Here is a 57,671-nt window from a genome sequence, read left to right on the forward strand (position 1 = left end):
GCGGGATGTCGGATCGCGGTCGCCGGCGTCCAGCTTGCGCGTGATGCGGGCATGAACAAATCCGGTATGCTGGTTGCTGGCATCCGACACGTTCAACTGTACATCCATGGCGCCCGTCACCGCGTTGTCGCCCGCGCGGTTCAGATAGGCCTGCTTGATGATGAAGTCCGCCTTGCCCGAGGTTCCGCTTGCGACCAGACGCTGTCCGGCCATGTTTTTGAGTGCCTGATCCGGCGCGATGGGCGCTTTGGCCGACAGAGAATCCGGTGCGGCGGGCGCTTCGTCCTGAACGTCAATCGAGGCTACGTTCAGATGGATCTGAGGAAGATAGCTGTAATCGGTCGGGGGGAATGTCTCGTCCGCAGTCCCGTCCGAGCAGGCGGCCATGCCCAGAGACAGCATCAGGCTCCCCAGACCGGTCCAGTAACGTATGCGCATATCCTGTCTCCTGAAGGCGTTACCGACGATTGAAAAGGGACTTGATCCGGCTTTTCAGTCTCTGTCCAGATGCTGGGGGGTGAGAAGGGGACGTTGGCGGCTGTGGTATCGTAAAAGATGGCGCGGCCTTGGGAGAAGGCGGTGGTGGCGTTTCGCCCGGAACACTGGGACGAAGACCAAAAGCCTGCCCGACGCCGAAATCTTCCGCTCTGAACGGACGGGCGTCCCGGATCAGGGACACATGTTCGGGATGACGGGCATACCAGCCCAGAATGAGCCCCGGAATCATCGCCGCTGCGGGATCGTCACTGATCAGCATCGGAGCGTCAGGATAGTAAAAAGACGGGCGCAGGGCCGGAAGCGTTTCGTTCCAGATCAGGTAAAAAACCGTATCGGCGTCCTGAAAGCGGCTTCCGCTGAACGCCCCCACCCGAAAGGTGATCTGGGCCAGAAGCGGCAGCGCCGTGAAGGGAGACGAGACGATCAGCGGACCCTGCCCGCGCTGGGCTGCCAGCAGGGCCGTGATCCGGTTTTCGCCGATCTGCCGCCCGTTCGGGCAGGGCAGCGCTTCACCGCTATCGGCATGGCCCGACGGCAGAAGAAGCGTATGCGGCGCAAACCCTCCAAGCCAGGAGCCGGAAAGTTCATTGACGGCGATTTCAGGCAGGGCGTCGCATGACGGACCGGTCTGCGGAGGAAGCGGAGCGCCCAGCACTCCGGTCGCGAGCGGCCAGAACACCGGATCCATCGCCATCAGAAGACGCCGCCGAACGGACGCTTCGAGCGACAGGACATGGCTTGCGCGGTACTCATCTCCTTCAAGCCACCAGCAGGCCTGCTTTCCGGTGGCGTCTTCCGTGAAAACCAGCACGCTGAAATCATCCGCCACGATCTCCCGGCTGCTTGCGCTCCAGCCGGAATAAAGCTGCTCGACCGGAAAGCCATCGAGCTTCACGCCATCAAGCAGGGGGATCGTCATGCAGTCCGTTCTCCAAGTTCCCCGCGCGTGAAGCGGAAACCCACATTGCAGAATTCACAGTTCATCGTGATGGCGCCATTTTCGACCATGTGGTCGAGGTCGTCTTCCGGGAATGTCTCCAGAACGGAGGCCAGCCTCGCCCGGTTGCACCGGCAGCCATAAGCCAGGGCGCGCGGCGTCCCGACGCGGACGTCCAGCGTGCCGAAAAGCCGCTGGATCAGGCGTTCGTTGGACAGGTCCGGGTCAAGGATTTCCTGCTCCGTCACCGTTCCAGCCAGCGTACAGGCGGTTTCCCAGGCGTCCTCATCCTGTTCGGACGCCTCGATCCCGCCTTCTGCCGCGATCCGCTCCAGAACAAGCGCCCCGGCCTTCCATCCATCGGCCGATTTCGCACAGAACAGCCGGATCCAGCAGTCATGCTGCTCGCTGGTCTGGAAATAGTTCACGGCCATGTCCGCCAGCGTCGTGCCGGTCAGATCCACGATGCCCTGATGCCGGTCCATGTCCGGCCCCTGGTCAATGGTGAACGCCATGTAGCCGTCCCCCAGAAGGCCCTTGGCCGTCTCAGGGAGGGCATCCCGGTCCGCATCCTCGCGCAGACGTGCGAAGAATCGCAGATCCCCACTGTCTGTGGCATCCGTCACCAGCATTGAAACCGGACCGTCGCCCTTGATCTGGAGGGAAAAGGCCCCCTTGAACTTCAGGGCCGACACCATGGCCGCCACGAGGGCCAGCGCCTCTCCCCCAAGCTGCGAAACCCCATCGGGATTGTCATGCCGCGACAGGATGGCATCTGCCAGAGGCCCAAGCCGCACCAGACGTCCCCGCACCGGGGAGCGTTCCAGATAAAAGGGCGTAACGCCGCCCGAGACGACCATGTTCGGAACGTCAGGCCGGTTCGTGTCGAGGAAGGGTGGTGTATCCATCAACCGTTTTCTTTCCCAAGAGCCCAGAGCAGCAGGCCCTTCTGCGTGTGCAGGCGGTTTTCCGCCTCATCGAAGACAACGGACGCCTGGCCTTCAAAGACCTCCGGCGTCACTTCCTCTCCGATATGGGCAGGCAGGCAGTGCAGGAACAGGGCATCGGGCGCAGCTTTTGCCATCAGCGCCGTATCGACCTGATAGGGCTGGAACACCTTGAGGCGCGTTTCACGGTCCTTGTCCCCCATGCTGACCCAGGTATCCGTCAGCACGGCATCCGCGCCCGTGACGGCTTCAGCAGGGTCGTGGAAAACCTCGATCGTCGCACCATGGGCCCGTGCCCACGCCACGGCGTCAGGGTTGGGCGCGAACCCTTCCGGTGTTGCCAGGCGGACATTGAAGCCGAGAAGGGCCGCGCCTTCCATCAGGGATGTCGCGACGTTGTTGCCGTCCCCGATCCAGGCCAGCGTTTTGCCGCGGATCGGCCCGCGATGTTCCTCGAACGTCAGGACATCCGCCAGAATCTGGATCGGATGGGAGACGGGCGTCAGGCCGTTGATGACCGGAACCGAGCTCCATTTCGCCAGTTCACGCAGATTGGCGTCATTCCCGGTCCGCAGCACGATCACGTCCAGAAAGCGCGACAGGACGCGGGCCGTGTCGGCCACCGTCTCGCCCCGGCCAAGCTGCATGTCGCCCGGCGAAAGGACTGAAACGGACCCGCCAAGCTGCCCCATCCCGACCTCGAACGACACGCGGGTGCGCGTCGAAGGCTGGGCGAGGATCAGGCCGAGGGTACGGCCTTCCAACGGGCGCTCCGGATGCAGAGGCTGACGGCGCCCGTTCTGCATGGCCTTGACCTTCGCTGAAAGGTCGATGATCTGCCGGATGATTTCGGGGCTGAAATCGCGCAGATCAAGAAAATGTCTCGGAGTCAGAGTCGCTGCTGTCGTGCTCACGATGCTTTCTCCTGCGCGGCAGAGGCTTTCAGGGACAGGGCGGCCTTCACGAGCCGCTCGCAGGCCTCGCGGCACTCGGCTTCCGTCACGACCAGCGGCGGAACAAGACGCAGCACATTGTCTCCAGCACTCACGGTCAAAAGGCCCTGATCCAGAACCGCCTGCATGACGTCGCCCACAGGCGGCACACAGTGCAGGCCGCGCATCAGCCCAAGACCACGCACATTGTCGAAAACGCCTTCCGAGCGGCTGACAACGTCTTCCAGCATCTTCCCGAACGCATCTCCAGCCGTACGGACATGCTCCAGAAAGCCGGGGCTCAGGATTTCTTCCAGAACGGTCACCCCGGCTGCGCAAGCCAGCGGATTGCCGCCAAAGGTCGTCCCGTGGGAGCCCGGTGTCAGGTGTCGCGCCAGCTCTTCCGTCGCAAGAACGGCGCCAAGCGGGAAGCCACCGCCAATGCCCTTCGCTACGGAAATCACGTCTGGGCGGATGCCATACCATTCATGCGCGAACAGCTTGCCCGTCCGGCCCACACCGGTCTGGACTTCATCAAAACCCAGATACAGCCCGTATTCGTCACAGACGGCGCGCAGCCCTTCCATGAACTCGCGGGTCGCAGGCTTGATACCGCTCTCGCCCTGAACGGGCTCGACGATGATGCCCGCCGTGTGCGGCGTAATGGCCTCACGCAGTGTGTTGGTGTTGTTGAACGGCGCATGGTCGAACCCTTCCACCACAGGGCCAAAGCCCTTCTGATAGGCTGGATTGCCCGTCGCCGAGATCATGGCGAGCGTCCGGCCGTGGAAGGCCCCGTCAAAGCACAGGATGCTGGTCCGCTCCGGATGCCCGTTCTCGAACTGGGCGCGGCGGATCATCTTGACCATGCCTTCATTGGCCTCGGCGCCCGAATTGCAGAACAGCACGGAATCCGCGAACGTGTTCTGCACCAGCAGTTCCGCCAGCGCCTCCGCCTGCGGAACCCGGTACAGGTTCGAGACATGCATGACCTTCGCGGCCTGTTCCGCAATGGTTTTAACCAGTTTCGGATGGGCATGTCCCAGCGAAGTCACGGCAATGCCGGCCCCGAAATCCAGATATCGTCGCCCGTTCGTCGCCGTCAGCCAGACGCCTTCGCCCTGCTCGAAAGCGAGGTCGGCACGTTTGTAATTCGGCATCAGCGCGGGGATCATGATGGATCTCTGAATATCTGGTTGAAAACGAAACGGTTTATGCGGAATCGCAAAACCCTGCTCCGGTTGCCCGGAGCAGGGCTTCAAATTCCGCCCGTGCATAGTGAAGGGCAGAACGGGGTTCCGTCAAACCCCGGCGTGCCGGAATGTGGCGGTCAACCCGGCAGATCAGACCCGCTGATACAGCAGATCCCGCGCCAGCCAGCACCCGACCCGCACTGCCGTCACGCTGCCGCCCTGCCGCTCGAACGCCAGGGTCCAGTCTCCGGGAGCCGTGTGATCGAGTGCGCGCGGGCAGGGCAGAACCCACACATCCTTTGCCAGACGTTGGAGCATTTCCATCCGTCCATCGCCCAAGATTCCCGAAAAACTGCCATAAACCACGCCGCCCGCCAGTGTGATGGTCACTTCGGCCTCGTCCAGTTCCTCGCAGCGATAGACGCCCGCCAGTTCGGCAATATCCTCGCCGGGCGTCTCGTCACAGCGCATGAGGAGGCTCGTCCGGTTTTCTCCCGGACGCTCCACCACGACTTCCGGCCCCTCCGCAGTCTCCTGCGCCTTTACGACGACCGATCCCGCTTCGGCCCGCGTTGCCGAAATCCCTTCCAGAGCCTCCGGCACCATCAAATAGCGCAGCGTTGCTCCACCGGGTGCAGGTTCGATTCGGGCCGACAGTCCCGTCTCCCGCTCCAGATAGGTCCCATACAGCGCAGTCGGAGGCTGCGTGCTGCGGTCCGGCTCATAGGGAACGCCCAGAGCCGCTGCCAGAATCTGCGCCGCCGCAACCTGTGCCGCGCTCATGTGATTGAACATCACCACGACTGACAGACGCTCGGACGCGACGTGCAGTCGATGGGAGCGCCAGCCCCGCAACGCGCCGCCATGCATCGTCACATCCCGTCCGAACATCGTGCTGCGTTGCAGGCCGAATCCATAAGGCGCGGCCTGACCGTCGCTGAACGTCACCGGCGCGGTCAGACGCCGGTACAGACTGTCCGGCGCTTCACGTGTGGCATCAATGAACCGCTCCCAGGCGATCATGTCTTCCAGAGACGCCCCAAGCCCGGCATCTCCCGTCCAGATGACATTGTTGACCGCCGGACGGAAGCCGCTCTCCACGGTTCCTTCATAGCCGACTGTCCCATCCGGCATGGCACGCGTATCGGCGGCCAGAATGGCGCGTTCCATGCCCACCGGATTGAAAATGGATGTCTGGAGCAACTCGGCAAAGCTGCGTTCCGTCCGGTCCTGAAGAATGTCGGAAATCAGCCGGAAATTCTGGTTTACATAGGAATAGGACGTGCCGGGCTGAAACTGGAGCGTCCGCGTTCCCTCAATGACACGCCGGGCCTCGCGGTCTCCGAAATCCCCTTCGATGGGTGCGCCATGCAGCATCGCTACGGCCCAGTAATCCCGCAGGCCAGACTGGTTATGCGCGAGATGCAGCAGGCCCGGCGAAGGCTCGTCGAGCTGCGGCAGCCGCGCATCCACATCCGCGTCCAGTTCCGACGGATCGTCATACAGATCCAGGAGTGTCCCGCAGGTGAACTGCTTGGTGATGGAGCACATGCGAAACAGCGTGGACGACGTAAACGGAATGCGGCGCTCCACATTCGCATAGCCCCAGCCATGCCGGACCAGAACCTCGCCGTCCTTCAGAACGGCCACAGCCCCGCCGGGACCAGGAAAACGGGCAGGGAGGGCGGAGACGGCCGCTTCAACACGGGAAAAAAGTGAATCGCTCATGGAGGGAATGATGGCTCCAGACCGACTTGCCGTAAATGCCTTTCACCCGGCATAATTGTTCCACCATGGAGGACAATTCCGCCCCACCCCCCGTTCCTGATGCCGCATCCCTGCGTGAGGCCGCCTTGGCGCATCTCGCCCGCTTCGCCACGACCGAACAGGGTCTGCGTCAGGTACTGGACCGTCGTCTGCGCCGCTGGGGCGTGCGTGCGTCGCACGCCGGTCTGCCCAACGAAGACATCGAATCCGCCATCGCCGCCCTGCGCCCCGCCATTGACGGGATCGTCGCGTCTATGACCGATCTGGGCGCCGTGGACGACGCCGGTTATGCCCGTAACCGCGCCCTCAGCCTGACCCGGACCGGTCGCTCCCGCCGCGCCGTGGAGGCCCATCTCGCCAACAAGGGCGTCGATCAGGATACGACCCGTGAAGCCCTCAACGAGTCGCTGGGTGAGCGTTCGGATAGCGGTGCGCAGGAGGCGGAACTTGCTGCTGCCCTCGTTCTGGCCCGCAAACGCCGCCTCGGCCCGTTCCAGAGACCCGACCGGGAGGAAGAAGATCCTCTCAAGACTATGGGTGTTTTCGCCCGTAACGGTTTTTCCCGTGATGTCGCGCAGAGCGTGCTCGACATGGACCCCGATGAGGCGGAAGACCGCATCATCGCCTTTCGAAGTCTGTGACAGTGATGGCCCGCATTCTCCGCTGCCTGCCGCTCGGCCTGCTTGCGCTCCTCGCGGCCTGTGGCAACCACTACGAATACAGCCGTGCCAGCTTCAACGGCCCGCTGCAATGCGCGCCCTATGCCCGCGAACGCACCGGGCTGAAACTGAGCGGCAGTGCGGCCTCATGGTGGGGACAGTCCAGCGGACGCTATGCCCATACCCATATGCCTCGTCCCGGAGAAGTGCTGGTTTTCCGCGCCACATCCCGTGTTCCCAGCGGCCATGTGTCCATCGTACGCCGACAGGTTTCAGACCGCACGATCCTCGTCGATCATGCCAACTGGGAGCCCGGCCGCATCGACCACGCCGTACCCGTGACGGATGTGTCCGCCCGCAATGACTGGACGCTGGTGCGGGTCTGGTGGGCGCCTGTTCATGGTCTGGGAAAGCGCGCTTATCCGACCTATGGCTTCATTTCATCGCATGACAGTGACGACGCTTCCTGAGAGGAATGCTTGCACAATCGTTCAAGCCTTGCCACATGATGAGGCCTCGGGTGGATGCCCTCGCTTTTCGGAGTAACACACTATGGGTAGCATGAGCCCCGTTCACTGGCTGATCCTGGCGGTCGTCCTGCTCGTCGTGTTTGGCGGCGGCGGCAAGATCAGCGGCCTGATGGGAGACTTTGCGAAGGGCATCAAGTCCTTCAAGAAGAACATGGCCGACGATGAATCCATGACCGCGACGGACGCTCCGCAGGCTCCGGGTCATATTTCGCCGCCCCACCAGAACCCCGGCTATAGCCAGACGACCAACAGCGAAACGCACCGCAATCAGGTCTGATGCAGAACCTCAAGGTTGATGAAAGCTGGGGCAATGCCAGCCGCCAGATCGTGCAGGCCGGCCAGCGGATGGACCAGCGCGGCTGGGTTCCGGCAACGGCGGGCAACCTGTCATGTCGCCTGCCGGATGGCCGGATCGCCATTACCCGCTCCGGCGGCCACAAAGGCTTTCTGACGGACAGCGACGTCATCGAGATCACGCCGGACGGCGTGCCGGTCGATCCCGCCAATCGCGCGAGTGCGGAAACGCTGCTGCACACGCAGCTTTACGCCCATGACCCCGCGATCGGCGCCGTTCTGCATGGCCATTCCGTCGCCGCGACCATCCTCTCCATGGATGAACCGTCCGACGCGATCACGCTGGCGGGCTATGAAGTCCTCAAGGTCTTCGAAGGCCAGACGACTCATGACACGAGCCTGGAACTGCCCCTGTTTCACAACGATCAGGACATCGCCCGGCTGGCCACGGTTGTTGCGCCAAAGCTCGTGGACATGCGCCTCGGCTATCTGATTCGCGGCCACGGCGTCTATGTCTGGGGCAAGGACATGTTCACGGCCCTGGCCCGCCTCGAAGGGCTTGAGTTCCTGCTGGCCTGCGAACTCGCCCGTCTGCAGAAGAAGGCCTGACCATGAGCCGCCTGACCGTTTATCGCGATGATGCTCCCGACACGATCCTGCTGGACGTCACCACGCCGGGCGAGATTGCGGAGACCCTGCGTCCCCACAATATCCGCTTCGATCGCTGGTCGGCTCCCGTCACACCGGCGCCGGATGCCCCGGCGGAAGAGGTTCTGGAGGCCTACCGCCCCTATCTGGACACGCTGATGGGCGAGACGGGCGCAGGCAGCGCGGACGTGGTGCGGATCAACGCGTCCACGCCGAACCTCCCGGAACTCCGAAAAAAATTTCTGTCCGAACACACCCACAGCGAAGACGAAGTCCGCTTCTTCGTGCACGGGCAGGGCGCGTTCGTCCTGCATATCCGCGGGCGCGTCTATTCCGTTTTATGCACCCAAGGGGACCTGATCTCCGTTCCTGCAGGCATCCCGCACTGGTTCGACGCCGGGCCGAAGCCGGACGTGGTGGCCCTGCGCGTCTTCACCGACACGACCGGCTGGATCGCGCAATATACCGGCGATGACATCGCCAACCGCTTCCCCGCTGAAGTTCCCTGAAAGTCCCCCATGATCCGTCTCGTCCTGCTTGATATCGAGGGCACAACCCTGCCGATCTCTTTCGTGCGGGACGTCATGTTCCCCTATGCCGCGAAAGCCCTTCCGGCCCTGATGCAGGACCACACGAACCCGACGGTCGTGGCGGCGCGGGCGGATATCGTCATGGATCATCCGGGACAGGACCCGCTGAAAGTCTGTCAGGACTGGATGAAGGCGGACGTGAAGGCAGCCCCCCTCAAGACGCTTCAGGGCCTGACCTGGCGTCAGGGTTTCGAGGACGGCACCCTTCAGGCCGACCTGTATCCGGATGTGCCACCCGCCCTGAAGGCCTGGTCGAAAGGCGGCCTGCGTCTGGCCGTCTACTCATCCGGCTCCATCCCGTCGCAGAAACTGCTCTACGGCCATACGGCACAAGGCGATCTGACGCCCCTGTTCGAAGACTTCTTCGATCTTTCGACCGGCGGGAAAAAAGACGCGGCCTCCTATGAAAAGATCACCGCCGCCGTCGGCCTTCCCGCAGACGAAATCCTGTTCTTGTCCGATATCGGCGCAGAGCTGGATGCCGCCCAGAGCGCAGGGATGAGCGTCTGTCAGCTCGTCCGCGAGCGGGACGGCACCATTCCGCATCCGGGTGTCGCGCAGGCTCCCGACCTGAACGCCGTTTCCAGCCAGTTTGGCCTGCCCGTCGCATGATCCTGCACACGGACTGGCGCAACATCCCTGCCTCCGCCCGCAATACGGTGGCAGCGCTTGGCAATTTCGACGGCGTACATCGCGGCCATGTGCATCTCCTCGAAACATTGCGGATGGCGCGGCCCGATCATCCGCTCTCGGTTGTCACGTTCGACCCACACCCCCGAACACTGTTCCGCCCGCAGGACCCGCCGTTCCGCCTGATGCTGCCGGATGTCCGCGCCGCAGCCCTCGGCAGCCAGGGCGTTGAACACGTCTTCCAGATCCCGTTCGATGCGGAATTCTCCCGTCTGAGCGCCGACCGGTTCGTGAACGATGTTCTCGTGAAGGGTCTCGGTGTGGCGCATGTGGCCTGTGGTGCGGATTTCGCATTCGGCCACCGTCGTCACGGCAATATCGACCGTCTTGAGGCTCTTCTCGTGCCTCATGGAATCGGTCTGACCATCGTGCCCCAGCTTGTCGATGACGGGGGCCCGATTTCCTCCAGCCGCATCCGTCGCCTGTTGCAGGAAGGCTATCCTGAGCGCGCAGCCGAGGAACTGGGCCGTCTCTGGAGCATCACCGGTCCTGTCATGCACGGAGACCAGCGCGGGCGTCTTCTCGGCTTCCCTACGGCCAATATTCCCCTGACGCAGCATCTCGAACCCGCGCGCGGCGTCTATGCCGCCCGCGTTACACTGCCCGATGGTCGGGTGATCCCTGGTGTCGCCAATATCGGCCGTCGTCCCACGATCAATGACGGCCGGGAAAGCCGCCTTGAAGTCCATCTCTTCGACTTCAACCAAGACCTGTACGGCCAGACCCTCAGCGTTGCGCTGATCGCGCTGCTGCGTGAGGAAAAGAAATTCTCCGGTCTGGACGAACTCAAGGCCCAGATTGCTGCCGATGCCGCCCAGGCCCGCTCCATTCTGGCTGACTGAACTTTTCCCAGTCTTCTGAATCCCGCCGGACCGTCACCCTTCCCCGTTTTCGGGGGAGGGTTTTTTTGTGCAGTATGACATTGTGTGTCGTTTCTGCCACGTTTTTGAAGAGAGAATGAGAATCCTTCGCATTTTTACGGAATCGGTATTGAGAATAATTCTCAATAAATCTTTAAGGGCAGTATCAGTTTTCGTTTGCAGGATCATGATCCGATGTCGTCCAGAACACCTCGCCCGCCTCTGGGCTCGCTCTCTCTGGCTGCCGGCCTGACGCTCGTCTGTACCGCAGCCCATGCCCAGCAGACTGATGTCCGGCACCATCACAAGGCCCGTCGTCAGGCCCCCCAAAAAAATAACGCCCTGCACCCGCAGGAAACGCGGCCTGTGGCCCCGAAGAGTGTGACGCCTGTTCCGAAAACGGCGGATAACAGCATCAGCGCCGCCCCTGAGGAAGAGGAGCACCTCCAGGTCGTCGGCTCCCCCATGAACATCCTGCACGAGACCATGGGTCTGAGCCGGATGCCGGAAGATGCGCTGCATACCCCGCAGACGATCAACATCGTCCCCCAGCTTCTGATGCAGCAGCAGAACGTCAAATCCCTCGACGAAGCCCTGCGCAACGTGCCGGGCATTACAGCGTCCGTCGGCGAGGGTGAGGGCGGCATGGCGGGCGACCAGTTCCTCATCCGCGGTTTTCAGGCCCAGAACGACATTTACGAGAACGGCCTGCGCGATTTCGGCGTCTATACCCGCGATAGCTTCGATTATGACCATGTCTCGGTCATCAAGGGACCGTCTTCCGAAGTCTTCGGCAATGGCACGACGGGCGGCGCCATCAACATCACCACCAAGGTCGCCCATCTCGGCGACAGCTATGGCGGCAGCTTCTCGGGAGGCTCCGCTGATTATTATCGCGGCACGCTCGATTTCAACAAACAGATCGGGGATTCCACGGCCATCCGCATCACCGGCATGGGTAACGAGAACAACACGGTCGGCCGCGATAACGTCTATTCGCATCGCTGGGGTATCGCGCCGTCGATCGCATTCGGTCTGGGCAAGCGCACGACGTTTACGCTAGAATATTTCCACCAGACCGACAACCGCGTGCCGGATTATGGTGTGCCGGTCGTGACCAAGCCGGGCACGACCATTGCAAAGCCCCTGACGGAATACGGCCTGAACCGCAACAACTGGTACGGCACGAGCTACGATCAGGATGCTTCGAACGTGGACATGCTGACAGGCCGCCTGAAATTCGACCTGAACAGGCATATCACTCTGTATGACGACCTGCGCGGCGGCATGTACAGCAGGTACTTTTCCTCCTCACAGCCCGGCTGCGATACGACCTGCGTGGCCAATTATTTCAACAACCCCGAGGCGGCGACCGTCAACCGGCGCGGTCATCTGGGCGGCCCCGAGCCCTATCAGCAGGATGACTGGTCCGTACAGAACGTCTTCTCGGGCGTTGCGAAATTCTCCACGGGCAGCATCCGGCACCAGATCATCGCCGGCGTCGATGTCGCGCATATCTATGACCGGCGCACCAATTACGCCTATAATTTTAATGGCCAGAATGGCACGCGAACCGATACCACAAGCCTGCTCCATCCCTCGGCCACACAGCCCGGACTGCTGCTCGGTACACTGGGCCAGTATAGCGGTACCCTCGTCAGCATCCCCGGCGTTGGCCGTGCGCTCTACAAAACGGGTGATGCCACCGATGTGGGCGCGTTCTTCTCTGAACAGATCTGGCTTCTGCCGGAATTCTCGATCCGTGGCGGTTTTCGCTGGGACCACTGGGACAGTCACTATTCGGCCAATGGCGGCACGATCGGCGCAGGCGTGGCCTACGGGCAACAGCAGGACACATTCAATCCGACCGTCAGCCTGATGTACACGCCGACCAGCGATCTCATGGTCTATTTCAACTGGGCGCAGTCCACCACGCCGCTGGGCCTGTATGTGACGAACAGCTCCGAACCCCTGAAATCCTCCACGCAGGGCTTCAGCCCCGAGCGCAGCAGCCTGTACGAACTGGGAGCGAAGTATAACGCCTTCCACGGTCGCATGGGCTTTACGGCCTCCGTTTTCCGTCTGGAAAAGGGTAACGCCCTCATGACCGATCCTTCAACAGGCGATGTGTCGTCTTCCAGCGATCGCCAGCGCAATCAGGGCGTCGAACTCAGTGTGTCGGGTGAGATCCTGAAGAACTGGACCATGATCGGCACTTACGCCTATTACGACGCCACGACCGTCTCGTCCCTGACGGCCGCCGATGTCGGCAAGCGCATCCAGTATGCTCCGAAGAACTCGGCTACGATCTGGTCTACCTATACGATCGCGCCGAACCGCCCGTGGAACGTCACGTTCGGCGGAGGCCTGACCTGGCGTGACGGCGTTTATCTGAATGCCACCAATACAGGGTATGTGCCCGCGACCGTGGAGTGGGATGCCGTGATTTCCCATAATTTCGGCAAGCACTGGCGCGTGGCCATGAACGGCTACAACCTCGACAACCGCCTGAATTACAGCAATCTGTTCAGCGATCGCGCTACTCCGGCTGTCGGACGGTCCTTCCTCTTCAACCTTTCGGCGAATTACTGAGCCGAAACAGCTTCGCCTGAAGGAGAAATTCCCATCTCTTTCAGGCGCGCGCGGACCCGCTCCAGCAGGTCCGCATCGCCTTTCGGCCCCAGCGCTGTAAGCTTCTGGTCCATCGCCAGCAGGATGTCGGACGTCGCATCCACAACCGCCTGACGCCACCAGCCCAGTGCCTCTTCAGTTTTTCCGGCATCCACGAGCGCCGTCGCATAATTGTGCTGCCCCCGGTAATCGCCGCCCTCGGCCGATTTCCGGTACCAGTCCAGCGCTGCCGCCCGGTCCTGCGACACGACCCAGCCTTCTTCCAGAAAGCGCGCATAGAGGTTCATGGATTTCGCATGACCGTGACCAGCGGCCGCGCGGAACAGATCCAGCGCCCGCGGCAGATCCGCGTCCATGCCAATCCCGCGCATGGTCAGGATGCCCAGATTGTACCGGCCCCATTCGTCGCCCGCAGCGGCAGCGGCGGCATAACATTGCGCCGCCTGTTGCAGATCCTTCTCGCAGCCCCAGCCGAACTGGAAACACCGGCCGCGCATGTTGTGCCCCGGCCCGAACCCGGCACTGGCCGCGATCGTGAACCAGTCCAGCGCGCCCGCCGGATCGCGCGGAACATGCACACTGTCCAGCAGCACCTGCCCCCACTGCACGATCTGAAGGTGCTGCCCCTTCAGCGCCCCCTGCCGGATCTCTTCGATCTGCGGCGGCAGGACAGGGGCCTCGGGACGACGGGGGCGGGCTTTGCGGCCCAGAAATTTCCGAACGATCCGCTTCATCAGAGTGCTGGCACGATCTGCTCGACCGTGAAGCCGTCCTGATGCAGGAGGGCGGGCAGTCCTTTCGGCCCCGCCATATGAAGGGAGCCCACCGCCACGAACAGCGAGGTTCCGCTTTCATGGATCTTTGCAATTTTTGCAGCCATTCCGACATTCCGATCGTCCAGAAGGCGCGACATGAAGCGCCGTTCCTGCGCGGTGTTCAGGCAGTCACACCAGTCGTGGTACGCATCCAGCCGTTTCACGTCACTCGAGGCCCACATCTCCGCAAGCCGCCGGTTTTCAGTCTGGGTTTTGCCAGACGATACGCCCCTGATGATGTCATCGATGAACGCATCCTCGTCCACCGCATCCGGCCCAATCAAAAGGTCACGCTGCATCTGCACCGTCTCCAGCCCGATCAGAGGCTTCTTCAGGCTCCCGGCCATGCCCTGCAGCACGGCATCGACGGCATAATCCGGATAATAGCCGTCCCCGCGTGAGGCCAGGGATTCGACGCCAGCGGCCTCCACGCCAACGGCTACATGCGCGAATGCTGCACTCGGCACGCATTGCTGATCCATGAGGGCATCCACCTTCGCCTTGCGTCCGGACTGCACGAGATGCCCCCAGCGCGCCGCATCTTCGGGTTGGCGCAGGATGGTCGCAGTATCGGGGGCGTTCAGATCAAGCTCCAGCGCGACCTTACTGCTGTGCAGGATCGCAGAGCGTGTCAGCGGACCGGGCATCAGCCAGTCCTGCTTCGCGACATGCAGCGTCCCGTACAGCCACGACGAATGGCCGTCCTTCGTCACTTTCCACAAAAAACCCCGGTCCGGCGCTGTCTGGAACATCTGCGCCATCCGGGACTTGTCCGGCACGCTCGTCGCCGTTGGACAGCGCGGGGCTTGTGCCTGTGCCACAATCCCGGCTCCCGCGTAGAAACCGAAGACAAGCCCTGCAACAGACTGGAAAAGACGATGTGCCCGCACGGATCTGCCTTCTGAAAAAAGCGCCATATCCGGCATCATCCGCCACTCCTGCCGTCCCCGCAACCCGCGTCCGGAAGCTGGCCTGAGACAGGCCCGCATTGCTGCTTCCCTTAACCCCGGACTTGACCGGATTGGCTCCCGATCTCCATATGGTCCCCCCTTAGTGTGAATGACCGAAACTGGCCCGTCCATCATGTCCGACAAGATCCCCGATCCTTCCGTCGCCGCATTCAAGGAACAGCAGGACCGCTACCGCGATACCGTGTTCCTTCCCCGCACCGGCTTTCCGATGCGTGGCGGCCTGCCCAAGCGCGAGCCCGAGACGCTCGCCCGCTGGGCTGCGATGGGGCTGGACGACCGGATCCGCGAAGCCGGGAAGGGACGTCCCGTCTTCACGCTTCACGACGGCCCCCCCTACGCCAACGGTCACATTCATATCGGACACGCCCTGAACAAGGTGATGAAGGACGTGGTCAACCGCGCCCATCGCATGTCGGGTTACGAGGTCCGTTATCTTCCGGGCTGGGACTGTCATGGCCTGCCGATCGAATGGCGGATCGAGGAGCAGTATCGCAAGGCCGGCAAGGACAAGGACCAGGTGCCGCTGCTCCAGTTCCGCGCCGAGTGCCGCCAGTACGCTGCCGAATGGGTCCAGAAACAGGCTGAAGACTTCAAGCGCATCGGCGTACAGGCCGAATGGGCCAACCGCTATGTGACGATGGACTTCAGCTCCGAAGCCAAGATCGTCGATGAAATCGGCAAGTTCCTGCTCAATGGCAGCCTCTATCGCGGCCTGCGCCCAGTCATGTGGAGCCCGGTCGAGAAGACCGCCCTGGCCGAAGCCGAGATCGAATACCACGATATCGACTCCACCACGATCTTCGTGGCCTTCCCGGTCATCAAGGACCCGACGCCCGCCCACGCCCTGAGTGGCGTCTCGGCCGTCATCTGGACGACCACGCCCTGGACCATCCCGGCCAACCGCGCGCTCGCTTACGGCCCGGACATCACCTATGTCGTCCTGCGCATCGACGAGACAAACGAAAACAGCATCGTTCCACAGGGCGCAAAGCTGCTGGTGGCCGAAGACCGTGTTGAGTCCTTCTGCACGGAAGCGGGCATCACCGCCCATCATACGCTCTACACCCTTCCGGGCACCGCGCTCGAGGGCGCGGTCTGCGCCCATCCGCTGCGTGGCCGTGGGTATGAATATGACGTGCCGATGCTGCCGGGCGAGTTCGTCACGACCGATGCCGGTACGGGCCTCGTCCACATGGCGCCGTCGCACGGTCAGGACGACTTTGCACTCTGTCGCCAGTACGGCATCGAAGTCCCCGAACTGGTGGAAGACGACGGCCGTTACGCGCCGTGGGTTCCGCATCTGGCCGGCATTCACGTCTTCAAGGCCGCCGATCCGGTCTGCGACCTGCTGACGGAAGCCCGCCAGTCCGCCGAACATGACGACGCACCCGCCACCGGCCTTATGGCCCGCGGCTCCGTCCGTCACTCTTACCCGCATTCCTGGCGCTCCAGAGCCCCGATCATTTTCCGGGCGACGCCGCAGTGGTTCATCGCGATGGATGGCGAGACAAAGCTGCGCGAAAAATCCCTCAGCGCGCTGGATAACGTCACCTTCGTCCCCGAAGCGGCACGCCGCCGTCTCACGTCGATGATCGAACAGCGCCCCGACTGGTGCATCTCCCGCCAGCGCGCCTGGGGCGTGCCGATCGCGGTGTTCGTCGAGAAGCGCACCGGCGAGGTCCTGCGCGATGCCGTCGTCATGCAGCGTATCGTCGACGCCTTCCGCGAGAAAGGTGCCGATGTCTGGTATGAAGCCGATCCGGCCGTGTTCCTTGGCGCCGATCGCAATGCCGCCGATTACGAACAGGTCTTCGACATTGTGGATGTCTGGTTCGAAAGCGGCTCGTCCCATCGCTTCGATCTGGGGCAGGAGGGGCTGAACTTCCCCGCCGATGTCTACCTTGAAGGCTCCGACCAGCATCGCGGCTGGTTCCAGTCCTCCCTGCTGGAAAGCGTCGGCACGATGGGCGTTGCGCCCTACAAGGCACTCGTGACCAACGGCTTCGTCATGGACGAGCAGGGCCGCAAGATGTCCAAGTCGCTGGGCAATGTCGTGGCCCCGTCTGACGTGACGGACAGTCTCGGCGCGGATATTCTGCGTCTGTGGGTCCTGAACTCCGACACGAACGAAGACCTTCGCATCGGGCAGGAAATCCTCAAGCAGCAGGGCGAGCTCTACCGCCGCCTGCGCAACACGCTGCGCTGGCTCCTCGGCGCGCTTGATGGCTTCACGCCTGAAGAAGCCGTGTCTTATGCCGATCTGCCGCCGCTGGAGCAGTATATCCTGCACCGCCTTTCGGAACTACGCGGCCTGATCTCCAGCGCGGTCGAAACGCATCAGTGGGTGGGTGTGTATCCGGCGCTGCACGGGTTCTGCACCACCGACCTCTCGGCGTTCTATTTCGACATCCGCAAGGACGCGATCTACTGCGACGCCAAATCCGATCCGACGCGCCGCGCGGCCCGCACGGTTCTGGACGTCCTGCACCGCGCGCTCTGCACCTGGCTGGCCCCTGTTCTCGTCTTCACGGCGGAAGAAGCCTGGCAGGCCCGTTTCGGCGAGAACGACAGCGTGCATCTTGCGCAGTTCTTTGAGCCGGACGTTGAATGGAACGACCCCGAACTCGGCAACCGCTGGGAAGACATCCGCGCCTATCGCCGCCTTGTCACGACCGAGCTGGAAACGGCCCGCCGTGACGGCACGATCGGCTCCTCACTCGAAGCCAGCGTCACGCTGCCGCTGTCGCAGGAAGAAGCCGGAATTCTGGGGGGGCTGGACTGGGCCGAACTTCTCATCACGTCCCATGCCGAAACCGAGCTGCTGCCGGGCGACATGGCCCATGGCGGCCCGCAGGTCGAACGTGCGCCGGGCCATAAATGCGCCCGCTGCTGGAAAGTCCTGCCGGAAGTTGGCGAAAATGCCGAACATCCTGCCCTGTGCCGCCGCTGCATCGACGTGGTGAGCGCCTGATGTCCCTGTGGCATGACGGTATGAGCCGCACGGGGCGCATGGTTCTGGGCTTCGTTCTGCTGCTTCTGGTCCTTGTTCTGGATCAGGCCAGCAAGGACTGGATCCTGTATGCCTATCACCTGCCGGATCGCGGCTCGGTCGAGATCCTGCCGTTCCTGAACTTCACGATGGTCTGGAACCATGCCGTAACTTTCGGCATGTTCGGCGGTCTGGGCAGCCGGGGGCCCTGGATCTTCTGCGCTGTCTCGCTGATCGCGGTGGGGCTTCTGGTCTGGACGCTGATGCGTACGAAGCGCACGCTGGTGGCGGCGTCGTGTGGCGCGATCGCCGGGGGCGCCATTGGCAATGTCATTGACCGTTTGCGCTATGGCGCGGTCGTGGATTTCCTGCATGCCCATGCTTTCGGCTGGTCATGGTATGTCTTCAACGTCGCGGATTCCGGGATCGTCTGCGGTGTGGCCGTCTGGCTGATCGACTCCCTTCTCGCCGAACGTCAGGCCGCCAGAGCTTCGAACACGAAGTGATACGCTGGCGGAACTTGTTCCCACGTCCCGGTCCGGCCTTGCTCCCGCGCCGTGTGAACTGTAGGAGTGTTCCAATCATGATCGCGTCCCAGGGGCCCTCCATGCGTCGTAACCGTCTTTTCGTTGCCCGTCTCAGTGTCCAGATGGGTGCCATGGCTTCCGTCGGCCTGCTGCTTTCGGGCTGCTCGGGCGCCGATGTCTCCCGCGCGATCGGTCTCGAACGGGCCATGCCCGACGAGTACACCGTCACAACCCGCGCGCCGCTCTCCATGCCGCCTTCCGAGCAGATGCAGCTCCCCGGCGCGGCGGATGCCCATCGCCCGGACGAAAGCCCGCGCATGCAGGCGCTCGAAACGCTCTCGCCGGACACGGCCCTGCATCCGGACTCCGGTAAAGGCAGCACGGGGCAGACCGCACTGGTCGGACAGGTGGACAAGTCCGCCAATGCGCCGAACAATGCCGAACTCGGCGCGGCAGACGCCGGTTTCGTGGACAACCTGATGTTCTGGAAAGGCGGCAATGCCGGGTCCGTCGTCGATGGTGACGGCGAAAATCGTCGTATCCGCGAGAACTCGGCTCTGGGCCGCAACCCCGCAACGGGCGCCACCCCGACGGTCCGCAAGAAGAAAGCCTTCCTCGGCGTTCTCTGAGTATGCCCGTTCCTTCCGCTCCCTGACGGGGCAGAAGGAACGGCCCTGTCTGCCGTCCGGCTCCAGTCCGGACGATGAGGAGGCATCGTGACCGAGGCCCCGTCCTTTCCCCGCCCCCCAAGCCGCCCAACAATCCGTCGCTTGTCCGGTCATGTGATCGACCTGATCGCAGCGGGCGAGGTCATCGAACGTCCGGCCGCCGCGCTGAAGGAACTGGTCGAAAACGCCATTGATTCCGGCGCAACCCGCATCGTGGTCGCGCTGCGTGCAGGCGGGACGGACCGGATCGACGTTACGGATAATGGCTGCGGCATGAGCCCGCTTGAGCTGGAACTGGCTGTCGAGAGGCACTGCACTTCCAAACTTCAGGACGACCATCTCGTCCAGATCCGGACGCTCGGGTTCCGGGGCGAGGCGCTGCCCTCCATCGGCGCCAGCGCGCGGCTTTCCATCACGTCCCGCACGCCCGATGCCGACACCGCCTGGTGCATCCGCGTTGATGGCGGCGTCATCACCCCGCCACAGCCCGCCTCCGGCCCGGTCGGCACGCGCATCGTTGTGACGGACCTGTTCTTTGCCACCCCGGCGCGCCGCAAGTTCCTCAAGAGCGCGCGTGTCGAGAGCGGGCATGCCGAGTCCGTCATGCGGCGGCTGGCCCTGTCCGCGCCCCATTGCGCCATGCGTGTCCTGCTGGACGACAAGGTCCTGTTCGATCTGCCCGAACAAAGCCCGATCAGTCGTGCGGCGTCCATCCTCGAGACCACACCCGATACGCTGATCCCGCTCGACGAACAGCGCGGTGCGGTGCGCCTGTCGGGTTTTGCCTGTGGTCCGGCCCGGACCCGGGCGACCGGATCGGGGCAGTTTATTCTGGTCAACAACCGCCCGGTGACGGACCCGATGCTCCGCACCGCCATTCGCGTGGCCTATCGTCCCGTCATCGAACGCGGGCGCTTCCCGGTCATGGCGCTTCATCTGAAAGTGCCGCTGGAACGGCTGGACGTGAACGTCCATCCCGCCAAGACGGAACTGCGCTTCGCCGATGAAGCCGAAATCCGCTCCCTCGTCATCGGCGGTCTGGGGCGGGCTCTGGGGCATGGCTCGAAGGGCGGCGGCGGCATCCATGCGAGTTTCGCCCCGCGGTCTTCCATCGTCTATCCGCCCCGGTCACCAGAAATCCGGCCTCCGGAACTGCGCGAGACGATGCCGGCGCTGCCGTTGCAGGCCAGCCTGCCCCCAGCCTCGACGTCAGGATCTGAGCGTGCACCCCAAACCCCGCAGGCCGCGCCCCGTCAGGGTTTCGCGGAAACGGACCCCGCTTTCGCTCCCGCCGCCCGCGCCCCGCAGCAGCCCGAGGCGCTCGATCCGGCGTTCCCGCTCGGCGCGTCCATCGCGCAGGTTTTCGACACCTACATTCTCGCGCTTGCGCCCGATGGTGACCTGATCCTCGTGGACCAGCATGCGGCCCATGAACGCCTGACCCATGAGCGTCTGCGCGAACAATACGCGAGCGGCGGCACCCTGCGTGCGCAGGCCCTCCTCCTGCCCGAAGTGGTAGATCTGCCCCGCCGCGAGGCCGAGGCCCTTATGGCACGGGCGGAGGATCTGGCCAGACTCGGGATCGACCTCGAATCCTTCGGCCCCGGCAGTGTGCTGCTGCGGTCGGTTCCGGCCCTTCTGGGCGCGCAGGACATTCAGGGCCTCCTGAAGGACGTCGCTGACGAACTGGCCAGCGATCCGGATCTGGATGCCGCCAGTACGGGAAGTTTCGCACATCATCTGGATGCCATTCTCGCGCGCATGGCCTGTCATGGAAGTATCCGCGCAGGTCGTCGTCTCAAGCCTGAAGAAATGGATGCCCTGCTGCGGGAGATGGAACGTACGCCGCGCGCCAATACCTGCTCGCATGGACGGCCCACATGGCTCAGACTGACACGACGGGAACTTGAACGCCTCTTTGGGCGCGTAAAATAACACGCAGGGTTGAAGAGTGGTTTCTTGCAGCCCCATGTTAGGACCAGCGGCGATCACTTTGCCGACAGGAAAGACAACAGAATGTCAGCGTCACTACAAGGCAGTTCCGAGGCCAGCTCAGAAGTCAGCGATGCCTCGCTTATCCACTCTCTCCGCGCCATTCTCGGGGCGCGACATGTCCTGACGACACCTTCGGCGACCTATCGCTTCCGCAAGGGGTTCCGTTTCGGCATGGGAGACGTGGTGGCGGTGCTTCAGCCGGGCAGCCTTGTCGAATTGTGGCGTGCCGCGAAGCTCTGCGCTGAGTCCGGTCGGATCATCATCATGCAGGCCGCCAATACGGGCCTGACGGGCGGCTCCACCCCTGATGGCAACGACTATGACCGGGGCGTGGTCATCATCAGCACAAACCGTCTGGACGGCATCCACCTGATTGGCGAGGGGCGGCAGGTCGTGTGTCTGCCCGGTTCCACCCTGCATGATCTGGAAGACAAACTCGCTGCCATTGGCCGCGAACCGCATTCCGTGATCGGGTCGTCCTGTATCGGTGCGTCGGTTCTGGGCGGTGTCAGCAACAATTCCGGCGGTGCGCTGGTCCAGCGTGGTCCCGCCTTCACCGAAATGGCGCTGTTCGGCCAGATGGGTCCGGACGGCAAACTGCATCTCGTCAATCATCTCGGCATCCGTCTGGACGGCAACCCGGAACAGATCCTCGCCGCCGTGCAGGCCGGACAGCTTCCCGAAGCCGCCATCGACTGGAACGCCGGACGCGGTCACGACGAAAATTACGCCACCCATGTCCGGGACGTGGATGCCAATACGCCCGCCCGGTTCAATGCCGATCCCAACCGCTGGTATGAAGCTGCGGGATGCGCGGGCAAGCTGGTCGTGTTTGCGGTCCGCCTGGACACATTCGAGGCGAACAAAAACCCGGCCGTGTTCTATATCGGGACGAACAGCACGTCCGATCTTGAAGACCTGCGCCGTCATGCCCTGACCCATTTTGACGAACTGCCGATCGCCGGTGAGTACCTGCACCGTGATGCGTTCGACATCGCCGAGAAATACGGTAAGGACACGTTTGCGGTCATCCGCTATTTCGGCACGAAATACCTGCCGAAATTCTTCTCGATGAAGTCCCGCTTCGACGTTTTCGCGCAGAAACTGCCGTTCCTGTCCGATCATTTCAGCGATCTGGCGATGCAGGTCCTCAGCCACTTCCTGCCGAAGCAGCTTCCCCGGCGCATGTGCGAGTACCGTGACCGTTTCGAGCATCACCTGATGCTCAAGGTCTCGGCCCCCATGACCGCGCCCGTTCGGACCTATCTGGAACAGTGGGCCTCAGGCACGGGGGGCGCTTTCTTCGAATGTACGCCCGAAGAAGGCAAGCTTGCCTTCCTGCACCGCTTTGCCGCGGCCGGTGCTGCCGTGCGGTACCGCGCAATCCACACGAAAACGGCCGAAGACATCGTGGCGCTCGATGTCGCCCTGCGCCGCAATGATCGTGAGTGGTTCGAGGTTCTGCCGAAGGAGATCGAGGACAAGATCATCGTCAAACTCTATTACGGTCATTTCTTCTGCCACGTGATGCACCAGGATTACGTGATCAAAAAGGGCTACAACGCCATGCAGGTGGAGCACGACATGCTCCCCGGACTGGACGCCCGCGGCGCGCGCTATCCGGCGGAACACAATGTCGGGCATCTCTACAAGGCGCCGGACGAGATGGTCGCCCATTACCGCAGCCTCGATCCGTGCAACTGCTTCAATCCGGGCATTGGCCTTGCGACAAAGACCCGGAACTGGGTTGCCGAGAGCGTCTGACGCTCCCGACTCTCCTTAGAATGCGGCGGTCAGGTTCATGTTAAAAGACCGCCCCATTCCCGGCAACGGCCCCAGAACACCCGTAGCGTCGTAATCCCCCAGCGAGAGGCCGCCCAGCGGCAGGTAATATCGCTGGTTCAGCACGTTCGCGAGTTCGGCATTGAGCGTGAAATACCGCCAGCGATAGCTCCCCCCAAGCCCCAGCAGAGCATAGCCGGGCGTGCGGGGCTCGTTGCGTAGCCAGTCCACGGTGTCCTTGGATTTCACGAGCGTCACCTCGACGCGACCTGTCCAGTTCTCATAGGTCTCGTGCAGCCCGATCAGGCCATTCGCAGGCATCTGGTGATACAGGCCCGAATGCGTCACCAGATCCACACCGCGCACCCAGTTGATGTTCCCGACCAGCTCGCCCCGTCCATAAGCCGTCCTGTCCCACAGACGCACGGAGCCTAAGGCATTGATGCCATAGCTCTGGGCGTTGTGATTGACGAAACCCAGCATCGACAGGCCGTTCGAGAAGCTGCTCAACCGTCGGACGTTAATGTAATTGTGCGTATAGGTATAAAACGGCTGGATCTTCAGATCCCAGTGCTGGGTCGGGTTCGGATCATGCCAGTCCACTGTGACACTGGCCGTATTCGCGACCTCGGGCGACAGGTTCAGGTTCCCCACATAGCCGTTGCCATCGCCAAACCAGCCGATCATCCGCGTCGCCATGCTGCCCATGCCCCAGGCATAACGCTCATAGAGGTTTGGCGAGCGCGTCTTGCGGGCATAACCCCCTTCGATGGACAGGCTGTCCAGTGGCTTCCAGCGGCCCGTCGCGGTCACGTCGAAATTGACGTCCGTGCGCCCGCGTGACGCCTGGTTGAACCGCTCCGCCGCCATCGCATCGGCCATGGACATCATCCCGGTCCAGGAATAGGGCGCGACCTTGCCCGTATTCATCATCACCAGATCGTTGCGAAATCCGAGCTGTGTGGAAAAGCGGGGTAGCCACTGCGCGTCCCATTCCGCGAAATGACCCAGCCGGTCCCGATGGCCGTTATTGATGTTGTGATAGGTGCTCGGCCCCATCATCATGCTGCCCTGAAGCGGCGGCCACCAGTCGTTCAGTCCGTTATGGTCGAAGGAGCTGCCCAGCTTGAGCGTGTGCTTCAGCCCGAGCGGAATGGTCGCCTTGATCGCATAGGTCGCCGTCCGCGCATCCGTATTCATCGGCATACCCGTGGTCGCGCTGTGACCGCCCTTGTCCGAAAGCATGTCCATGACATGCGTCACCCGCTGCCAGGAGCCGCGCACATCGAGCGTGCCCCAGTCGAAGTCGCCCTTGTACTTGCCGTTCACGAAGGTGGAGCGGTTATTGGTCATGTCCATGTACTGGTTGGGAAAGCCCTCATAGGGGATGTCCTGCTGACCGAAGGTCAGGGCCAGAAGATGGTTGGCCTTCTTCACGCCCAGCGTCACGGCATGGTTGAAGCTCAGATACTCGGTGGACCGCACCTGTTTCCCGCTCCCGCCTGCCTGATAGTCGCTGGCATGGGAATAGGACGCCGTATAGCGCAGGCTGAACATGTCATTGGCGACCGTCAAAGACCCCGAAGCCCCCGAGCCGCCGCCATTGCTGCGGTAATCGCCACGAACATGCCCCGTCACAAGAATATCGCCCGTTTTGGCAAATAGCGGGTCCTTGCGCTCGATCTCCACGGTTCCTCCGATGCTGTCTCCGCCCAGACTCACGGGCGTGATCCCCGCAATCGCTACCGCACGCGAGACGCTGTCTGGATCGACGTAGGACATGGCGGGATTCATATGGTTCGGACAGGCGGCATCAATCCGCATCCCGTCCACGAGCGTCGCCACCCGGTCGTCGGCCATACCGTTCAGGACTGGCAGGGCGGAGACACCACCTGCGGAATAGGTGCTGTAACCGAGTGCATGGTCCAGAAGATGCGCCGTATCCGCGCTGGTCGTCTGGGGCTGGTGTACGCCGATGACACGCAACTGTTCGGCCTTGGCGGATTCGACGGAGTCCGGCGGAGAGAGGGCATCCTGTGCAGACGCCGCTGAAAAGGTGCTCAGGGTAAAAATGATGGCCGTCAGGCACGGGCGCGCATGACCTGCGTTTGCGCCCGTACGCATACTGAAAAGGGGGAACATGATCCACATCCTCGACTGATCTGAAATCCAGTCACAGCGGATCACGCCCCGCAGGCCTGTCCCGAAAAAGACAGACTGCAGGTCCCTTCGTCCTCCGCCATGACCACAATGGGATTCAGAAGAGGCGAGGTGGCCCTCGGGATGGGGGAAGCAGCCGCCAGATCGCGGGAGGCGCACGCGGCGCACCGGGTGTCTGGCGGATCTGACGTCCTGGGGTCCCACAGGTTGGCAATACAGGCAGGCTGGCCAGAATGACCGCCAGAAGCTGTAACAGGGGACAAAGCGGGCAGGTGCCGTCATGCGAATGGTGATGATGCTGATGTCCAGCGGTCATGCCGGGCATCGGCCCGGACATGTGCTCCATCATCACCATGGGGGAAGGTGCAATGTCGATGCCCGTCAGGCGCTCGATCGTCGCCCGGGGACTTTCTTCGGGATAGGAACATCCTTGAAGAACGAGCTGCCCCAGAAACCCCAGAAGAACCACGGCGATGACTGCCAGCGCAGGCAAACCGGAGCGTCGGTTCGAAGGGGGAAAGAGGCGGGACATGACGCCCGCATCTGGCGCCCGCATCCCCTACCGGTCAAGAGCGCGAAATACGTCCCGACCCTATATTTCTGTCTGTTTTCAGCCGATTATAGGGCCCGCATTGCGTCAGTGCAGGGATTTCTGCCGTCCGGTCAGCACATTCCCCGCCGAGGCAGCAGCAATGCACAGTACGCCCATCCAGCGCATTGCGGACAGGGCCTCATGCAGAAACACGAATCCTGACAGAGCGCCCAGCATCGGCTCCATGCTCAGCAGGATCCCCAGATCGCGCGGGCTCAGGGTCCGCATCGCCATCATGTCCAGAATATACGGCACCGCCGAAGAGAGGACCGCCACGCTCAGCGCCGCCCCGCCCTGCCAGGGGTGGGTCAGGACCGTCGGGATCGTCGGGATCAGGCAGGGCAGAAGCAGGATGGCCGCCGTGCTCATGCCCAGTGTCGTGGCGACGGGTGCGGGGAACATTTTCCCCATCCGCGTGCCGGTCAGGATATAGACCACCCAGCCGCACCCGCTCAGAAGGGCCGCCGCCACGCCGAACAGGTTGAGCGACGCCAGACCTGCTGTCGGTCCTTCGGGGCGCAGCAGCAGGAACAGCCCCGCAACCACAAGCCCAGCCCAGCACAGATCCAGCCAGCGGCGGGAGCCGACCAGCGCCAGCGTCAGGGGGCCGGTGAACTCAAGAGCAACGACGACACCCAGAGGCAGCCGGACCAGCGCCACGTAAAAGCAGAAATTCATGATCGCAACGGCGGCCCCGTAAGGCAGCAGGAGCTTCAGCCGTTCGACCGTCAGCGTACCGCGTGTCGGGCGCCAGATGCACAGCAGGATCACAGCTGCCAGACAGACGCGCAGCCCCACCATGCCGGTCGGACCGAACAGCGGGAACAGTCCTTTCGCCAGCGTTGCGCCGATCTGAAAGGAGGAAATTCCCCCGATCAGACATCCGACGGCCTTGAGCTGGCTATGAGACTCCGTGGAGCTGGCCGGTGACGACACGCTCAGACGTCAAGCTCGTCAACGGAGCGGGCGTGTTCCTGAATGAAGCGGAACCGCAGCTCCGGCTTGCGGCCCATCAGGCTTTCCACACGCTCGCTGGTCGTCAGACGGTCCTCGGGCGGCGTGATGACGCGCAGAAGCGTCCGCCGGGCCGGGTCCATGGTCGTTTCCTTGAGATCCTTCACCGGCATCTCGCCCAGACCCTTGAACCGGGAGACCTCGACCTTCGCATTGGCCTTGAAATCGGTCTTGATCCGCCGCAGCCGGTCCTGATCGTTCATGGCATAGACCGTCTTTGGTCCATGCGTGATGCGATAGAGCGGAGGCTGGGCCAGATGCAGATGCCCCTGACGGATCAGTTCGGGCATTTCGCGATAGAAGAACGTCATCAGAAGCGACGCGATATGCGCCCCGTCCACGTCGGCATCCGTCATGATGATGACACGACCATAGCGCAGGCGGCTGATATCGAACGACGCCCCGATGCCGCAGCCCAGAGCTTCCGTCAGATCCCGAAGTTCCTGATTGGCCCGCAGCTTGTCGGTCGTGGCGGAGGCCACGTTGAGGATCTTGCCCCGCAGCGGCAGCACGGCCTGCGTCTCGCGGTCGCGCGCCTGACGGGCGGACCCGCCAGCCGATTCGCCTTCCACGAGAAAGAGCTCCGTCTCCGCCGCATTTTCACGCGTGCAGTCCGTCAGCTTGCCCGGCAGACGCAGCTTGCGCGTGGCGCTCTTGCGGGCCGTATCCTTGACCTCGCGGCGGCGCAGGCGCTCTTCCGCACGCTCCACCATGAAGGCCAGCAGGCTGTCTGCCTGTTGCGGATTACCGCCGAGCCAGTGGTCCACGCGGTCGCGCAGCGCCCCCTCGACCAGCCGTGAGGCCTCCTGCGAGGTCAGTTTGTCCTTGGTCTGACCCTGGAACTGCGGGTCGCGCACGAAGACCGAGAGCTTGGCGGCTACGGATCCCAGCACGTCCTCGGCCGAAATCGCAGCAGCCCGCTTGACCTTCCGCTGATCGCCCCAGGCCCGCAGCCCCTTCACCAGAGCCGCGCGGAACCCGGCTTCATGCGTGCCGCCCTGAGGCGTGGGAATCGTGTTGCAGAACGAGGACAGCGTCGCCGTTCCGCTCTCGAGGAAAGCCACAGCCCATTCCACGCGCCCACCCGTGCGGCCGTCGGCGGCAACCGGAAGGTCCACGTCTCCTGCCCAGAGCGGTGTCAGCAGATCCGGATCCGGCCCGAGTTCCGCGGAAAGGGCATCTTCCAGTCCGTTGGGGAATTGGATGGTGGCCTCGACTGGTGTCTCGTCGCCCGCCTTGATGAGGGAGGGTTCGCATTTCCACTGGATCGTCACCCCCCGGAACAGGGCAGCCTTGGAGCAGCACATCCGGTAGAGCCGGGCCGGGGAGAAATGATGGTTGCCGAAGATTTCCGGATCGGGCGTGAACCGCACCGTCGTGCCGCGCCGGTTAGGCGCGTTGCCGACTTCCGCCAGTGGGGCCAGCGAGACACCGCGCATGAAGTCCTGCCGGTACAGCGTCCTGTCCCGCGCGACCTCGACTTCCAGCTTCTCGGATAGCGCATTGACCACTGAACTGCCTACGCCATGCAGGCCGCCGGAGGTGTCATAGGCCTTGCCCGAGAATTTTCCGCCCGCATGCAGCGTGGTGAAAATCACCTCAAGTGCGGATTTTTCTGGAAATTTCGGATGAGGGTCGGTCGGGATGCCACGGCCGTTGTCGCGCACCATGAGCGTGCGCGGGCCTTCCAGCCGCACGTCGATGGTGGTGGCATGACCCGCCACCGCTTCGTCCATCGCATTGTCGAGAATTTCGGAGGCGAGGTGATGATACGCGGTATCATCCGTCCCGCCGATATACATGCCCGGCCGGCGCCGGACAGGCTCAAGCCCCTCCAGCACCTCGATGTCGTGGGCACCATATTCCGTATCGACCGGCCCCTTGCGGGACGTTCCGGTCTTGGGTTTGCCTGTCTTGCCTGACTCGAACAGATCGCTCATGTCTGCGTTGTCGCCGCCCCGCTACGGAACGTCAAGCAAACGCTTCGGGGCAGGGCGACCGTTGGCTTCAGAACAGGCTCTCAGGCGCGGTTCGTACGGCGTGTTGCGGTATTTTTCGTTACGCCCTTGCGGGAATGGCGATCCACTGTCGCCGGGGCTTCACAGCTCTCATAGGAGGCAGGCTGGGCCACATCCTTGGCTTCGGCGTAATGGGCCAGGTCGGCAGAGCTTTCGAGAGCATTGATCTCGTCGAACATCGCCTCGCGCTGCTGACAGAACACCGTGCCGGATTTCAGTCCGCCGAGCGACTGGATGTCGGCAAGCTGCGTGATGTAGTCGTCATGCTCGACCTGCGCGCGACGGCCATAGGTCGTGCGGAAATAGCTGTTCAGGCGCTCGTCCGCATTCAGCAGGGCAGGACGGAACTTGTTGACGAAGGCATTGTAGCGATCCTGCGCCTTGCACGACAGCGCCGTCACCATCAGTTCGGACTTCAGGCCGGCCACATCGAAAGCCTCATGGGCAGGCGAGTTGCCGCAGTCCGCAGCGCGGGCGGACAGGGGATGAACGGCAGCAAGCGTAGCGCAGGAAAGCCCGGCAGCAAGCAGGCCCTTGACGGAACGACGGAAGATCGACGGCATTGACAGACTCCACAAGACCGGATCGACCGGCCACAACCACTGGAACAGACTACCTGCGGTCGACCCCCGGCGAAAGCTGATTCTGCGTCTGAGGAACGTGCGGCAAGCCCTTCATCCGAAACATGATTTCATGGCAGAAAAGGGGCGCCATGCCTCTTGGCGCCAATTTATCGGCCCTGTGGCACAAAATACCGTCAAAAAGGCCGGAGCATCAGGATGCAGCCTTTCGCGCCGTGCCGTCCTGCTCTACATGCGAACGTCTGTCTGCTGCGGAAACGCGGCCTGTCCTGTCACGATGCGTTGGAGTTGACCGTGCGTCTGCGAGGTTCTGCCATTACCCTGGGTTCGGCACTTGCCGTGTCCCTGCTTCTCTCCGGCTGTGCCCAGCAGCCGATCGTTCAGCGTTCCGTGGCTCCGAATCCTTTCGGTTACCAGCGGGCATCCGCCGTCTGCCACGTCTCCGCCGTCAAGAAGGCTGCCGATGGCACGATGAGCGTGGACATGACGGTCCGCAGCGATGACGGACTGTGCTCCATCGCCATCCAGAAGCCGATGGGAGGCAATTATGCGTCCTTCGGCGTCAATCCCCCGCCGACACATGGCAAGGCTTTCCTCTACAATTATGACGGCAAGACCTATGTGGACTACACGCCCGCCACGGCTTATGCCGGAACGGATTCGTTCACGGCCGAGCTGATCCCCGGTGGCGGTCAAAAGCGCGAGCATCTGACGATCCACGCCACGGTCGATGCAACCGGTGTGGTTGTCGCAAAGCCGCCCGCAGTCGTTGCCCCTACACCGACCAAGGCACCAGCCAAGAAGGCTTCCGTTCGTCACACGACGCGCCGCAAGAAATAAGAGATCCATTTCTGGATGGACCGGAACAGGGCGGGGAGAATTCTCTCCGCCCTTTTTCATGCCTGACAGACACAAAAAAAACCGGCGGCTCCACAGGAAGCCGCCGGTTGACTGGCAAGCAGGACCTGTTCGCAGGTCTTACTTGAAGTCGATTTCCACGCGCCGGTTCTGCGGCTCGCGCGTATTGGCGGCCGTGACCACCAGCGGATGATTCTCGCCAAAACCCTGTGTCGTGATCATGCCCGCAGCCACGCCGTCTCGTACCAGCTCTTCCTTGACGGCGCTGGCACGACGCTGGGACAGCGCCATGTTGTAGGCTTCGCCCCGATGTCCCGGATGGGCCGCCGAACTGTCGGTATAGCCACTGACTTCGATATGGGTGACCTGAACGGACGTGGAATTGCGCGCGGCGGCTGCAACCACAGCCTTCGCCCGTGTGCTCAGCGTGGCCGAATCCCAGTCGAAGAACACCAGATAGGTGCGGGTGGGAGCCGGTCCCGGAATCGGCATTGGGGCTTCAACAGGCTTCGGCGGCGGCGGAGCCGGATTGAACTCGTAACGCAGACCCAGCATCAGCGAATGGTTGAAGTCTGTTCTTGTGTCGCGGTTGCCGCTGGACACGCCGAATTCCTTCGTCTTGTCCCAGCCCCCATAAATCCCGGTCGCCGTGGCATGGTGCCCGTTCGGCCCCATCAGCGTGTAAAAGCGGTATTCCGCTGTGGCCGACAGACCCACGACCCAGGGAACGGGGAAGGACAGGCCGAAAATGCCCTGATAGGCAAAGTTTCCGGCCGTGCCGCCCACATGCTGGTCGAAGGCGCCGTTCGGAGCATGAACATAGGTGTTCATCGCCTGCCAGCCATAGCCGATACCAGCGCCGAAATACGGGAAGACCCAGGATTTGCCGATATCCATGTCGAACAGCGCATTGGCCATGACGCCATAGCCCTGCTGACGCCCGCCGACAGAAGACGGGAAGGTGCTGGAGCGGAACTGCTGCAGACGGTTGTTGCGGTAGTTGCCCTCGACCTCGACACGGAATCCGTTCCCGAGGCCGTATCCCAGACTGCCGATTCCGGTCACGCCGGCCTGATAGTGGTCACGTCCACTCGGAAAGACAGGTGACAGGCGGGCCGTCTGGTCCTGGTTGAAGCTCGCACCGCCCTCACCTGCAACATACAGCCCTTTGACGGGCTGTGCGGTTGCGGCTTCCATGACAAGCCCGGTGACAAGCATCGAAACGCCTGCAGTGAACCCGGCACGGGTCAGCCAGGTCCTGACAACGGATCGGTGCGTCATGTCCATTTTTCTCCAACCAGCCAAATCTGCCAACCTTACCGTGTGTGTTCTTGCCGAAAGCTCGGACGATGGCAACGCATCACACGGCACAATGCCGCATCATGCAGTTTTCTTTATGGCAGGTTCGCCATGTGCTGTGTCTTCACTCCCACAGTTTACGCCTCTTCGTCCAGATCGAGCCTGCGCGATCCGAGGGTCCGCTCGATGGGCTGGGAGACGTCGCGCATCTCAAGCTCGATGATCCACAGATCAGGATCATACTGTTTCTGCCGCTCCAGATAGGCGTCCACGCTGGCGGCATCAGTGGCATCCACGCGGGTCCAGCCCGATCCGTCCTCCCGCAGCACGCCGGTCCCGCCCGAACGGTCCGTCAGGACGATCAGGACCGCACCGGCATCCTCGTCTCCCTTTTTCAGAACCATGGCAGAGGTTCCATCCGAGGAAATACGGCGCAGGACAGCTCGTATCCAAAGCCCTGTTTTCAATCGTGCGCCCATGACCGTTTCCGTTCGTCCTGCAAGGTTAGTGGAGGGGCGCGCTGTTCTCGTCGGGAACAGACTCCAGAGCCGCCTTGTAAGCGGCAGGGGAAGACAGCAGCGCCTTTGCTGCGTCCATATCGGCGTCCGAGCCGATGGCGGCCGGACAGTGCTTGCGGATCTCGAGGATTTTCGCAACCGGAACCGGATAGCGGGCGCCCCGTGCCATCTGTACGGCCTCGCCCTGAAGGCTGTTTCCCGCTTTCAGGGCGGAAAGCTGCGCCTGAAGCGCCTCCGCCCCAAGGGACGTGCAGATCTGCGGCATCACGCCCAGCCCCTGGATTGGCCAGCCCAGCGGAGCCTGGTTGCGACTCCACGTCACGAACAGTTCGCCGCCATTCGGCATCTGGCCGATCACCTGCACGAGCCCCTTGCCCAGCGTCTCGCTCCCGATCACGACGGCGCGCCGGTGATCCGCCAGTGCGGAAGCGAGAATCTCGGCCGCGCTGGCCGTCCGTCCGTCCACGAGGACGACCACGGGGGTTCCGTTGGTCATGTCCCCGCCCTGAACGGCCCAGATATGGTTGGCCAGAGGATTCCGGCCCTGCGTGGTTACGGCGACGCCATGATCCAGCAGGAGGGCCGCAGTGGTCACGGCCTGTTGCAGGACGCCACCGCGATCGCCGCGCAGATCGAGAATGATGCCCGCAGCCTTGCCTTTCCCCGGCGCTGGAGTGGGAGCGTCCGGGGTCGGTTCGTCCACGACCTGGTCGATATACTGGCTGATTTCCTCGGCCGTCTGGGTCGAGAAGGACGAGACGCGCAGAACGGTGAAGGGGCCCTCGGTAGATGCAAACACGGTTTCCGGTGGAACCTGCACCCGTTGCAGCCTGTAGGCCGTGGGACGGTGTCCCTTCGCCGCGATCCCCAGCGTGACGGAGCTGTGCTCGTCTCCCTCCAGCCAGTCCTGAACGGTTGCGGCATCCTGACCATGCGTGGAGCGTCCATTGACGGAGACCAGATGCTCGCCCGTATCAACACCCGCTTCCCAGGCCGGACCGTTGGCGTTGACGGCCGTAATCACGATGGTTCGTCCGCTCTGTCCGAGGCTCAGCCCTACCGTCCCCGTGCTGCCCGTGCGCCGTGTCCGGTCCGACGTCGCGGGGGAGGGGCCAAGATAGCGGGAATAGGGGTCGAGATGATTGAACAGCTCGTCAAAGAACCCCTGCAACAGCGCATCTGACCCCGCGTCCCGCAATGTGGAGGAATGCTGCCAGGCCGCCTGCATCGCTGCGGTAACCAGATCCGCCCAGGCGGAGTGACTGCCCGCAGCAGGCAGGGCCCGGCTGAAGAGCACTGTCTGCCCCTGAAGAACGCTCAGTGTCGCAGGGAGGGGCGCATCGACGGGTTTGTCAGCTGCGGTGGCCGTTCCGGGGGCATGGACGACCGCAGGTGCCGCGGTCGTGGGCTGTGTGACCGTGACGGACAGGGTCGGGTCGATGGCGGTCAGACCATCCAGCCCCCAGACGCAGAAATCCCGCGCGGAATGGGCTTCCAGCGTTCGCGGCTCCAGAAAACCGAGAGCTGCGATCAGAACGTCCCGCGTGATGGATGCCGAAAAAACGGGAGGTACTGGCGCAGCAGGAGGCACGGCCGTTGACGTGGCGGGAGCAGGGGTGGCTTCGACAGGACGGGCGGCATCCGGTCCGGCCCCGGTCGGTGCCTGAGCTTCCGCCCGACGGCTGTGGAGGGCAAGGACGAAGATGCAGAACGCCAGACACAGCGCCACACGACATGCCGCCTTGCGGCTGCGCGGCATGAAAAAGGTCACAGGGCGGGCGGCATGACGCAAGACGGGGTCCTTGGAGACGGGACGGCAAAAGAAGGCTGCTCCCGTAACGCGACCACGCCACAAACTTCAGCCACGGTAAAGACTTGCCAGATCAAATCTGGGGTCGGCAGTGCCATCTGGCAACACTGCCGACCCGATCTGTTTTCAGTCTTCCGACGACGTGTCGGAAACAGTCTTACGCTTCCGCGGCGTTGTGGTTTTCGTCTTTGTGGCAGATTTGGCCGGGATACGCTTCGTTACCGTCTTCGGAGCGGCCTCGCCTTCTTCCGAAGACGCAACGGCTTTCTTGGCCTTTGCCGTTTTCGGAGCCGCTTTTTTCGCGGAAGTTTTTTTTGCGCCGCCTTTCAGGGGTTTGCCCTTTTCCGCCAGAAGCGCCACCGCTTCATCGAGCGTGACCTCCTCCATGTCCTGCCCCTTCGGCAGGTTGGCGATCAGCTGACCATGCTGGGCGTAGGGGCCGAACCGCCCCTTGCGGATCATGACCGCTTCTCCGTCCTTGGGGTGTGGTCCCAGATTGCGGATGGAGGCGAGCTTTTTTGCCAGCGAATCCACGGCCCGGTTCAGCCCGACGGTCAGGACGTCGTCGTCCTTGTCGAGCGTGCCGTAGATGGCCCCCATCTTCACATAGGGCCCGAACCGACCAAGGCCAGCCTCGATCTTCTCGCCCGTTTCGGGGTGAAGGCCGACCAGACGCGGCAGGGAGAGCAGGCCCAGCGCCTGTTCTATGGTCATGGTGTTGCCATCGAGGCCCTTGGGAATGGTCGTCCGCTTGGGCTTGGCCTTCTTGTCCTCGGGATTGGGTTCGCCGCGCTGGATGTAGAGCCCGTACGGCCCGCGACGGATCGAGATATCCTCGCCGGTGTCCGGGTCCTGTCCCAGAACTTTCGGGCCGTCATTCAGACCTTCGGTATCGCCTTCCTCGGCCACCAGACGGCGGGTGAACTGGCAGGTCGGATAATTCGAACAGCCGATGAACGCGCCGAACTTGCCAAGCCGCAGGCCCAGCCTCCCGGTTCCGCAGGACGTGCAGACGCGTGGATCGCCGCCATCGGGGCGGGGCGGGAAGAAATGCGGCCCGAGGTCCTCGTCCAGAGCGTCGATGACGTCCGAGATTTTCAGGTCCTTGGTCTGCGCCACGGCAGCGGAGAAATCATGCCAGAACGCTGCCATGACGTCGTGCCAGTCGGCACGGCCGCCCGAAATGTCGTCAAGCTGTTCTTCAAGTGAGGCCGTGAAGCCCGAATCCACATAGCGCTCGAAGAAGGACGTCAGGAACGCCGTGACCAGCCGTCCACGGTCTTCGGGAATAAAGCGCCGTGCATCCAGCCGCACGTAATTGCGGTCCCGCAGCACGCCCAGAATGGAGGCATAGGTCGAGGGACGGCCAATGCCGATCTCTTCCATTTTCTTGACGAGCGAGGCTTCCGAATAACGCGGAGGCGGCTGGGTGAAATGCTGTTCGGCATCCACGGCGCCGGTCGTCAGGCGATCGCCTTCCTTCATCGGTGGCAGGAGCTTACCGTCTTCGTCCTCGACCTTGGTGTCGTCCCGGCCTTCGATATAGAGCTTGAGAAAGCCGTCGAATGCGATGGTCGAGCCCGTGGCGCGCAGAAGCGTCTGACCGCTGGCATCAGCCAGCGTCACTGCGACCTGATCCAGTTCCGCCGACTGCATCTGCGAGGCGACGGAGCGCTTCCAGATCAGGTCGTACAGCTTTTTCTGTTCGGGTGTCAGCGCATGAGCGACGTCCTGGGGCGTCAGGAAAACATCCGTCGGGCGGATGGCCTCATGGGCCTCCTGCGCATTCTTGGCCTTGGTGGAATAGGCCCGCGGGGAATCCGGCACATAGTCGTCCCCGAACGCCTTGCCGATATGCCCGCGGATGGATCCGATGGCTTCCTTTGCCATCGTCACACCGTCGGTTCGCATATAGGTGATCAGACCGGTGGTTTCGCCGCGCAGATCCACACCTTCGTAAAGCTGCTGCGCCGTGCGCATCGTCGTTTGTGCGCTCATGCCGAGCTTGCGGGAGGCCTCCTGCTGAAGGGTCGACGTCGTGAATGGCGGCGGTGGATTGCGCTTGGTGCGCTTGCGCTCGACAGAGCGGACCGTGAACTGGCCGCCCAGAACCGTATCGCGCGCTCCGAATGCCAGCTGTTCGTTGTTCAGGTCGAACTGGTCGAGTTTTTCACCCTTCAGATGCGTCAGACGGGCCTGAAAAGCGGCCTTGCCGGGCGTCGTGAAGCCGCCGGTGACGGTCCAGTATTCCTTGGGGCGGAAAACCTCGATTTCGGCTTCGCGCTCACAGATCAGACGCAGCGCCACTGACTGCACACGCCCGGCACTCCGGCTGCCCGGCAGCTTGCGCCACAGGACGGGAGACAGCGTGAAGCCCACCAGATAATCCAGCGCGCGGCGGGCCAGATAGGCGTCGATCAGCGGGCGGTCCAGCTCACGCGGGGCCGCCATCGCCGCCGTGACGGCCGATTTGGTGATTTCGTTGAAGGTGACGCGATGGACGTCCACGTTCTTCAGAAGCTTCTTTTCTTCCAGAACGCTGCGGACATGCCACGAAATCGCTTCGCCTTCGCGATCCGGGTCAGTGGCGAGATAGAGGTTTTTCGCCCCCTTCAGCGCCTTCGTGATGGCGGAGATCTGCTTTGCGCCGCGTTCATCCGTCTGCCAGCTCATGGCAAAGTTCTCGTCCGGGCGCACGCTTCCGTCCTTGGGCGGCAGATCCCGCACATGTCCGAATGAAGCGAGCACGGTATATCCGCTTCCCAGATACTTGTTGATCGTCTTGGCCTTTGCCGGGCTCTCGACCACCACAACGTCCGTCATCGCCACTCCGGTATTCCGCGTCACTTCAGTTCGGCAGCAACGCCACGCGTCCGCCGGGCACAAACTCCACAACCCCGCCGAGCTCCAGCTCGGCCAGCGTCGCAAGCACTGCCGACACGGAGAACTGGCAGCGGCGCACCACATCGTCAACTGCTACAGGCGTCACGGAGAGAAGAGGCCGCACGCTCTGCTGCACCAGATCGGGGTCAATCCAGCCGGCATCGGGGATGTCACCCCATGCGGACGATGGTTCGGAAAACCCGGTCAAAGGCGGGGTGTGGCCTGCTGAACGCTGCCAGGGCACGGGGTCGCGTGCGGGAAGTTCCAGCGGCGAGGCCTGAAGAATATCGTCAATATTTTCTGTCAGGGTCGCCTGGCCCGTTTTCAGAAGATGATTGCCGCCCCGTGACCGCGGATCGAGCGGCGAGCCCGGCACGACCAGAAGTTCGCGGTTATAGGACTGGGCCAGATCAGCCGTGATCAGCGTGCCGGAGTCCAGCGCGGCCTCAATGATGAGGCAGCCCAGCGAAATCCCGGCAATCAGGCGGTTTCGTCGTGGGAAATGGCGGGCCAGCGGCACGGTTCCCAGCAGGGCTTCCGTCACCAGACAGCCCTTTTCGGCAATCTGTTGCTGAAGGGATGCATTCTCGGGCGGATAGACATGATCCAGCCCTCCGGCGATCGCGGCCACCGTCAGGCCCGGATAGAGGGCGGCGGCATGCGCGGCCGAGTCGATGCCCCGCGCCAGCCCTGAAACCACGCAGATTCCGGCATGGGCCATTTCGGCCGCAAGGCTTTCGGCAATCCGGATTCCCGCAGCCGAAGCATTGCGTGCTCCCACAATCCCCACGGACCGCATCGACAGTTTGTCGACATTCCCGAGCGTGAACAGGACAGGGGGCGCATCCGGCACCCGCGACAGCAGGAGCGGATAGTCCGCATCCCCCCGCAGCAGCATTTTCCCACCCAGTTTTTCAAGGCGCTCCAGTTCGTCTGCCATGCGGGAGACGGACGGAATGGCAGGATCATCCTGACGTCCCGCCTTGCGCATCCGTCCCGGCAGGGCCGCCAGAGCAGCTCCCGCGCTGCCATACTGCGTCATCAGTCGCGCAAAGTTGACCGGACCGACGCCCGGCGTCTGCGACAGGCGTAGCGTGTCGATTCGGTCTGTTGCGGATATGACGGGAGAGGGGGCTGCGGAAGCTGTCATAAGGTCTTTCTCCTTAAGGCAGATTCCTTAACAGGCACTTAAAATCTTAGGAACGGGGCGCTTGGTCCACGCTCACGCGCGGCTCTTGGCCCGTTAGAAGGCGCGCAATATTGCTCCAGTGCCGGGCCCAGATCAGCAGCGAGACGAGTAGCGTCGCCACAGGAATGGGGGAGTGCAGCGTGCGTCCGGACAGCAGCACCATCAGCACCGGCGCGAGCAGAAACGCCGCCAGAGCGCCGGCTGAGGAAATCCGGCTCAGGCGTGCGACCAGCAGCCAGACCACACAGCAGCCCAGCCCGACCGGCCAGGACAGGACCCAGATCGTTCCGAGCCCTGTCGCGACGCCTTTGCCGCCCCTGAAGCCGAGCCAGACCGGAAAACAGTGCCCGAGAACGACGGCGACGGTTCCCACAGCCATGGTCATCTCGCCCGCACCGGGGAAGAAAAACCGTGCGATCAGGACCGCTGCAGCTCCCTTGAGCGCATCCAGCAGCAGCGTGGCCGCCGCCAGACCGCGTCGTCCCGTGCGCAGAACGTTGGTTGCGCCGATATTGCCCGAACCGATCTTGCGGATGTCCCCGCCGCCAGAAAGCGCCGTCAGCAGAAGCCCGAACGGGATGCTTCCGATGACGTAGGACACGAGAAACAGCAGAATGAGCTGTGCCTGAAAACCGCTCAAGACCGTGCCTCCGCCAGTCCGTCAGCGGTGAAGACTTCCATGCCCCGCTTGAACGTCCGCAGGACACGGCCTTTCAGATTCCGGCCGTCAAACGGTGTGTTCTGGGCGCGTCCCGGCAGCTCTCCGGCGACCACTGTCCATGATCCTTCCGGATCGAACAGGCACAGATCGGCATCGCTCCCGATGGCCAGCGTTCCGGCATCAAGGCCCAGCAGGGCAGCCGGAGCGGACGTCACCAGCCGCAACGCATCTACAAGCGGCAGTCCCGCGCCCAGTGTCACACCCAGCAGCGTGACCAGTCCGGTGCCCCCGGCGCGGGCCTGTGCAAAAGGAAGCCGCTTGTCATCCGCATCCGCCGGAGCATGGTCTGAGGCTACGGCGTCAATCGTTCCGTCCGCCAGCGCGGCACAGACGGCCTGCCGGTCGGCGTCGTTGCGCAGGGGGGGCGAGAGTTTCGCGTAGGTGCGGAAGTCGCCGATATCGTCTTCGGTCATGGCAAAATAGGGCGGCGCCGTATCGCAGGTCACGCGTACGCCCCGGCTCTTGGCCGTACGGATCAGGTCCAGCCCCTCTGCCGTCGAGACATGCGCGAAATGCAGCCGCGCGCCTGTCATGGCCGCCAGACGCAGATCGCGGGCGATCATGATGGCCTCGGCTTCGGCCGGAACCTGCGGCAGACCCATTCGCACCGCGCGGGCTCCGGCCGTGGCACACGCGCCTTTGGCCAGAGACGGATCTTCCGGATGCTGCACCACGATGGCGTCCAGAAAACGCGAATAGGACAGCAGGTTGCGCATCTGCTTGGCGTCTGAAATCGCGCGGGTTCCGTCCGTGAACGCCACGGCTCCGGCGTTACGCAACAGCCCGAGTTCGGCCATTTCGCCGCCCTCGCAGCCGCGCGTCAGCGCGCCGTAAGGATGGATCGAGACCATACCCGTCTCTTCGCCCCGGACCCGCAGCAGATGCACGAGGGCCGGATTGTCGATCGGTGGCGAGGTGTTGGGCAGGACCGCCATGGTGGTAATGCCACCCGCGACGGCAGCCCGCGCCCCGGAAGACACGCTCTCACGGTACTCCGACCCCGGCTCCCCGAGTGCGACGCGCATGTCCACCAGCCCGGGACACAGCACGGCTCCTGCGCCATCAATGATCCACGCGCCTTCGGGAACCGACCCGTCTTCGCAGGCGACGATCTTCCCCTGGCGCACCACAAGTCGCCCGGTCTCATCGCGGCCCGAAGCCGGGTCGATCAGTCGGACATTTTCAAAAACGATATCGCTCATACCGGCATCCGTGCCCGGGACAGACGGTCCAGAACCGCCATCCGCACAGCCACGCCCATCTCAACCTGTTCGGAAATCACGCTCTGATCCGAATCCGCCACGTCCGAGGCGATTTCGACGCCACGGTTCATTGGGCCCGGATGCATGACGAGCGCGCCAGGATTGGCCAGCGCCAGACGGCGGCGGTCCAGTCCGAAGAAATGGAAATATTCCCGCGCACTTGGCACCAGACCCGCCCCCATGCGCTCCTTCTGAAGCCGCAGGGACATGACGACATCCGCGCCATCCAGCGCCTTGTCCATGTCCGAATACAGCGCGACATTGCCGAGCTCAGCCATAGCCCCTGGAAGCAGCGTCGGTGGTCCGACCAACCGCACCCGGTTTCCGAATGCCGTCAGCAGATGGATGTTGGAGCGTGCCACCCGGCTGTGCCCGACATCCCCGCAGATGGCGACCGTAAGGCCCTCAAGGCGACCGAAATGCCGGCGGATGGTCAGCGCATCCAGCAGCGCCTGTGTCGGATGTTCATGCGTGCCGTCGCCCGCATTGACGACGCTGGCTTCGACTTTCTGCGACAGCAGGGCCGGCGCGCCGGACTGCGCGTGGCGGATGACCAGCAGGTCACAACGCATGGCGTTCAGCGTCGCCGCCGTATCTAGCAGCGTCTCGCCCTTGTTCACCGAACTTGTGGCGACGGACATGTTGATGACGTCCGCGCCAAGCCGCTTGCCCGCGAGTTCGAAACTCGTGCGGGTGCGGGTGCTGTCTTCGTAGAACAGGTTGATGACTGTCCGCCCCCGCAGCGCATCACGCGGCGCGGAGCGCGAGCGGCTCAGCAGCGCATAGCTCTCCGCCAGATCGAGGAACGGCACGAGCTGTTCGGCCGACAGCCCCTCGATTCCCAGGAGATGCCGGGGGACGGAGGGCCGCTCAGCCATCGGTGGACGCGGAGGCGAGAACGGCTGCGATGCGGGCCAGAACCTCGTCCTGTCCCAGCGCCGCGAGCGTCAGGTCAATACCCGGAGACGTCGTGGAGCCGGTCATGGCCGCGCGCAGCGGCTGGGCCACGGAGCCGAGCTTGATCTCATGTTTTTCAGCATAGGCGCGCAGCGTTGCATCGACGGTTTCGGGCGTGAAGTCCGAAAGTGCGGCCAAATCCCTGCCTACGCCCTGCAGAACCGTGCGTCCGTCCTCGCCCAGCAGCTTCTCGGCCTTGGGGGTGAAGGTCAGGGGCAGGGTGAAGCCTGCGAAAGCGGCATTGTCCGCCAGTTCCACGAGCGTTTTTGCGCGCTCCTTGAGGCCCGGCATCATTGCAAGAATGCGTGCGCGGGTGCGCTCATCGGTGACAACGCCGTCGCGGCCCTGAAGGCGCTGCATGACGTCATCCGTCAGGCGCACATCATCGGCGACGCGCATCCAGATCCCGTTCAGATGCGCCAGCTTGACGTAATCCATCCGGGACGGGGAGCGGCCCACGCCATCCAGATCGAACAGCTTGATCTGCTCTTCGCGGGACAGGACTTCGGCATCGCCATGACCCCAGCCCAGACGCAGCAGGTAGTTGCACAGGGCTTCCGGCAGATAGCCTTCCTCGCGGAAATCCACGACGGACTGTGCGCCATGGCGCTTGGACAGCTTGGCGCCGTCAGGACCGTGGATCAGCGGCAGATGTGCGAAATGCGGCAGGTTCCAACCCATGGCGCGATAGATCATGGCCTGACGGAACGTGTTCGTCAGATGATCGTCACCGCGCATGACATGGGTGATGTCCATATCGTGATCGTCGACGACCACGGCATGCAGATAGGTCGGCGTACCGTCCGAGCGCAGCAGGATCAGGTCGTCCATTTCGGAATTTGCAACCCGGACTTCGCCCTGCACCAGATCCTTGATGATCGTCTCGCCGTCACGCGGGGCCTTCAGACGCACGACATAGGGTGCACCGGCGGGCGCTTCGGACGGATCGCGGTCCCGCCATGTGCCGTCGTAACGGGGCGGGCGCTTCTCGGCCATGGCCTTCTCACGCATGGCGGTCAGTTCTTCGGGGGTGCAGAAGCACTTGTAGGCCTGACCCTTTTCCAGAAGCTCAAGCGCCACTTCCGTATGGCGGTCCTGCCGGGCGGACTGGAAAACCGGTTCCGCATCCGCCTCGATTCCCATCCAGGCCAGACCGTCAAAGATCACGTCCACGGCTTTTTGAGTGGAGCGTTCCTTGTCGGTGTCCTCGATCCTCAGGAGGAATTCGCCGCCGTGATGACGGGCAAAGAGGAAATTGAACAGGGCGGCGCGGGCGTTGCCGACATGCAGCAGACCCGTCGGGGAGGGGGCAAATCGCGTACGGATGGTCATGCCGCCGTCATATCATGCTCTGACCTGCGCTTCCATCCGCCTGCGCCAGCGGGACTGCGACGCTCCGTCACGCACCATCGCTTTACAAAAAGCTAAGGTTCTTCAAGCGCGTGTGATTTCCAGCCGCCTCCCGAAGCGGCCTATTGTGACGTTCAATAGTCCGGGTGGTGCCTTTCCAATGAACAGACGAGATTTCAATGCCCTGCTGGCAGGGCTGGGTCTGACCTTCGGAGAGGGGAAGATCCATCACGCCAGTGCCACGACCTCCCGTGTGGATGTCTTTACGCTGCGCGCCAATGACTGGGTTCCGAACAATCCGGAGTTGCCTGTCATCGTCTATCGCAATGCGCTCGAAGCCGGGCCGGATCGCGAGGCGGTGTATGAAAACCTGTTCAGCCGGAACGGCTGGCCGCCGCAGTGGCGCAACGGTGTCTATCCGTTTCATCACTATCACAGCCTTGGTCATGAAGTTCTGGGCTTTTCCAACGGTTCCGCGCGCCTGATGCTGGGAGGGCCGAATGCCCGGACGGTCGAGGTGCGCGGTGGCGACATCGCCGTGCTTCCGGCCGGAACGGGGCACTGCAATCTCGGATCGGACACGGAGTTCACCGTCATCGGCGCCTATCCGCCCAACCAGTCTTTCGACATCCTCCGCGCCGCCCCCACGGCGGAGCAGAGTGCCCGTATTCACGGCCTGCCCTTCCCGAAAACCGATCCGGTTCAGGGCGCAGCAGGTGTTCTCGCACGGGAGTGGCACCCATCATGACGGGTTTTCCTCTCAGGCGCCGTCCTTTCCTTGCAGCGCTCGCGGGGCTGGCCACGGTCAGCAGCGCCAGTGCGGTTGAGGCGACGAGCCAGAAAATGCGGATCGGCATTATCGGCACAGGTCATGTTGGCACAACGCTGGCTGAACTCTGGGTCCATGCGGGTTATCCCGTCATGGTGTCGTCGCGTTCCCTGAGCGAGGCGCAGTCTCTGGCCACGTCGCTGGGGCCGCTCGCCACGGCCGGAACCCCGGCGCAGGCGGCGGCTTATGGCGATGTGGTGGTTCTTGCCGTCCCCTATGGCGCCATTCCGCAGCTTGGCCCGCAGCTCAGCCGGACGCTGCTGGACAAGGTTCTGCTCGATCCGTCCAATCCCTATCCCTGGCGGGATGGGGCGATTGCGGACACGGCGCAGCGGGACGGGGCAGGGGTGACGACACAGCGTTATTTCCCTTCGGCGCATGTGGTGCGGGCGTTCAACTCCATCGACATGACCACGCTGCGTTCGGAGGCGCATCGTGCTTCGCCGCTTCTGGCGGTTCCTGTGGCAGGGGATGATGCGCAGGCTGTGTCGCAGGTGACGACGCTGGTGAAGGCGGCCGGATTCGATCCTGTCGTGACCGGCAATCTTGCAACCGCAAGGCTGTTTCAGCCTGGAAATACGGGGTTTGAACTGGAGCGGGATGCTACCGGTCTGAAACAGGCGCTGCACCTTCCGCAGTAGATTGGGCCGCAGGAGGCGCTGACCTTAATCGGGGAGGCGCGTCCCGCGGAAAAATCCGTTACGGTTCTGTTTGTGAAGACAGAACCCCTTTCCGTCCCGGACCTCGACCCGCGCGAACTTCTGGTGCGCGAGGAACGCCTGGATTCCTTGCGGCCGCCGCCTGCCGTGATCCGGTCTGTTCTGGATCAGGGGCGGCAGATGATCTGCTGGCTCCCGGTCGCTGTCGGGCTTGGGGCCGTGATTTACCTTGCCCTGCCGTTCGAGCCTTCCATTCTGTCCGTCATGCTTGTCACCCTCCTGTTTGGCCTGTCGGGAACCGGGTGTCTGTGGTGGGGCTGGCAGCGGCTTTTTCCGCGCCTTCTGGGATTTGCGCTTCTGGCCGTCGTGACCGGTTTTGGCGATCTGGCGTTACAGGCCCGAATGCAGCCGCCCATGCCGGTTCTGCCGACCCATGCCACCGTTCTGACCGGTCGCGTGCAGTCTCTGGAAATTCTGCCGCCCCGCAATGATGACGAGGATGACGGCCATCGTGTTACTCTGGCCGATGCCGTGTTTGAGACGCCTGTGGATGCCGGAATGGCACCGCTGCGCCGCACGTTGCATATCCGTCTGCGCGACGATGACGACCTGTTGCCGGAGCCGGGAAGCACGATCAGCCTGCGTACGATGCTGCGACCGCCACCCCCGCCGTCATGGCCGGGCGGCCGGGATCTTCAGCGGGAGGCATGGTTTTCGGGACTGGCGGGAAGCGGGTACGCGCTGGGCCCGGCCAGTCTTACAGGCGCTGCGTCCAGACCTTCGCGGATTGAAACCCTGCGAGAAACCGTCGCCTTTCGCACGGCGGCCGTGCTGTCCGATCAGACCGCTGCCATTGCCGCCACGCTTCTGGCGGGTGAAGCGGGCGGCATCGACCAGCAGACGCGGGAGGCATTTTCCGCATCCGGGCTGGCGCATCTTCTTGCCGTTGCGGGGCTGCATCTGGGGCTGGTGATGGCCGCCGTCATTGTGACGTTGCGCTGCGGTCTGGCGTCTATCGAATATATTGCCCTGCGCTGGCCCTGCCGGCAGATCGCAGCCGTTTCCGGACTACTGGCCGGAGCGGGGTATGTGCTGCTGACGGGCGCGCATCTGCCCAGCCTGCGGGCGCTGGGGATGGCGAGCCTCGTGACGCTGGCCATCGTGACCGGGCGGCGCGTCCTGTCCATGCGGTCTCTGTCCATCGTGGCGCTGCTGATCCTGCTGGTCTCGCCGGTTTCGGTTGTTGATGTGTCGTTCCAGATGTCGTTCGCCGCCGTGATGGGGCTGATTGCGGGGTATGGCGTACTGCGCGAGCCGCTCATGCGGCTGCGCGGGGAGGGGGACTGGTACAGGGTTGTGGCGTCCTACGGCGCGGCCCTGACGCTGACGAGCCTTCTCGCCGGGCTGGCGACCCTGCCGGTCAGCATGGCGCATTTTGGCGCGCTTCAGCCATGGTTCGTGCTGGCCAATCTTGTGGCCGTGCCGCTGGCGGCTGTCTGGATCATGCCGGTCGGGCTTCTGGCGCTTGTCGCCATGCCGTTTCATGCCGAAGCGCCGTTTCTGAAACTCATGGGTGTGGGCATCCGCATCGTGCAGGTGCTGGCGGAGAGCGTGGCGGCGTTTCCGATGGCGCATCAGCCTGTTCCGGCCATGCCGGGCTGGGGGCTGCTGCTCGTGATGCTCGGGCTGTGTTTTCTGTGCCTGTGGAAAGGCCGGGTCTGTCTGGCCGGTTTGCTGCCTGTGGCGATCGGGGTGGCGTCGATCTGGCTGGCGCCGAAGCCCGATATTTTCATCTCGGCGGATGCGGGGCTGATGGCAGTGCGCCGTCCGGACGTCCTGCTGGTCGGTCCGCATTCCGGTCTGGAACGCCGCACGCTGGAAGACTGGCAGCAGGCTCTGGCGCTTCCGGTGGCGCCTCTGCCGCCGGACTGTCTGGCTGGTTTATGCCGGATCAGTCTTGGCGCGCAAACTGTCCTGCTGCGTCCCCGGGACTCATCGGATGGCGCCATTCTCCCGGACGCGCGGCAATGCGACGGGGTGAGCCTGTTCATCAGCGCGTCTCCCGCCCGCAAAGGCTGCGCGGATGTGCCGTCCATCGACCGGTTTTCGGTCTGGCGCGACGGGGCTTATGCCGTGTTCGCCGGGCGTGCCTTTACGATTGTTTCGGACCGGAGCTGGCGGGGGAGCCGGCTCTGGGTTCCACCCGTGGGCTGGCACGGCATGCCGAATCTGCCTCTGGCTCAGTCCGAGTAAGGTCTGAATTTTCAGGCTTTGGCTGTTTTCCGTGCGGGCGGGGCCGCCATGCATTTGTCCGGATACAGGCACCATGTCGTGGCCGGGCAGCGCCAGCATTCGGGCGCGCGGGCCTTGCAGACATAACGCCCGTGCAGAATCAGCCAGTGATGCGCCGGGCGGAGCATGTCTTTCGGGATGCGGGCGACCAGCCCGTCCTCGACCTGTCGCACGGTCTTGCCGGGGGCCAGGCCGGTACGGTTGCCGATGCGGAAGATGTGGGTATCGACTGCCATCGTATCCGCGCCGAATGCGACATTCATCACGACATTCGCCGTCTTGCGCCCGACACCGGCCAGCGCTTCGAGCGAGGCCCGGTCGGATGGGACCTGTCCGCCGTGACGCTCCAGCAACTGATGGCAGAGCAGGTCCACGTTATGCGCTTTCGCTCGCCACAGGCCGATGGTGCGGATGTGCCGCGCAATGCCCTCTTCGCCGATGGCCGCCATGGAGGCCGGGTCGGGGGCTTCCTCGAACAGGCCTTTCGTCGCCTTGTTGACGGATTTGTCCGTCGCCTGTGCCGACAGCACGACGCTTACCAGAAGTTCGAACGGATTGCGGAACACCAGTTCGCTTTCCGCATCGGGATTGGCTTCGGCAAGCGCTGTGATGAAGGCTTTTGCGGCCGCCTTGCTCATGGCCCGCTTCGCGGTTGCGGGGGCATCGGTCATGACGGGCACTCCAGTAGGGTGTGTTGCCGGGGGTGTGTTGCGTCTGGTCCGGACACACAGCAAGATACGGCAAAGTTCTGAAAATTCCATGCCATCACACCCCATGTCATTACACCGTGGCCTGTTCTGCATGACCTTGCAGACCGGCAGACGGCGGAGCACCCTGTGTCTGATACCGTTTCCGATACCTCTTTTCCCATGAGCCGCCAGCAGCAGGAGGGCCGCAAGCAGGAGGTGTCCTTCACGGACGTCCTGTCTTTCGTCTGCAGCCGCTGGTGTGACCATCCTCTCCTGCTGGCGAAGACTCTTGGTGGCGTTGCCCTCGCCACGCTGGCCGATGTCTGCACGCCCATTCTCGCGGGCCGTCTGGTGGAGGATATTTCCCGTCATGCCGCCGGTCCCGCTGTAGAGAAAACCTCGGAACTGCTGCATCTGCGCGACGATGCGGGGCTGATGGTCGCGGGGCTGATCGTCCTCGGGCTGGTTGGGCTGTTCGGACGGCGCTCCTCTTTCATCGGGATTTCGTATCTCACGCTCGCCATCATGCACCGCGTCGCCAATCAGGCGTTCGATCGGGTGCAGCGCTTCTCGACGGACTGGCATGCCAACAACTTCGCCGGCTCGACTGTCCGCAAGCTGACGCGCGGCATGTGGGCGATTGATACGCTGGACGACACGCTCCTGCTTCTGATCGCGCCGGAAGTGCTGGTTCTGGGCGGGACGACGGCGGTGCTTATGGTCCGCTCACCACTGATGGGGTCGGTTCTGGCGGTTTCGGTGGTGCTGTTCGCCACGCTCTCCATCCTGCTGACCCTGCGCTATGTCGCGCCCACCGCCCGTGCGTCTAATGAATGGGACACGAAAATGGGTGCGGCCATGGCGGATGCCGTCACCTGCAATCCGGTCGTCAAGGCATTCGGTGCGGAAAACCGCGAGGATGCCCGGCTCGACAGCATCATCCGTGGCTGGCGTCAGCGCACTCTGAAAACCTGGGTACGCGGCACCAACAGCGCCAATCTTCAGGCGCTGGCCTCGCTCGCCATGCGAATGCTGCTGATCGGGCTGGCCGTCTGGCTGTGGTGGGACGGCAAGGCCGGTCCGGGTGACGTGGCCTATGTGCTGACGATGATGTTCCTCGTGCAGGGGTATCTGCGCGATCTGGGACAGCAGGTCAGTCAGGTGCAGCGTTCGGTCAATGAGATGGAGGAACTCGTGGCGATTTTCCGTCGCGATCCCGCCATTCAGGACGCAAACGATGCGCAGACGGCCCGTTTCACAACAGGGGCCATTCACTTCGAGCATGTAGACTTCCAGTATCCGGGGCAGGTCAAACCGCTTTACAACGACCTGAGCATCGACATCGCGCCGGGGTCCCGCGTGGCGCTTGTCGGGCCGAGCGGCTCGGGCAAGACGACCCTGACCAAGCTGCTCCAGCGCCTTTATGACGTGAACGGCGGGCGGATCGTGGTGGACGGGCAGGATATTGCCCATGTCACGCAGGAGTCCCTGCGCGCGCATATCGCCATCGTTCCGCAGGAACCGGTGCTGTTTCATCGCACGCTTGCAGAAAACATCGCTTATGCGCGCCCCGATGCGAGCCGTGCCGAGATCGAAAACGCCGCCCGTCTGGCCAATGCGGCGCCGTTCATCGAGCGGTTGCCCGAGAGGTACGAAACCATGGTTGGAGAGCGTGGCGTGAAGCTCTCGGGCGGCGAGCGCCAGCGTGTTGCCATCGCCCGCGCCTTTCTGGCCGATGCGCCCATCCTGATTTTCGACGAAGCGACGTCCAGCCTCGATTCCGAGTCCGAATCCCTTGTGCAGGACGCGATGCGTCGCCTGATGCAGAACCGGACCGTCATTGTCGTGGCGCATCGTCTCTCGACCGTCATGGAACTGGATCGCATCCTCGTGTTCAGTCAGGGCGCACTGAAAGAAGACGGAACGCACGCCGAACTGATTACGCGCGAGGGCGGGATCTACCGCCGCCTGTTCGAGCTTCAGTCGCTGGAGGGCTGAGGCCGGAAGGAAAGGGTCTGCTTTTCGGCATCTTTCCCGGTCTGAAGGCGTTTCGTCCTTCATGGACCTTTCCGCCCGGACCACAGGATGCCCGCTAAAGAAGCTCGGCGGGAGCTATACAGGAGACCGCCGCATGACCATCCGTTCCGCCTTCACTGCCCTGCTGCTCGCAACGCCTGCCGTTTTCAGTATCGGACATGCGCTGGCCGAACCGGTCGCGTTCGACCACGCGCGGCTGATTGACGGAACCGGGGCCTCGGCGCAGCCGGATGCCACGGTGGTCATCGACAATGGTGTGATTCTTTCGGTCGGCATCCCGGCTCCCGCCGATGCGCGGCATGTGGACCTGACGGGCAAGACGCTGATGCCCGCTCTCATCAGCGATCACAGTCATGTCGGCCTCGTGAAGGGCACGGGGGCCAGCCGCGATAACTATACCCGCGCCAATATTCTCGCCGCGATGAAGCAGTATTCCGATTATGGCGTCCTGACCGTCACGGCGCTGGGTCTGAACCGTTCTCCGCTGTTCGATACGCTGCGTCAGGAACAGCATGAGGGCCGCAATCCGGGGGCGGATCTCTATGGCGTGGATCAGGGGATTGGTGCGCCGGATGGTGTGCCACCGGCCGCCATGGTCAAGGGCGTTGGTCCCGATCAGGTCTTCCGTCCGACCACGCCGGAAGAGGCGCGCAAGGACGTGGACCAGATGATTGCGGAACACACGGATCTGGTAAAGCTCTGGGTGGACGACTTCCGCAATGACGTCCCGGACGGCAAGACCTATCCCATGCTGCCGCCCGCCATCTATGAGGCCGTCATCGACGAGGCGCACCAGCACGACACGCGGGTTGCGGTCCATATCCACGATCTTGCCGTCGCCAAGGCCATCGTGGCGGCAAAAGCCGATATTCTCGCGCATGGCGTGCGGGACCAGCCGGTGGATCATGATCTGATCGCGGCGATGCTCCGTCAGGGCACATGGTATATTGCGACGCTGGATCTGGACGAGGCGAATTATCTCTATGCCGAGCAGCCGGAGCTGCTCTCCAATCCGTTCGTTCTGGCGGGCATGGACCCGGCCCTGCGCCGCCAGTTCACGGATCCGAAATGGCGCGCGGAGACACTGGCCAAGCCTCTGACCAAGGCCTCGCATTACGCGCTGTCGGTGAATCAGAAAAACCTCGCCGTTCTGTATCGGGCGGGGGTGAAGGTTGGTTTCGGTACGGATTCCGGGGCCGCACCGACCCGTATTCCCGGCTTTGCCGAGCATCGTGAGCTGTATCTGACGGTGCAGGCCGGGCTGTCCCCCGTGCAGGCCATCAGTCTGGCTACGGGTAATGCCGCGGCCCTGCTGCATCTGTCGGACCGGGGTGTGATTGCGCCCGGCCGCCGGGCGGATCTGCTGATCGTGGATGGCAATGCGGATGAAAACATCGCCGCCGTGGATCAGATTGATCAGGTCTGGCAGCGGGGCGCGCTTGTCAGCCACGGCCCCGTGCGTTCGAAGGACTGATTATACTACAGTCTCGGGGCGCGAACGTCCCGAGACGAGCCGGAACATCGGCCCGGTCAACGTCGTGGAAATCACGGCCAGAACCATCAGCGAGGCGAAGGCAAATTCCGAAATCATGCCATGCGCATGCAGGATGGTTGCCGCCACGATTTCCATCAGCCCCTTGCACTGCAACAGGGAGCCGATGCCCAGCGCCTGACGGTGTGTCAGGCCCGGAGCCGGCGGGAAAATCCAGACGGCAAGGATTTTCGTGACGATCGCAATGACGACCAGCAGCAGGGATGCCAGAACGGACGGCCAGGTCAGCGCATCGCCGTCGATCCGCAATCCGCTATGGCCAAAGAACATCGGGGCCAGCCAGATCAGCGAGAACGTCCCCACAGCTTCGACCGGCAGGCGACGGACCCAGCGCGGTGGCATGAGCGCACCTGCGAAATAGGCACCGATCAGCTCGTGCAGCCCCAGTTCGTGGCTCGCCCAGGACCCGGCGGCCAGATAGGCCGGAACAGCGGCCCAGATCACCCAGATCGGCGGGTTCTTCAGGTTTCGCGTGGCCCAGCTGCTCAGGAGCGCCATGCCGACCAGAAGCAGGACGGCCAGTCCTTCAAATCCGGTCCAGCCATGCAGCGCATCCGATCCGCGTGCCGCGAACTGGAGGATGGCCAGCCCGATCCAGAGGGCCGCATCGTCCACGACCGCAAGTTTGAGGGCAAGCTGTCCGACGGGGCGGTACACAGGCTCCAGTTCGCGTACGATCCCGATCAGGACCGGCAGCGCACTGACGGAAATGCACAGCCCGATCGACATGGCGCCGATCCAGCCATCCCCGTGCGGGGCCTGCCAGCCATGCAAAGGCAGGAAGAACAGCTTGACCAGAATGGTGCCGATGACGAACGGAACGCCCAGCGCCACGAGTGCTCCGCCCAGCAGGCGACCCAGCGTCGGGGAGGGGAGGTTTTCGGCTTCGGGAGAATGAGTGGGGTTCTGCCACATTTCCAGCCCGGCAGTGAACGCCAGAACCAGAACGGCCAGCCAGCCGATATAATCGCCGTAAAGCGAGGGAATACCGACTTTTGACGCTGGAAAATGCAGGACCGCCAGAAGAATGCCGACCAGAATGGGCAGGATGGCAATCGGAATGGAGCGTCTGAGCAGCTGCCACAGTCCCCACGGAACGAGGACAAATATAAATGCATCCGCCAACAGTGCTGTCACATTCCCCATGACGATCCCTTTTTTGTTTCAGGTCCGTTCAGGGTAACATGGATCAAAAAAATTGGGGTAATTTTTTATTTCCATGTAATGAATAATTCTATGTTTCTTTTTTCAAAGAACTCTCTTTGAGGAGAATGAAAACCCGGAATTTTATTTTGAAAAAACCGGGTTTTTTCAGTCATCAGGCGATGAAATTCTTCAGGAATTGCTCCAGCGCCCGGCCGCGATGACTGAGGGCATTTTTCTCCGCCTCCGTCATTTCCGCAAAGGTCCGGTTTCCGCCTTCCGGTACGAACATCGGATCATAACCGTGTCCATGGTCGCCCCGTGGAGGCCAGACGACCGTACCGTGACATTCACCCTGCACGGTCCGCGTTTCGCCATCCGGCCAGGCCAGACACAGGGCCGCGACGAAAAAGGCCCGGTGATCGGCACTGTCGCCCATCTCCCGATGTACGCGGTCCATTGCGATCTGCATGTCTTTGGTCGGGCCGCCCCAGCGCGCGGAATAGACGCCCGGGCGATTGTCCAGCGCCGCGACGCAGAAGCCGGAATCATCGGCCAGCGCGGGCAGTCCGGAAGCCCTGGCGGCGGCCAGGGCCTTGATGGCGGCGTTGCCGGTGAAGGTCTCTTCCGTCTCTTCGGGTTCCGGGAGGTTCAGTTCGGCTGCCGAGATGACGGTGATCCCGCTCTCGGCCAGCAGGGTGGAAAATTCGCGCAGCTTGCCGGCATTATGGCTGGCCAGAACGATTTTCGAACCGCGGGACAATGTCCGCATCATGCAGTCTCCAGTACGTGATTCTGGGCGTCGAACAGTCGGGCCGTGCCGAGCTTTGCCAGTCGGAGGAGTTCGAAAAATTCGCTCTCCTGAAACGGCTTGTCCTCGGCGGTCCCCTGAATTTCGATGATGCCACCATCCGCCGTTAGAACGAAATTCGTATCGGCCTGCGCGCTGCTGTCTTCAATATAGTCCAGATCCAGCACGGCTCCTGCTTCCGTCAGTCCGCACGAAACCGCTGCGACCTGAGCCGTGAGGGCCTGCGAGCGCTTGATTTTCTTCAGCGCGATCGCCAGCGCCACCCAGGCGCCCGTGATGGAGGCGCAGCGCGTGCCGCCATCCGCGTTCAGGACGTCGCAGTCGAGCGTGATGGTCCGCTCTCCCAGTTTTTTCAGATCCACACAGGCCCGGAGCGAGCGTGCGATCAGCCGCTGGATTTCCTGCGTGCGGCCGGATGGCTTGCCTTTGGCCGCTTCGCGCTGGCCACGATTATGCGTCGCCCGGGGGAGCATTCCGTATTCGGCCGTGATCCAGCCCTGCCCCCTGTTGCGCAGGAACGCCGGAACACGCTCCTCGACCGTGGCCGTGCACAGGACTTCCGTGCCGCCCACACGGATGAGTGCGGAGCCTTCGGCATGGCGGGCAAAGCCTGTTTCGATTGAAACAATGCGGTTTTCGTCCGGCGCACGCCCTGATGGACGCTTGCGTGCGGTGTCAGTCATGTCAAAAAAGATCCCGTGGAAGAATATGTCCCGCCTCTAGCGCGTTTGACGCAGACCCATCCAGCCCCGACAGTGGGTTTACCATGATGCGACCACAGCCTCCCCTGTTCCGCCCTTCCATCCCGATGCCGCACGGTCTGGGAGATCGTGAAGCCGCGATTTTGCGTGAAATCGTTGAGGAATATGTCGAAACGGGTGAGCCTATCGGCAGCCAGACGCTGGCCCAGCGCCTGCAACCGGCGTTGTCTTCGGCCACGATCCGCAATGTCATGGCGGATCTGGCGCGGGCCGGGCTGCTGTTCAGCCCGCATGTTTCAGCCGGGCGTCTGCCGACCGAAAAGGGCGTGCGCCTGTTTGTGGATGGCCTGCTCCAGTTCGGCACCCTGACGGAAGAAGACCGCGCCAGCATCGACAGCCGACTCGATATTCACGGGCGGTCCTATCAGGATATCCTGTCTGAAGCGTCGTCCCTGCTGTCGGGCCTGTCTTCCGCTGCCGGACTGGTGCTCGCGCCGAAATCGGATGCCGCGCTCAAGCATATCGAGTTCGTGGCGCTTGGTCCGGGGCGGGTTCTGGTCATTCTGGTGGGTTCGGACGGACAGGTGGAGAACCGCATCATCGAGACCCCCCCCGGCGTGCCGCCTTCCGCTCTCGTCGAGGCCGGGAACTACCTGAACGCCCGTCTTGGTGACCTGACGCTCGGCACGCTGCGCGAGCGGGTCCGGAGCGAAATGGATGCCAGCCGCCATGAACTCGATGCCCTGACGGCCAGTGTGATCGAAAGCGGTCTTGCGACATGGGACGCCGACGGGGGGACGCTGTTCGTGAAAGGGCAGGGGAAGCTGCTGGCCGACATCACGGAAATCGAGCGCCTGACGACGATCCGCATGCTGTTCGACCATCTGGAGACGCAGGAGACCATGCTTCAGCTGCTGCAACTGGCGGATGCGTCCGAAGGGGTGCGGATCTATATCGGGCGTGAAAGCGGGATGTTCGGGATGTCGGGCGTGTCCATGATCGTGGCGCCTGCCCGCAACGAAGCCCAGAAAATCGTGGGGGCGATTGGCGTGATCGGCCCGACCCGTCTGAATTACGGGCGGATCGTGCCTGTTGTGGACTACACCGCGCGGATGGTTGGTCGTCTGCTTGGCTGAGGGCTGCTGAACGTTTCGGAATAATGGTTCCGGGGTTACGCCTCTTTCATGAAATGACCTTTTTAGACGGGGCGACTAAAGGGGCGGAATAATGCTATGCAGGGGGCATGACGCGACGCTCTTTCCGCTCCCGTAGCCCCCAGGGTTTTGGCCATAGTTCTGGTAACCCTCAAGGTCCGGGCGCCACGCCACCACGCCCTCCCCGTTTCCGCCGCTACCGGCAGTCCCTGGCGATCATCGCCGGTGTGGGGCTTGTGGGTATGGCCGGGGCGGGCGTTCTGGGCTGGACGACCTATGCCAAGCTGGTGGCGGATCTGCCCAGCGTGGACAGCCTGCGCGCTTATCAGCCGCCGACCGTCAGCCGCATCTATGCTGCCGATGACCGTCTGATGGCCGAGCTGGCGAACGAGCGTCGGATCTTCGTGCCGATCAACGCGATCCCCGAGCGCGTGAAGAATGCCTTCATCGCCACGGAAGACCATAATTTCTATACGCATGGCGGCGTGGATTTCATGGCGATCGGCCGTGCGGGCCTGACGGACATTTTTGCGCGTCATGGCCGCCGTCCGCTGGGTGCTTCGACCATCACCCAGCAGGTGGCGAAGGTCATGCTGCTCAACAGCAACGTCGTAAGCCTCGACCGCAAGATCAAGGAAGCCCTGCTCGCCATGAAAATGGAGCAGGTGCTGTCCAAGGACAAGATCCTCGAAATCTATCTGAACGGCATTTATCTCGGGAACGGTGCCTATGGTGTCGCCGCGGCTGCGCAGAGCTATTTCAACAAGCCGCTCGACCAGCTCGACGATGCCGAAGCCGCCTCTCTGGCAGCACTTCCCAAATCGCCCACGAACTACAATCCGTTCCTGCATCCGCAGGCCGCGATGGGCCGTCGCAACCTTGTGCTGGACCTGATGGTTGAAGCAGGCGTTCTGACCCGTGAGCAGGCCGATCAGGAAAAGCAGGAGCCGCTGGTCCCGCAGCAGAAGCAGCGTTTTGGTCCTCTGCCGGATTCCGAATGGTTCGGCGAGGAAGTCCGCCGTCAGCTCATCGCCCAGTATGGTCAGGACCGTGCGGCGCAGGGCGGTCTGGAGGTCCATACCAGTCTCGACCAGAACCTTCAGACCACCGAGACGCGCCTGCTGCATGAAGGGCTGATGAATTACGACCGCGCCCATAGTGGCTGGCGGGGGCCGTTGCGCAACCTGTCGGACATTCAGGATGACGGCTGGGAGAGCGCGCTCGATCATGTCACGCCGCCCGGCGGGATGCTGCGCGAGTGGCGTCTGGCGGTTGTGCTTCCGGGTGGCACACATGTCGGCTGGATCGAGGAAGGCAGCCCCCGCAAAGGCGCGCTTCTTGCGACCGACATCAGCTGGGCGCGCCGGGCGCATCCGCTGCGTGCCGGGGATGTCATCATGATCGAACCGCAGGAAGGCGGTTCGGCGGCCCTGCGCCAGATCCCGCAGGTCGAAGGTGCGGCGGTGACGCTGGATGTGCATACGGGCCGCGTTCTGGCGATGGTCGGCGGCTGGTCGTTCCATGAAAGCCAGTTCAACCGCGCCACGCAGGCGCTGCGTCAGCCGGGGTCGTCGTTCAAGCCGTTTGTCTATCTGGCCGCGATGGAACAGGGGATTTCCCCGTCCGAACGTTTCGACGATTCGCCGGTCTCCTACGGCGACTGGCATCCGCAGAACTACGAGCACGACAACTGGGGCCCCACGACGCTGCATGACGCGCTGCGCGAGAGCCGTAATCTCGTCACGATCCGTGTCGCCGCCCATCTCGGCATGAAAGCTGTCGCCGATACGGCCATCCGCGCCGGGCTCGTGGCGGAGATGCCGCATGTCCTGCCCGCGGCGCTGGGTGCCGTCGAGACCACCGTCATGCGCGAGGCCGCAGCCTATGCCACGATCGCCAATGGCGGCCATATCGTCGTCCCGACGCTTGTGGATGATATTCAGGACCGCGCCGGGAGCCTGTTGTGGCAGGCCGGCGGCTTGAAGCTCGGCACCGCAATGCAGGCGCCGCCCAGCGAACAGCCTGTTCCTGCGGACGGTACCCCGGCGGCCGGGACGACACCACCCGCCGCGCCTACTTCCGCTCCGCCTACTGTCGCCCTGGCCACGCCAGTACCCGGCAGCGTATCCGTGCCCTCCCTGACCGATACGCGCCCGACGCTTGCCAGCGAGCAGAGCACGTTCCAGATCGTGAAAATGATGCAGGACGTGATCGCCCGGGGTACCGGCCGTATGGCGGGCGTTGGCATCGACCGTCCCGTCGCGGGCAAGACCGGCACCAGTCAGGACTTCCATGATGCCTGGTTTGCCGGGTTTTCCCCCGATATCGTCACGGTGGTCTGGGTTGGTTTCGACACGCCCCAAACGCTGGGTCGCAATTCTGATGGTGGCCGTATTGCCGGGCCGATCTGGAACAAGATCATGAAGGTCGCTCTGGCCAGTCGTCCGAAGCTCGACTTCCGTGTGCCGGACGGTATTACGCTGGCCAGCTACGACACGGGACGCATTTCGGCCGTCGATGGCTTCAAGACCGATCAGGTTCCGGGGGCGTCTGTTGAGCTGCATGGCTTCGGCGCTGGAACCGAGGCTCTGACCGCCGCCGATACGGGTGCGGACAGCGTGATTTCGGATTCCGAAAGCGGCATGGCCCAGATGCCGGACCAGCCCGGAAACGGTACACCTGGAACCGGGTCGTCCGCAGCGCCAGGACAGGCCCAGAAACCTGCTCCATCCGATGGTGACATTGGCGTGGGCGGCCTATACTAAGGCCACCAGAACAGACCCCCCTTATGAGTGGAGGACACTATGTCGGCCGAAACCGAGGCCCTTTCCGTCCAGATCAAGCAGTCAGTGGCACTGCTGAGGAGGCATCTTTGACTGGGATGTCGCAACAACACGCCTCGCGGAACTGAACCACCGCGTTGAAGACCCCGACCTTTGGAACGATGCGGAAGCTGCCCAGAAGCTGATGCGCGAGCGCACGACGCTCGCCAACCAGATCGAAGGCGTCCAGCAGATCGAAGCCGAGGTCGAAGGCACGCTCGAACTGGTCGAACTGGCAGAAATGGAAGGGGATGACAGTCTCGTTCAGGATGCCGTGCAGACCCTGCGGACCATCGCCGAGGACGTCCGCAAGCGCGAAATCGAAAGTCTGCTCTCGGGCGAGGCGGACAGCAATGACTGTTACGTCGAGGTAAATGCGGGCGCCGGTGGTACGGAAGCCCAGGACTGGGCCGAGATGCTCCTGCGCATGTATACGCGCTGGGCCGAGCAGCATGGCTACAAGGTCACGTTCATCGAAGGCAGTGAAGGCGAGCAGGCCGGCATCAAGTCCGCCACCATTCAGGTGAGTGGTGCGAACGCCTATGGCTGGCTCAAGACCGAGGCCGGCGTGCACCGTCTGGTCCGGATCTCACCATTCGATGCGGCGGCCCGCCGCCAGACCTCGTTCGCGTCTGTGTGGGTCTATCCGGTCGTGGATGATTCGATCGAGATCGACATCAACGATTCGGACCTGCGTGTCGATACGTTCCGGGCCTCGGGCGCGGGTGGACAGCACGTCAACAAGACGGATTCGGCCATCCGGATCACCCATATCCCGACCGGGATCGTGGTGGCCTGTCAGACCGACCGTTCGCAGCACCGCAACCGCGCCAAGGCGATGGAAATG

At 63.1% G+C, this 57,671-nt stretch carries 48 protein-coding genes (2 of these 48 cut by a window edge); 22 read left to right on the forward strand and 26 right to left on the reverse strand.

Going from position 1 to position 57,671, the window contains the following annotated elements:
• From GAL01_RS10330 to GAL01_RS10355, 6 genes are all read right to left on the reverse strand, one after another.
• Nucleotides 1–438 carry the 5' portion of a hypothetical protein gene (locus GAL01_RS10330; RefSeq protein ID WP_062030672.1) on the reverse strand. The gene continues 381 nt to the left of window position 1, outside the view, so the window shows 438 of its 819 coding nt (coding positions 1–438); the start codon lies at nt 436–438; its stop codon lies beyond the left edge, outside the window.
• Between the two features lie 19 nt (nt 439–457).
• Nucleotides 458–1,417, reverse strand: a complete 960-nt coding sequence (locus GAL01_RS10335) for a hypothetical protein (protein ID WP_062030674.1) — start codon at nt 1,415–1,417, stop codon at nt 458–460.
• Complete coding sequence (hslO, locus tag GAL01_RS10340) at nt 1,414–2,343, reverse strand: Hsp33 family molecular chaperone HslO (protein WP_062030676.1); 930 nt, start codon at nt 2,341–2,343, stop codon at nt 1,414–1,416. Before hslO ends, GAL01_RS10335 begins: the two co-directional genes overlap by 4 nt.
• The gene (gene argF, locus GAL01_RS10345) at nt 2,343–3,371 is read right to left on the reverse strand and encodes an ornithine carbamoyltransferase (RefSeq protein ID WP_373317695.1); all 1,029 of its coding nucleotides are present in this window, start codon (nt 3,369–3,371) and stop codon (nt 2,343–2,345) included. The genes hslO and argF overlap by 1 nt, the downstream gene beginning before the upstream one ends.
• Nucleotides 3,293–4,489, reverse strand: coding sequence for an aspartate aminotransferase family protein (locus tag GAL01_RS10350; protein ID WP_062030678.1), 1,197 nt, complete (start codon nt 4,487–4,489; stop codon nt 3,293–3,295). Before GAL01_RS10350 ends, argF begins: the two co-directional genes overlap by 79 nt.
• Before the next feature lie 168 nt (nt 4,490–4,657).
• Nucleotides 4,658–6,235, reverse strand: coding sequence for a D-aminopeptidase (locus GAL01_RS10355; protein ID WP_062030680.1), 1,578 nt, complete (start codon nt 6,233–6,235; stop codon nt 4,658–4,660).
• A 65-nt stretch (nt 6,236–6,300) separates the two neighbouring features.
• Here GAL01_RS10355 and GAL01_RS10360 point away from each other — a divergent pair, with 65 nt between their 5' ends.
• From GAL01_RS10360 to GAL01_RS10395, 8 genes are all read left to right on the forward strand, one after another.
• Nucleotides 6,301–6,915 carry a regulatory protein RecX gene (locus tag GAL01_RS10360; protein ID WP_062030682.1) on the forward strand — a complete coding sequence of 205 codons (615 nt, stop codon included), beginning with the start codon at nt 6,301–6,303 and terminating at the stop codon, nt 6,913–6,915.
• Between the two features lie 5 nt (nt 6,916–6,920).
• Complete coding sequence (locus GAL01_RS10365) at nt 6,921–7,403, forward strand: CHAP domain-containing protein (RefSeq protein WP_062030684.1); 483 nt, start codon at nt 6,921–6,923, stop codon at nt 7,401–7,403.
• 82 nt (nt 7,404–7,485) lie between these two features.
• Nucleotides 7,486–7,740 (forward strand): twin-arginine translocase TatA/TatE family subunit, encoded by a 255-nt coding sequence (locus tag GAL01_RS10370; RefSeq protein WP_062030686.1) that lies wholly within the window; start codon nt 7,486–7,488, stop codon nt 7,738–7,740.
• Nucleotides 7,740–8,366 carry a methylthioribulose 1-phosphate dehydratase gene (locus GAL01_RS10375; protein WP_062030688.1) on the forward strand — a complete coding sequence of 209 codons (627 nt, stop codon included), beginning with the start codon at nt 7,740–7,742 and terminating at the stop codon, nt 8,364–8,366. The genes GAL01_RS10370 and GAL01_RS10375 overlap by 1 nt, the downstream gene beginning before the upstream one ends.
• A gap of 2 nt (nt 8,367–8,368) precedes the next feature.
• Entirely contained in the window at nt 8,369–8,914 is a 546-nt protein-coding gene (locus GAL01_RS10380) for a 1,2-dihydroxy-3-keto-5-methylthiopentene dioxygenase (RefSeq protein ID WP_062030690.1), read from the forward strand.
• A 9-nt stretch (nt 8,915–8,923) separates the two neighbouring features.
• Entirely contained in the window at nt 8,924–9,607 is a 684-nt protein-coding gene (gene mtnC / locus GAL01_RS10385; protein ID WP_062030692.1) for an acireductone synthase, read from the forward strand.
• A complete protein-coding gene (locus GAL01_RS10390; RefSeq protein ID WP_062030695.1) occupies nt 9,604–10,527 on the forward strand; it encodes a bifunctional riboflavin kinase/FAD synthetase in 924 nt (307 codons plus the stop codon). Before mtnC ends, GAL01_RS10390 begins: the two co-directional genes overlap by 4 nt.
• Before the next feature lie 213 nt (nt 10,528–10,740).
• Nucleotides 10,741–13,137, forward strand: coding sequence for a TonB-dependent receptor (locus GAL01_RS10395; RefSeq protein ID WP_062030698.1), 2,397 nt, complete (start codon nt 10,741–10,743; stop codon nt 13,135–13,137).
• Here GAL01_RS10395 and GAL01_RS10400 read toward each other — a convergent pair.
• Together GAL01_RS10400 and GAL01_RS10405 are read right to left on the reverse strand one after the other, a co-directional pair.
• Complete coding sequence (locus GAL01_RS10400) at nt 13,131–13,910, reverse strand: tetratricopeptide repeat protein (RefSeq protein WP_062030704.1); 780 nt, start codon at nt 13,908–13,910, stop codon at nt 13,131–13,133. The genes GAL01_RS10395 and GAL01_RS10400 overlap by 7 nt on opposite strands.
• On the reverse strand, nt 13,910–14,980 hold the full coding sequence (locus GAL01_RS10405; RefSeq protein ID WP_255308581.1) for a TraB/GumN family protein: 1,071 nt from the start codon (nt 14,978–14,980) through the stop codon (nt 13,910–13,912). Before GAL01_RS10405 ends, GAL01_RS10400 begins: the two co-directional genes overlap by 1 nt.
• A 94-nt stretch (nt 14,981–15,074) precedes the next feature.
• Between GAL01_RS10405 and ileS the strand changes: the two genes are divergently transcribed.
• The 5 genes from ileS to dld all read left to right on the forward strand — a co-directional run bounded on the left by ileS (nt 15,075) and on the right by dld (nt 22,905).
• Complete coding sequence (gene ileS / locus GAL01_RS10410) at nt 15,075–17,933, forward strand: isoleucine--tRNA ligase (protein WP_062030708.1); 2,859 nt, start codon at nt 15,075–15,077, stop codon at nt 17,931–17,933.
• Nucleotides 17,933–18,457, forward strand: a complete 525-nt coding sequence (gene lspA / locus GAL01_RS10415; RefSeq protein WP_082790739.1) for a signal peptidase II — start codon at nt 17,933–17,935, stop codon at nt 18,455–18,457. Before ileS ends, lspA begins: the two co-directional genes overlap by 1 nt.
• A 77-nt stretch (nt 18,458–18,534) precedes the next feature.
• On the forward strand, nt 18,535–19,107 hold the full coding sequence (locus GAL01_RS10420) for a DUF3035 domain-containing protein (RefSeq protein WP_062030712.1): 573 nt from the start codon (nt 18,535–18,537) through the stop codon (nt 19,105–19,107).
• A gap of 87 nt (nt 19,108–19,194) precedes the next feature.
• Nucleotides 19,195–21,081: a DNA mismatch repair endonuclease MutL gene (gene mutL, locus GAL01_RS10425; protein ID WP_082790740.1), complete on the forward strand. Its 1,887-nt coding sequence runs from the start codon at nt 19,195–19,197 to the stop codon at nt 21,079–21,081.
• Nucleotides 21,082–21,162: 81 nt separating this feature from the next.
• Nucleotides 21,163–22,905: a D-lactate dehydrogenase gene (gene dld, locus GAL01_RS10430; protein WP_062030716.1), complete on the forward strand. Its 1,743-nt coding sequence runs from the start codon at nt 21,163–21,165 to the stop codon at nt 22,903–22,905.
• 15 nt (nt 22,906–22,920) lie between these two features.
• On the opposite strand, the gene GAL01_RS10435 is transcribed toward dld, so the two are convergent.
• The 5 genes from GAL01_RS10435 to GAL01_RS10455 all read right to left on the reverse strand — a co-directional run bounded on the left by GAL01_RS10435 (nt 22,921) and on the right by GAL01_RS10455 (nt 29,270).
• The gene (locus tag GAL01_RS10435; RefSeq protein WP_099253244.1) at nt 22,921–25,065 is read right to left on the reverse strand and encodes a TonB-dependent receptor; all 2,145 of its coding nucleotides are present in this window, start codon (nt 25,063–25,065) and stop codon (nt 22,921–22,923) included.
• Nucleotides 25,066–25,180: 115 nt separating this feature from the next.
• Nucleotides 25,181–25,615 carry a DUF2946 family protein gene (locus tag GAL01_RS10440; RefSeq protein WP_062030782.1) on the reverse strand — a complete coding sequence of 145 codons (435 nt, stop codon included), beginning with the start codon at nt 25,613–25,615 and terminating at the stop codon, nt 25,181–25,183.
• A gap of 105 nt (nt 25,616–25,720) precedes the next feature.
• A complete protein-coding gene (locus tag GAL01_RS10445) occupies nt 25,721–26,611 on the reverse strand; it encodes an EamA family transporter (RefSeq protein ID WP_062030719.1) in 891 nt (296 codons plus the stop codon).
• Nucleotides 26,612–26,613: 2 nt separating this feature from the next.
• A complete protein-coding gene (gene parE / locus GAL01_RS10450; RefSeq protein WP_062030723.1) occupies nt 26,614–28,629 on the reverse strand; it encodes a DNA topoisomerase IV subunit B in 2,016 nt (671 codons plus the stop codon).
• Between the two features lie 80 nt (nt 28,630–28,709).
• Entirely contained in the window at nt 28,710–29,270 is a 561-nt protein-coding gene (locus GAL01_RS10455; RefSeq protein WP_062030726.1) for a hypothetical protein, read from the reverse strand.
• A gap of 216 nt (nt 29,271–29,486) precedes the next feature.
• Between GAL01_RS10455 and GAL01_RS10460 the strand changes: the two genes are divergently transcribed.
• A complete protein-coding gene (locus tag GAL01_RS10460; protein ID WP_231865373.1) occupies nt 29,487–30,128 on the forward strand; it encodes an Ig-like domain-containing protein in 642 nt (213 codons plus the stop codon).
• A 138-nt stretch (nt 30,129–30,266) separates the two neighbouring features.
• Here the strand turns inward: GAL01_RS10460 and GAL01_RS10465 are convergent, their stop codons facing one another.
• The 9 genes from GAL01_RS10465 to gltX all read right to left on the reverse strand — a co-directional run bounded on the left by GAL01_RS10465 (nt 30,267) and on the right by gltX (nt 42,117).
• Nucleotides 30,267–31,427, reverse strand: a complete 1,161-nt coding sequence (locus tag GAL01_RS10465; RefSeq protein ID WP_062030786.1) for an OmpA family protein — start codon at nt 31,425–31,427, stop codon at nt 30,267–30,269.
• Nucleotides 31,428–31,582: 155 nt separating this feature from the next.
• Nucleotides 31,583–31,924 (reverse strand): DUF1491 family protein, encoded by a 342-nt coding sequence (locus GAL01_RS10470; protein ID WP_062030730.1) that lies wholly within the window; start codon nt 31,922–31,924, stop codon nt 31,583–31,585.
• A 25-nt stretch (nt 31,925–31,949) separates the two neighbouring features.
• Nucleotides 31,950–33,755 carry a S41 family peptidase gene (locus GAL01_RS10475; RefSeq protein WP_082790741.1) on the reverse strand — a complete coding sequence of 602 codons (1,806 nt, stop codon included), beginning with the start codon at nt 33,753–33,755 and terminating at the stop codon, nt 31,950–31,952.
• 144 nt (nt 33,756–33,899) lie between these two features.
• Nucleotides 33,900–36,596, reverse strand: coding sequence for a type I DNA topoisomerase (gene topA, locus GAL01_RS10480; protein ID WP_062030737.1), 2,697 nt, complete (start codon nt 36,594–36,596; stop codon nt 33,900–33,902).
• A gap of 25 nt (nt 36,597–36,621) precedes the next feature.
• Nucleotides 36,622–37,806 (reverse strand): DNA-processing protein DprA, encoded by a 1,185-nt coding sequence (dprA, locus tag GAL01_RS10485; protein ID WP_062030741.1) that lies wholly within the window; start codon nt 37,804–37,806, stop codon nt 36,622–36,624.
• Between the two features lie 46 nt (nt 37,807–37,852).
• A complete protein-coding gene (plsY, locus tag GAL01_RS10490; protein ID WP_062030744.1) occupies nt 37,853–38,485 on the reverse strand; it encodes a glycerol-3-phosphate 1-O-acyltransferase PlsY in 633 nt (210 codons plus the stop codon).
• A complete protein-coding gene (locus GAL01_RS10495) occupies nt 38,482–39,768 on the reverse strand; it encodes a dihydroorotase (protein WP_062030745.1) in 1,287 nt (428 codons plus the stop codon). Before GAL01_RS10495 ends, plsY begins: the two co-directional genes overlap by 4 nt.
• Nucleotides 39,765–40,706 carry an aspartate carbamoyltransferase catalytic subunit gene (locus GAL01_RS10500; RefSeq protein ID WP_062030748.1) on the reverse strand — a complete coding sequence of 314 codons (942 nt, stop codon included), beginning with the start codon at nt 40,704–40,706 and terminating at the stop codon, nt 39,765–39,767. The genes GAL01_RS10495 and GAL01_RS10500 overlap by 4 nt, the downstream gene beginning before the upstream one ends.
• On the reverse strand, nt 40,699–42,117 hold the full coding sequence (gene gltX, locus GAL01_RS10505; RefSeq protein ID WP_062030752.1) for a glutamate--tRNA ligase: 1,419 nt from the start codon (nt 42,115–42,117) through the stop codon (nt 40,699–40,701). Before gltX ends, GAL01_RS10500 begins: the two co-directional genes overlap by 8 nt.
• A 178-nt stretch (nt 42,118–42,295) precedes the next feature.
• Between gltX and GAL01_RS10510 the strand changes: the two genes are divergently transcribed.
• From GAL01_RS10510 to GAL01_RS10520, 3 genes are all read left to right on the forward strand, one after another.
• Nucleotides 42,296–42,883 (forward strand): hypothetical protein, encoded by a 588-nt coding sequence (locus GAL01_RS10510; protein WP_062030788.1) that lies wholly within the window; start codon nt 42,296–42,298, stop codon nt 42,881–42,883.
• Nucleotides 42,880–43,605, forward strand: a complete 726-nt coding sequence (locus GAL01_RS10515; protein ID WP_062030754.1) for an NADPH-dependent F420 reductase — start codon at nt 42,880–42,882, stop codon at nt 43,603–43,605. Before GAL01_RS10510 ends, GAL01_RS10515 begins: the two co-directional genes overlap by 4 nt.
• A gap of 72 nt (nt 43,606–43,677) precedes the next feature.
• Nucleotides 43,678–45,876: a ComEC/Rec2 family competence protein gene (locus tag GAL01_RS10520; RefSeq protein WP_231865374.1), complete on the forward strand. Its 2,199-nt coding sequence runs from the start codon at nt 43,678–43,680 to the stop codon at nt 45,874–45,876.
• Between the two features lie 11 nt (nt 45,877–45,887).
• On the opposite strand, the gene nth is transcribed toward GAL01_RS10520, so the two are convergent.
• Nucleotides 45,888–46,586 (reverse strand): endonuclease III, encoded by a 699-nt coding sequence (nth, locus tag GAL01_RS10525; protein ID WP_174694479.1) that lies wholly within the window; start codon nt 46,584–46,586, stop codon nt 45,888–45,890.
• 198 nt (nt 46,587–46,784) lie between these two features.
• Here nth and GAL01_RS10530 point away from each other — a divergent pair, with 198 nt between their 5' ends.
• Both GAL01_RS10530 and GAL01_RS10535 read left to right on the forward strand, forming a co-directional pair.
• Nucleotides 46,785–48,602 carry an ABC transporter ATP-binding protein gene (locus GAL01_RS10530; protein WP_062030794.1) on the forward strand — a complete coding sequence of 606 codons (1,818 nt, stop codon included), beginning with the start codon at nt 46,785–46,787 and terminating at the stop codon, nt 48,600–48,602.
• A 133-nt stretch (nt 48,603–48,735) separates the two neighbouring features.
• Entirely contained in the window at nt 48,736–50,115 is a 1,380-nt protein-coding gene (locus tag GAL01_RS10535) for an amidohydrolase family protein (protein WP_062030756.1), read from the forward strand.
• Here GAL01_RS10535 and GAL01_RS10540 read toward each other — a convergent pair whose 3' ends face one another.
• The 3 genes from GAL01_RS10540 to rph form a co-directional block, all read right to left on the reverse strand.
• Entirely contained in the window at nt 50,116–51,339 is a 1,224-nt protein-coding gene (locus GAL01_RS10540; protein ID WP_062030758.1) for a cation:proton antiporter, read from the reverse strand. It abuts the gene before it with no gap.
• Nucleotides 51,340–51,511: 172 nt separating this feature from the next.
• Complete coding sequence (gene rdgB, locus GAL01_RS10545; RefSeq protein WP_062030796.1) at nt 51,512–52,108, reverse strand: RdgB/HAM1 family non-canonical purine NTP pyrophosphatase; 597 nt, start codon at nt 52,106–52,108, stop codon at nt 51,512–51,514.
• Nucleotides 52,108–52,830, reverse strand: a complete 723-nt coding sequence (gene rph / locus GAL01_RS10550; RefSeq protein WP_062030760.1) for a ribonuclease PH — start codon at nt 52,828–52,830, stop codon at nt 52,108–52,110. Before rph ends, rdgB begins: the two co-directional genes overlap by 1 nt.
• Nucleotides 52,831–52,913: 83 nt before the next feature.
• On the opposite strand from rph, the gene hrcA reads away from it, so the two are divergent.
• The 3 genes from hrcA to prfB form a co-directional block, all read left to right on the forward strand.
• Entirely contained in the window at nt 52,914–53,984 is a 1,071-nt protein-coding gene (gene hrcA, locus GAL01_RS10555) for a heat-inducible transcriptional repressor HrcA (protein ID WP_077803731.1), read from the forward strand.
• 107 nt (nt 53,985–54,091) lie between these two features.
• Nucleotides 54,092–56,767 (forward strand): penicillin-binding protein 1A, encoded by a 2,676-nt coding sequence (locus GAL01_RS10560; protein ID WP_099253240.1) that lies wholly within the window; start codon nt 54,092–54,094, stop codon nt 56,765–56,767.
• A 39-nt stretch (nt 56,768–56,806) separates the two neighbouring features.
• A protein-coding gene (gene prfB / locus GAL01_RS10565; protein WP_099253242.1) for a peptide chain release factor 2 occupies nt 56,807–57,671 on the forward strand; the annotation gives its coding sequence in 2 pieces (ribosomal slippage) (nt 56,807–56,875 and nt 56,877–57,671; 1,131 coding nt in all); it runs 267 nt beyond the window's last position.

The sequence above is a fragment of the Gluconobacter albidus genome, from assembly GCF_002723915.1.
Classification (GTDB): domain Bacteria; phylum Pseudomonadota; class Alphaproteobacteria; order Acetobacterales; family Acetobacteraceae; genus Gluconobacter; species Gluconobacter albidus.

Excerpts from the sequence above, each read along its gene's own strand:
- GAL01_RS10395 (WP_062030698.1), top strand. The coding sequence starts at position 10,741 with ATGTCGTCCAGAACACCTCGCCCGCCTCTGGGCTCGCTCTCTCTGGCT.
- topA (WP_062030737.1), bottom strand. The coding sequence starts at position 36,596 with ATGACGGACGTTGTGGTGGTCGAGAGCCCGGCAAAGGCCAAGACGATC.
- GAL01_RS10355 (WP_062030680.1), bottom strand. The coding sequence starts at position 6,235 with ATGAGCGATTCACTTTTTTCCCGTGTTGAAGCGGCCGTCTCCGCCCTC.
- GAL01_RS10510 (WP_062030788.1), top strand. The coding sequence starts at position 42,296 with ATGAACAGACGAGATTTCAATGCCCTGCTGGCAGGGCTGGGTCTGACC.
- ileS (WP_062030708.1), top strand. The coding sequence starts at position 15,075 with ATGTCCGACAAGATCCCCGATCCTTCCGTCGCCGCATTCAAGGAACAG.
- GAL01_RS10420 (WP_062030712.1), top strand. The coding sequence starts at position 18,535 with ATGATCGCGTCCCAGGGGCCCTCCATGCGTCGTAACCGTCTTTTCGTT.
- GAL01_RS10515 (WP_062030754.1), top strand. The coding sequence starts at position 42,880 with ATGACGGGTTTTCCTCTCAGGCGCCGTCCTTTCCTTGCAGCGCTCGCG.
- GAL01_RS10560 (WP_099253240.1), top strand. The coding sequence starts at position 54,092 with ATGACGCGACGCTCTTTCCGCTCCCGTAGCCCCCAGGGTTTTGGCCAT.
- GAL01_RS10460 (WP_231865373.1), top strand. The coding sequence starts at position 29,487 with ATGCAGCCTTTCGCGCCGTGCCGTCCTGCTCTACATGCGAACGTCTGT.
- GAL01_RS10535 (WP_062030756.1), top strand. The coding sequence starts at position 48,736 with ATGACCATCCGTTCCGCCTTCACTGCCCTGCTGCTCGCAACGCCTGCC.
- GAL01_RS10360 (WP_062030682.1), top strand. The coding sequence starts at position 6,301 with ATGGAGGACAATTCCGCCCCACCCCCCGTTCCTGATGCCGCATCCCTG.
- hrcA (WP_077803731.1), top strand. The coding sequence starts at position 52,914 with ATGATGCGACCACAGCCTCCCCTGTTCCGCCCTTCCATCCCGATGCCG.
- GAL01_RS10440 (WP_062030782.1), bottom strand. The coding sequence starts at position 25,615 with ATGTCCCGCCTCTTTCCCCCTTCGAACCGACGCTCCGGTTTGCCTGCG.
- GAL01_RS10375 (WP_062030688.1), top strand. The coding sequence starts at position 7,740 with ATGCAGAACCTCAAGGTTGATGAAAGCTGGGGCAATGCCAGCCGCCAG.
- rdgB (WP_062030796.1), bottom strand. The coding sequence starts at position 52,108 with ATGCGGACATTGTCCCGCGGTTCGAAAATCGTTCTGGCCAGCCATAAT.
- GAL01_RS10495 (WP_062030745.1), bottom strand. The coding sequence starts at position 39,768 with ATGAGCGATATCGTTTTTGAAAATGTCCGACTGATCGACCCGGCTTCG.
- GAL01_RS10500 (WP_062030748.1), bottom strand. The coding sequence starts at position 40,706 with ATGGCTGAGCGGCCCTCCGTCCCCCGGCATCTCCTGGGAATCGAGGGG.
- GAL01_RS10540 (WP_062030758.1), bottom strand. The coding sequence starts at position 51,339 with ATGGGGAATGTGACAGCACTGTTGGCGGATGCATTTATATTTGTCCTC.
- hslO (WP_062030676.1), bottom strand. The coding sequence starts at position 2,343 with ATGGATACACCACCCTTCCTCGACACGAACCGGCCTGACGTTCCGAAC.
- dprA (WP_062030741.1), bottom strand. The coding sequence starts at position 37,806 with ATGACAGCTTCCGCAGCCCCCTCTCCCGTCATATCCGCAACAGACCGA.
- GAL01_RS10455 (WP_062030726.1), bottom strand. The coding sequence starts at position 29,270 with ATGCCGTCGATCTTCCGTCGTTCCGTCAAGGGCCTGCTTGCTGCCGGG.
- lspA (WP_082790739.1), top strand. The coding sequence starts at position 17,933 with ATGTCCCTGTGGCATGACGGTATGAGCCGCACGGGGCGCATGGTTCTG.
- GAL01_RS10470 (WP_062030730.1), bottom strand. The coding sequence starts at position 31,924 with ATGGGCGCACGATTGAAAACAGGGCTTTGGATACGAGCTGTCCTGCGC.
- mtnC (WP_062030692.1), top strand. The coding sequence starts at position 8,924 with ATGATCCGTCTCGTCCTGCTTGATATCGAGGGCACAACCCTGCCGATC.
- gltX (WP_062030752.1), bottom strand. The coding sequence starts at position 42,117 with ATGACCATCCGTACGCGATTTGCCCCCTCCCCGACGGGTCTGCTGCAT.
- GAL01_RS10435 (WP_099253244.1), bottom strand. The coding sequence starts at position 25,065 with ATGTTCCCCCTTTTCAGTATGCGTACGGGCGCAAACGCAGGTCATGCG.
- nth (WP_174694479.1), bottom strand. The coding sequence starts at position 46,586 with ATGACCGATGCCCCCGCAACCGCGAAGCGGGCCATGAGCAAGGCGGCC.
- parE (WP_062030723.1), bottom strand. The coding sequence starts at position 28,629 with ATGAGCGATCTGTTCGAGTCAGGCAAGACAGGCAAACCCAAGACCGGA.
- rph (WP_062030760.1), bottom strand. The coding sequence starts at position 52,830 with ATGACTGACACCGCACGCAAGCGTCCATCAGGGCGTGCGCCGGACGAA.
- GAL01_RS10380 (WP_062030690.1), top strand. The coding sequence starts at position 8,369 with ATGAGCCGCCTGACCGTTTATCGCGATGATGCTCCCGACACGATCCTG.
- GAL01_RS10335 (WP_062030674.1), bottom strand. The coding sequence starts at position 1,417 with ATGACGATCCCCCTGCTTGATGGCGTGAAGCTCGATGGCTTTCCGGTC.
- GAL01_RS10465 (WP_062030786.1), bottom strand. The coding sequence starts at position 31,427 with ATGACGCACCGATCCGTTGTCAGGACCTGGCTGACCCGTGCCGGGTTC.
- GAL01_RS10370 (WP_062030686.1), top strand. The coding sequence starts at position 7,486 with ATGGGTAGCATGAGCCCCGTTCACTGGCTGATCCTGGCGGTCGTCCTG.
- GAL01_RS10530 (WP_062030794.1), top strand. The coding sequence starts at position 46,785 with ATGAGCCGCCAGCAGCAGGAGGGCCGCAAGCAGGAGGTGTCCTTCACG.
- GAL01_RS10350 (WP_062030678.1), bottom strand. The coding sequence starts at position 4,489 with ATGATCCCCGCGCTGATGCCGAATTACAAACGTGCCGACCTCGCTTTC.
- GAL01_RS10390 (WP_062030695.1), top strand. The coding sequence starts at position 9,604 with ATGATCCTGCACACGGACTGGCGCAACATCCCTGCCTCCGCCCGCAAT.
- dld (WP_062030716.1), top strand. The coding sequence starts at position 21,163 with ATGTCAGCGTCACTACAAGGCAGTTCCGAGGCCAGCTCAGAAGTCAGC.
- GAL01_RS10405 (WP_255308581.1), bottom strand. The coding sequence starts at position 14,980 with ATGCGGGCCTGTCTCAGGCCAGCTTCCGGACGCGGGTTGCGGGGACGG.
- GAL01_RS10365 (WP_062030684.1), top strand. The coding sequence starts at position 6,921 with ATGGCCCGCATTCTCCGCTGCCTGCCGCTCGGCCTGCTTGCGCTCCTC.
- GAL01_RS10400 (WP_062030704.1), bottom strand. The coding sequence starts at position 13,910 with ATGAAGCGGATCGTTCGGAAATTTCTGGGCCGCAAAGCCCGCCCCCGT.